This window comes from Pseudomonas sp. MF6747 (genome assembly GCF_963890955.1).
Taxonomy (GTDB): domain Bacteria; phylum Pseudomonadota; class Gammaproteobacteria; order Pseudomonadales; family Pseudomonadaceae; genus Aquipseudomonas.
On the sequence record NZ_CAWPSZ010000010.1, the window covers coordinates 114,395 to 161,742 of the forward strand.

The following is a 47,348-nucleotide window of genomic DNA, read 5'->3' on the forward strand; positions in this document are numbered from 1 at the left end:
TCTTGCCGTCAAACTCATGCCGCCTCCATCTGCGCCTGCAAGCGCGCCACCGGCCGCTCGCGCACCGGCCAGTTGAGGGCCGCAGCGAGCAGGCTCAACAGAATCGCCACCTGCCAGATCAAATCGTAGTTGCCGGTTCGATCATAGACCACCCCGCCCAGCCAGCCCCCGAGGAACGAACCGAGTTGGTGGAACAGAAACACAATCCCACCGAGCATCGAGAGGTTTCGCACGCCGAACAGCGTCGCGACAGTGCCGTTGGTCAGCGGCACGGTGGACAGCCACAAAAAGCCCATGGCCATGCCGAACAGGTAAGCCGTGATTTCGGTCACCGGCGCCCACAGGAACAGCACAATCACCACCGCGCGCAACAGGTACAGGCCGGTGAGCAAACGCGGCTTGGACATGCGCCCGCCGAGCCAGCCAGCGGTGTAGGTACCAAACACGTTAAACAGGCCGATCAACGCCAGCACCGTGGTACCCACCGTGGCCGGCAGATGCTGGTCCACCAGGTACGCCGGCAAGTGCACGCCGATAAACACCACCTGGAAACCGCAGACAAAAAAGCCGAAGGCCAGCAGCCAGAAGCCGGAGTGCGAGCAGGCCTCTTTCAGGGCTTCACGCAGGGTTTGCTGGCCGACCATCGCCGGCAGCGGTTTGTCCTTGAGCATCGCCACCAACGGCAGGATCAGCGCCACCATCAGGCCCAACGCCAACAAGGCGGCCGACCAGCCCAGCCAGCCGATCAGGCCCAAAGTGCCCGGCACCATCGCAAACTGGCCGAACGAACCTGCGGCGCTGGCAATGCCCATGGCCATGCTGCGCTTTTCCGGCGGCACTGCGCGGCCGACCACACCGAGAATCACCGAGAACGAAGTGCCCGACAGGCCAATCCCAATCAGCAAACCCGCACTGAGCGACAGCGACCACGCCGAATCCGACATGCCCATCAACACCAGCCCCACGGCGTACAGCACCCCACCGACAAACACCGCCTTGGTCGCGCCGAAGCGGTCGGCCAAGGCGCCGGTAAACGGCTGTGCCAGGCCCCAGATCAGGTTTTGCAGGGCGATGGCGAAGGCAAAGGTCTCACGGCCCCAGCCAAATTCCATGCTCATCGGCGTCAGGAACAGACCAAAGCCGTGCCGCACGCCCAACGACAACGCCAGGATCAGCGCACTCCCCACAAGAACCCAGCCACTGGTGCGCCACATCGAGGTCATTTCTTATTCTCCGCTCGCGGGTATATACCCGCTTGTAGTCGAACAAACCCGCGCTCAGGCGAGTTCGTCCAGCAAGGCCAACAAGGTTTCGCGCTTTTCAGCGCCCAACTGATCTATCAATTTCTGCTGCGCCGCCTCCCAAGCCGGCAACGCGGCAGCCAGGCGTTCTTCGCCGGCGACGGTCAACACCACCAAGCGGTTACGCAGGTCATCGCCCTCGACCAACTGCACCAAGCCCTCGCCTTCCAATACCCGCAGGTTGCGCCCCAGGGTACTGCGGTCCAGGCCCATGGCTTCGGCCAGGCTGGAAATGCTCGGTTGATCGAGGCGCTGCAGGTTACACAGCAAAGAATACTGGGCAACGTTGATCCCGAAGCCGTCGAGAGCGCCGTCGTAATGCCTGCTGACGCCACGGGCGGCACGTCGCAGGTTGGTGCATAAACATTGGGAGGCAAGCATGGAGCGTGTATATACCCGCGATTGTGAAAATGCAAGAAAGTGTTACAGCGCCAAGCCGACCAAAACCGCGACTTCCAGCAACTCCAACAATGCGCCGGCCGTGTCACCCGTGGTGCCACCCAGCCGGTTGACCATCAACTGACGCAGCCCGATAAAGCACAGCGCAGCGAGTAAAACAGCGATCCCGCCACTGAAACCGCCGATCAGGACGCAGCCCAGACCGCTGAGGATCAGCACCTGTTGGCCGACGATCCTGGGTAAATGATCCGACAGTGCCTGGCCCAAACCGCCTGCACGCACGTAACGCGTGGTAAGGAACAGCGCCAGCATCGACGCACGCCCGATCAGCGGCGCCAGAATCAGCGCCGTGCCGTTGTGCTGCTCGATCAAGGCCACCAGTGCGGTGAATTTGAGCAACAACACCAGCCCCAGAGTGACCACGGCAATCGGCCCGCTACGCGGGTCTTTCATGATGGTCAGCGTGCGCTCGCGGTCGCCAAAGCCACCAAGCCAGGCATCGGCGCTGTCCGCCAGGCCATCCAGATGCAGGCCACCACTGAGCAACACCCAGGCGGTCAGCACCAGCGCAGCATGCAGCAATAACGGTGCGCCCATCAGGGCTGTGTTCAGGGCCCACAACAGCAGACCGAACAGCAACCCCACCACCGGGTAAAACAGCAACGAACGCCCCAATTCCTGAGGCTGTGGCATGCCGGGCAGGCGAATCGGCAGGCTGCTGAGAAATTGCAGGGCGATCCAGAACGCCAGCATCCTCAGACTCCTTCCTTCAGCAGACCGTCGGCCGTCACCTGCAGGCTGAACAGCCCACCGTGGCCGACCTCGACATTCAGTAGCTGCTCACGCGGCAAACCGCGCGCCTGCGCCAGCAGCAGCCGCATCACGCCACCGTGGCTGATCAACAGCACGCGCTGTGTGGCATATGCCTGATGCAAGCGTGAGACGGCGCCGAGAACGCGTGCCGAAAAGTCGCTGACGCGCTCGCCTTCAGGCGGTGTAAAGCTGTAAGGATCGGCCCAGAACCGGCCCAAGCCTTCGGCATCGGTTTCCATCAGCGCCGCCGCGCTCTGCCCTTCCCAGGCGCCGAAGTGCAGCTCCTGCAGATCCTTTTCCAGGCTCACCGGCACCCGCAGCCGTGCGCCCAGCTCGTGGGCGAACAGCGCACAGCGTTGCAGCGGCGAACTGACCAACCGGTCCCACGGCCCCTGGTCTGCCACGGCGGCACGCATCTGCTCCCAGCCTTTGGCGGTGAGCGCGTCGTCCAGGCTGCCGCGCAGGCCGCCGCCCAGTTCGGTTTCGCCGTGGCGCAGCAGGTCCAGGTGCAAGGTCATGCGGGGCGGTCTGCCACGGCGGCTTCGGCGAACGTCGCCATCTGCCCATGCAGCGCGCAGGCCAGGCGCAACAACGGCACCGCCAGCGCCGCACCGCTGCCCTCACCCAGGCGCAGGCCCAGTTCCAGCAGCGGTTGCGCGTCAAGGCTGTGCAGCACGTGACGATGACCGGGCTCCGCACCGCGGTGGCCGAACACCAACCACTCACGGCTCGCCGGATTCAGGCGTGTAGCCACCAGCGCCGCGACCGTGCAGATAAACCCGTCCACCAGCACCACGATGCCTTCCTGGGCGCAGGCCAGATAAGCCCCCACCAACGCGGCAATTTCGAAACCACCCAGGTTGAACAACGTGTTCAATGCGTCGTCACGTTGCGCTGCATGCAAGGCCAGCGCGCGTTCAATCACCGCCACTTTGTGGCTGACGCCCTGGGCGTTCAAGCCGGTGCCCGGGCCGGTCAGGTCGCTCACCTGGCAATCGAGCAACGCGCACGCCAAGGCACTGGCGGCGGTGGTATTGCCGATGCCCATCTCGCCGCCGATAAACAGCTGTGCGCCGCTTTGCAACGCACGGTGCGCACTGTCACGCCCGGCTTGCAGGGCAAGTCGCCCTTGCGCTGCGGTCATCGCCGGGCCGTTGACGAAATTGGCCGTGCCGGCGCCGATATTCAAATGACGCACACCCGGCAGATCCAACGACGGCGTGACGGTCCCGAGGTCGACCACTTCCAGCTGCGCATTCAACTGCCGCGCCAATACGCTGATGGCCGCGCCACCGGTGACAAAGTTGTGCAACATCTGGCCGGTCACTTCCTGTGGAAATGCCGATACGCCTTCTGCAACCACGCCGTGGTCACCGGCAAAGATGGCGATCCACACCTGATCCACCGCAGGTTTGACCTGCCCCTGCAAGCCGGCCAATTGCACCGCTAGGGCTTCGAGCTGGCCGAGCGAGCCGGCTGGCTTGGTCAGTTGCTGCTGACGAGCCAGCGCGTGTTCATGCGCCGAAGTGTCGACGGCCTTACAGGGGTTGAGCCACCAGGAGTCAGTCATAACGCAGTACCTTTCAAAGTCAGGGGCAGGCCGGCGACGGTCAGGACCACACGCTGACACCGCTCGGCCAAGGCTTGATGCAGCCAACCGGCTTCATCCACATAGCGGCGAGTCAATTCGCCCAGCGGCACGACACCCATTCCGGTTTCGTTGCTGACAAAAATGATTTCACCCGGCAGCGAGGCCAGGGTTTGCAGCAGTTGATCGCGCTCGAACGCCAGGCGTGCCGGGTTCTCCAGCATCAACAAATTGGTGAGCCACAGGGTCAGGCAATCCACCAGCAGGCAGCGGTCGGCGGCGGCGCTTTCGCGCAATACACGCGCCAGCTCGATGGGTTCTTCGATCAGCCCCCAGTGATCGGGACGGCGCTGGCGATGCAGTGCGACGCGCTCGTTCATCTCGCCGTCCAGCGGCTGGCTGGTGGCGATGTAGGTGACAAGCAAGCCACAGTCACTCGCCAGCTTTTCGGCGAGGCGGCTCTTGCCGGAACGGGCGCCGCCTAGGATCAGTTGATACATGGGAAGGCACCTGTGTTGGCCGGCTGACAGTGTGAGGCGGGCACTGGCCCGTGTGGGAGCGGGCTTGCTCGCAAACGCGGTGTGTCAGGCCGCCGATTTGTCACCCAAACACCGCATTCGCGAGCCAGCCCGCTCCAACCTTTAAGAAGCGGTGCAACAGTTGAACCGGGGTTGGCTGGCCGGGCGCCCTCGCAGGCGAGCCGGCAGCTGATGGGGGATTGGGTGTACACCGTCAGATCCCGCATAGCTTGCGCAACAGTTCAGTGTCCAGATGGTTCTCCACCAGGTCCGCCAGGCGCTCAATGTCGCGCTCGCGCAGGGCGTGATAATCCACCTCTTGTACATCCTGCAGCCCAGCCCAACGCAGTAAAGCACTGCACGCCGCCGGGGTTTCGAACACGCCGTGCAGATAGGTGCCAAGAATCTGACCGTCTTCACTCAGGGCACCGTCACGGCGGCCGTCATCCAACAGCACGGCAGCGTTCGACAAGGCACTGCCGGAGGTCACGCCGGCATGGATTTCATAACCACTGACCTCGGCGTCCTCCAGCAGCAACCGTCCGCGCACATTGCGCAATTGTTTCTCTTGTTCCAGCGTCGTGCTGAACGCCAGTAAGCCCAGAGCCTCGCTGGAACCGGCCAAGCCTTCCAGGCCGAGCGGGTCATGCACCTGCTCGCCGAGCATCTGCAGGCCGCCGCAAATCCCCAGGACCTTGCCGCCATAGCGCAAGTGCCGCGCAATGGCAGTGTCCCAGCCGTTGGCGCGCAAATAGGCCAGATCGCTGCGCACGCTTTTGGAGCCCGGCAGGATAATCAGGTCGGCAGCCGGAATGGCCTGGCCTGGACCGATAAACTGTAAATCCACCTGGGGATGTAAACGCAGCGGGTCAAAATCCGTGTGGTTGCTGATGCGCGGCAACACCGGTACCACCACCTTGAGTACTTGGGCGGCCTTGTCGATCTGACGTTGGTCAATGCCGTCTTCGGCTTCCAGGTGCAGGTCCATCACGTAGGGCAACACGCCCACCACCGGCTTGCCGGTGCGCGCTTCGAGCCAATCGAGCCCCGGCTGCAACAGCGCGATATCACCGCGAAAGCGATTGATAATGAAGCCTTTGACCCGTGCCTGCTCGGTCGGCGACAGCAATTGGAGGGTGCCGACCAGATGCGCAAACACGCCGCCGCGATTGATATCGGCGATCAACAACACCGGGCAGTCCACCGCCTCGGCGAAGCCCATATTGGCGATGTCATTGGCGCGCAGGTTGATCTCCGCCGGGGAGCCCGCGCCTTCCACCATCACCACCGGGTAGGCCTCGCTCAACCGTGCATGGGAGGCGAGCACCGCCTGCATCGCGATGGCCTTGTAGTCGTGATAGGCCACGGCGTTCATGCTGGTCACGGCACGGCCATGGATAATCACTTGGGAGCCGGTGTCACTGTTGGGCTTGAGCAGCACCGGGTTCATGTCGGTGTGCGGCGCCAGATTGGCGGCCTGGGCCTGCACGGCCTGAGCGCGGCCGATTTCGCCGCCCTCAGCGGTGACGGCGCTGTTGAGTGCCATGTTCTGTGGTTTGAACGGCACCACGCCAATGCCTTGGCGTACCAGCCAACGGCACAGCGCGGTCACCAGCGTGCTTTTACCGGCGTCAGACGTGGTGCCTTGCACCATCAACGTACTCATGCGGCGTCCTTGTAAGCGGCCAGGGCCTCATCGAGTCGCAACCAATCGGCCTCAGTGTCGGGCAGACCGAAGCGCAGGCTGCTGTCGTGGGCAAACAGGCGCAGCAGAATGCCGCGTTGGGCCATGAATTCGTGCAGGCGTTCGGCGTGCGGGGTGATCAGCCATTGGAACAACGCGCAGCCGCCCTGGGGCTCAAAACCGTGCCGCTCAAGCAGCGCAAACAAGCGCTGGCCAGCCTCGATACAGCGATGACGCTGCTCGGCATGCCCGGCCGTATCGCGCAGGCACACCTGGCCAAGCACCCGCGTCGGCCCACTGACTGCCCACGGGCCAAGCTGTTCGGCCAACAGCTTGAGCAGCTTGCGTTCCGCCAGCACAAAGCCCAGGCGCACACCGGCCAGGCCAAAGAACTTGCCGAATGAGCGCAACACAATCAGGCCGACTTGATGGGCCTGGCTGGCGAGGCTCAATTGCGGGGTCACGTCCATGAACGCTTCGTCCACCACCAGCCAGCCGCCACGCTGGGCCAGCCGTGAGTGCCAATCGAGCAGGCGCTGCGGCGGCAGACTCAGGCCGGTGGGGTTATTCGGATTGACCACCACCAGCACGTCGAGGCCGTCGAGAAAAAAGTCGACTTCCTGCTCCTGCACTTCGCGCACCACGTAACCGGCGCGGCGCCAGGCTTCGGCGTGTTCGGCATAACACGGCGACAACACGCCGACCTTGCCGGAGCGACGCAAGCGCGGCAGCAACTGAATCGCCGCCTGGGAACCCGCCACCGGCAACACGTGGGCGGCGCCGTAGTACTCGCTGGCGGCCTTTTCCAGGCCGTCGTCGGTTTCCGGCAATCGCGCCCAGGCCCGCAGCGGAATCTCGGGAATCGGCCACGGCCAGGGCGCCAGGCCGCTGGACAGGTCGAGCCAGTCCGCCTCGGCAATCCCGTACTCAATCACTGCCTTACGCAGCCGGCCACCGTGCTCAAGCATAAAATTGCGCCCCCGCGCACAGGATCAACAGCCATAACCATACGCCGCGCTGCACCAGTTGCCAGCCACGCTCGATGGCGTCGGCATCGGCCGCCGGGCCTTCGCCTAACTGCGCACGCTGATGCAGCTCGCCGTGATAAATCGCCGCCCCGCCCAATTCAACACCCAGAGCGCCCGCACCGGCCGCCATCACCGGCCCGGCGTTGGGGCTGTCCCAGGTCGGTGCCTGGGTGCGCCAGCATTTAAGCGCCAGGCGGGTTTTGCCGAGTACCGCGTAGGTCAACGCCACCAGACGCGCAGGAATGTAGTTGAGCACATCGTCGATTTTTGCCGCCGCCCAGCCGAAACGCTCAAAGCGCTCGTTGCGATAACCCCACATGGCATCAAGGGTGTTGCTCAGGCGATAAAGCACCACGCCGGGCACGCCGGCCACGACAAACCAGAACAGCGCGGCGAACACCGCATCGCTGCCGTTCTCGAGCACCGATTCAGTCGCAGCGCGCGCGACTTCAGTGCTGTCCAGTTCGCTGGTCTGACGGCTGACGAGGTAGCTCACGCGTTTACGCGCTTCTTCCAGGTCACCGCTGCGCAACGCCTGGGCGACTGGAAGCACGTGCTCGCCAAGGCTGCGCATGCCCAGCGCCATGTACAGCGCCAGAATCTCCAGCACCCAGCCGATATACGGCGCCCACGACAGCACGGTGGCCAGCAACGTCAGCGGCACCACCGCGATAAACCAGGCGGTCACGCCATGGCTGCGCCACCCGCGGCCGCCGCTGTTGAAACGTTGCTCGATACGCCCGGCAAAGTTGCCGAACGCCACCAGCGGATGCCAGCGCCTGGGCTCGCCCAGCAGCGCATCCAGCGCCACCGCAGCGACACACAGCAAGGCCACACTCATTGACTCACTCCCCACACATTCTCATACACCATGTCACTCAGCGGCCGAGGCTCGGTCCAGCCTTCGAGTTGCAACATCGGTGCCGGGTAGAACTCGGCCACCGGGCCCAGGCACAACACCGCCAAGGGCTTTGCACCCGCCGGCAGCCGCAGCAGATCGGCCAGGGCCTGGGGTTCGAACAACGAAACCCAGCCCATCCCAAGGCCTTCGACGCGGGCGGCCAACCACAGGTTCTGGATTGCACAGGATAACGAGGCCATGTCCATTTCCGGCAAGGTGCGCCGGCCAAAGATGTGGCGCTCGCGATCATCCATCAGCGCGGCCACCAGCACTTCGGCGCAGTCATGGATGCCTTCGACCTTGAGCTTCATGAAGTCGTCGGAGCGCTGGCCCAGGGCCTCGGCGGTGCGCACGCGCTCTTCTTCCACCAACTGTTGGATTTGGCCGCGCAGCGCGCGGTCGCTGATTCGGATGAATCGCCACGGTTGCATCAAGCCGACGCTGGGCGCCTGGTGTGCGGCCTGGAGCAGGCGTTGCAGCAACTCGGGGGCCACGCTGCCACCGATGAAATGGCGCATGTCGCGGCGTTCGGCGATGGCGCGGTAGACGGCGTCGCGTTCGGCTTGGGGGAAGGCGTTGTCCGTCATGGCCTCTTCGCGAGCAAGCCCGCTCCCACATTGGATTGAGTTTCAACTCGGTCAGTTGTGGGAGCGGGCTTGCCCGCGATAGCGGTCTCAGGGCTAGGCGCAAACAATGCAGCCACCGCCGCCGGATTGGAGGGGAAATAAAAGTGCACGTAGGAAGCCGTCATCCGCCCCTGCCTGTAAACCGCTTCGGCGCCACGCCCGCCATTAGGGCTCAAGCCTCGGGCGATCGGCGCCCATTCGGTGCTGGTCAGCGAATGATGATAGGTATGGCCGCGCAGCACGCCTTCCGGCAACTCGACACTTTGCAAAGCCAGCGCCGCCAGCTTCTTTTGCATCACCGCGTCGCCCTGCAGCAGGCCAACCAATTCGGCACGGGTGCCGTCGACATCGGTCAGCGAGTCCAGCAGGTAGAGCATGCCGCCGCACTCGGCGAGCAACGGCTTGCCTGCCGCGTGATGCGCGCGAATGGCGTTAAGCATCGGGGTGTTTTCCGACAGCGCCTGGTGGTGCAATTCCGGGTAGCCACCGGGCAGGTAGAGGCTGTCGGCCTCAGGCAATTGGCTATCGTGAATCGGCGAGAAGAAGCGCAATTCGGCGCCCATCGCGCGCAGCAGGTCGAGGCTGGCGCCGTAGGTAAACGCAAAGGCTTCGTCGCGGGCCACGGCGATGCGCACGCCCGCCAGCAGCGGCTCGGCCTCGATCACTTCGGGCGCGGCGAACGTCACCGGTGGCGGCACGGCGACTTCGCAGCTGCTGCCCAGGGCTTGGGCGGCGGCGTCCAGGCGCATATCGAGGTCATTCAATTCGCTGGCTTGCACCAGGCCCAGGTGGCGGCTGGGCAACTCGATGCCGGTTTCACGCGACAACGCGCCGTACCAGCGCAGGCCTTCAGTGAGGCTGCCTTCAAGCAATTGCGCATGGCGCAGGGTGCCAACGCGGTTGGCCAGCACGCCGGCGAACGGCAGGTCCGGCTGATAGCGCGCCAGGCCCAAGGCCAGCGCGCCGAAGGTCTGGGCCATGGCGGTGCCGTCGATCACGCCCAGCACCGGCACACCAAAGTGCCGCGCTAGGTCGGCGCTGGAGGGCGTGCCGTCGAACAGGCCCATCACGCCTTCGATCAGGATTAGGTCAGCTTCGCCCGCCGCTTCCCACAGCAAACGGCGACTTTCCTGCTCGCCGACCATCCACATGTCCAACTGGTACACCGGCGCACCGCTGGCGCGCTCGTGAATCATCGGGTCGAGAAAGTCCGGCCCGCACTTGAACACGCGCACCTTGCGTCCCAGGTTGCGGTGCAAACGCGCCAGCGCCGCGGTGACGGTGGTTTTGCCCTGGCCGGATGCCGGTGCGGCGATCAGTACGGCCGGGCAATGACGGGGCTGGTTCAAAGTTCGACGCCCTTCTGTGCCTTGATACCGGCCTGGAACGCGTGCTTGAGCATGCCCATTTCGGTGACGGTGTCGCCCATTTCGATCAACTCGGGCTTGGCGCCACGGCCGGTGACCACCACGTGCTGCATTGGCGGGCGGGCTTGCAGGTCGCTGAGTACCTGGTCCAGATCAAGGTAGCCGTGCTTGAGGGCGATGTTCAGCTCATCCAGCACGACCAGGCCGATCGACGGGTCTTGCAGCAATTGGCGCGAAACTGCCCAGGCGGCTTCGGCGGCGGCGATGTCGCGCTGGCGGTCCTGGGTTTCCCAGGTAAAGCCTTCGCCCATCACGTGAAAGCGCACTTGCTCGGGGAAGCGACGGAAGAACAACTCCTCGCCGGTGCTGTTGCGCCCCTTGATGAACTGCACCACGCCACACTGCATGCCATGGCCCATGGCGCGGGCGAGCATGCCAAACGCCGAGCTGCTTTTGCCTTTGCCGTTGCCGGTCAATACCAGCAACAAGCCGCATTCGTTCGGGGAATTGGCGATGCGTTCATCGATCACGGCTTTTTTGCGCAGCATGCGCGCCAGGTGGCGTTCGTCGCGGTCGGGGGAATCGGTCATGGCAGCTCTCCGTTGGGGCTGGACAAAAAACGGCGGGCAGGAAAATAGACACACAGACAGCCAAGCATCGCCCACCGTGATGCTGTTGGATGATCCAGGCCGGTCTCCGGGCTCATGAGTGGCGCTTGCTCAGCGAGCGAGCAGGCCGACGGCGCGCCTTCCCATATCACGCGGATACAGTGGCAAAAGGCACCGTCTTGACTCATTTACCGTTGCGGGGGCAGCGCCGGAATCGCGGCAGCACTGTGTACAAGTGCGCTCACTCACCGGCTTCCCTGTTTCACTCTGTCGACCCACAGGTCACAGAGCACCTGGAACAAGCCGCGAAGGTTAGTGGGTTGGGGGTGGAGCGTCAATTAAAGCCGGCCTTGCACTTGAACGATCGGACCGGCAAACGCCTCTACCCTTACAGGTATCAAGGAGAAAACCATGCATAAAACCAGACTTGCCTTACTGATCATGCTCGCAGGCACCCTCGCCGCCTGCGGTGAAAGCTCTACTCTGCAGGTGTCCGACGGCACCGGGCCTTCACCCAAGCTGCCGGAGCCAAACAAAACCCTGATCCCCACGGTGAACATCGCCCCGGCGATTGGCTGGCCAGACGGCGCGAAGCCGACAGCTGCCGCCGGCACTCAGGTCGCGGCGTTTGCAGAAGGCCTGGATCACCCGCGCTGGCTGTATGTATTGCCCAACGGCGACGTGCTGGTGGCGGAAACCAACGCGCCGCCCAAGCCGGATGACGCCAAGGGTATTCGCGGCTGGGTGATGGAGAAGGTCATGGGGCGCGCCGGTGCCGCCGTGCCGAGCCCGAACCGCATCACCCTGCTGCGCGATGCCGACCACGATGGCGTGGCCGAGACCCGCACTGTGTTCCTGGAGAACCTCAACTCGCCGTTCGGCATGACCCTGGTCGGCAACGACCTGTACGTGGCGGACTCGGACAAACTGCTGCGCTTCCCTTATCAGCCGGGCGAAACCGCGATCAAGGCCGCCGGCACCAAGGTGGTCGACCTGCCGGGTGGCAGCATCAACCACCACTGGACGAAAAACGTGGTGGCCAGCAAGGACGGCAGCAAGCTGTACGTGAGTGTCGGCTCCAACAGCAACGTCGGCGAAAACGGTCTGGCAGCCGAGGAAGGCCGCGCGGCGATCTGGGAAGTCGACCGTGCCACAGGCCAACACCGTATTTTCGCCTCCGGCCTGCGCAACCCCAACGGCATGGCGTGGGAACCGCAGAGCGGCAAGCTGTGGACGGCGGTCAACGAACGCGACGAGATCGGCAGCGACCTGGTGCCGGACTACATCACGTCGGTCAAGGATGGCGCGTTTTATGGCTGGCCATTCAGCTACTACGGGCAACACGTGGATGTGCGCGTCACGCCGCAGAACCTGGACCTGGTCGCCAAGGCCATCGCTCCGGACTATGCCGTGGGGCCGCACACCGCGTCATTGGGCCTGACCTTCGCCGAGGGCAGCAAACTGCCGGCGCAGTTCAGCAACGGCGCGTTTATCGGCCAGCACGGTTCGTGGAACCGCAAACCGCACAGTGGCTACAAGGTGATCTTCGTGCCGTTCGAAGGCGGCCAACCCAAAGGCCAGCCGGTGGATGTGCTGACCGGGTTTCTCAACAGCGATGAGAAAGCCATGGGCCGACCGGTCGGCGTAGTGATTGATCAGCAGGGAGATTTGCTGGTAGCCGACGACGTAGGGAATAAGGTGTGGCGGGTGTCGGCAGCCAAATAGCCGATCTCGGGTACAGCGCAAACCAATGTGGGAGCGGGCTTGCTCGCGAAAGCGGAGTGTCAGCCATCAGGCGTATCGACTGATCCACCGCCTTTGCGAGCAAGCCCGCTCCCACATCGGGATCTGCACGCGCCTTACGGGTTGCGCGCCAGATTCGCCGGTAACACGCGCTTGGCGCTCAGGTAGGCATTTTGCCAATAGGCTTTGGACAGCGTATCCAGCTTCACCGTGCCGCCGGTCTGCGGTGCATGCACGAATCGCCCTTCGCCCACGTAGATACCCGCGTGGCTCACTTGTGAGCCGCCGCCAGTGGCAAAGAAAATCAGGTCGCCGGTCTGCAGGTTATTTTCGCTCACGTCCTGGGCACGCATCACGATCAATTCACGGGTGGTGCGCGGCAGGCTGATGCCCGCAGCGTCACGGTAGACAAACCCGATCAGGCCGCTGCAATCAAACCCGGAGTCCGGCGTGTTGCCGCCCCAGCGATAAGGCGTGCCCACCAGGCCCAGCGCACGGAAGAGCACGTCTTCGGCGGCCGGCGAGAAATTTTGCGTGGAGTAATTGAACACCGGCTTAGGCTTGACTACTACGGGAGCGGGCGGCGGTGGATGGCTTGCGCAGGCGCTGAGGAGCGCGGCGCAAACAAGAAGAATGAGGCGGGCTGAGGTCGACATGGGCAGAACAATCCTGGTCTGGATGCGGCTTTTCGCTGCCGAACGCTGAAAACCAGAACGCGCAAGCAAAGCTCGCGCGAACGGATTACAACAATATCCAGGGATTCTAGCGCTTACACGTCAAACTTCAAGTATCACTTTAACTTTACTTGCTAGCGGTAACCGTCGTCGGGGCCATGGCGAGTGCACGCTTGGCTTCGATGAAGGTTTTGCTCCAGTAACTGTCACCCAGGTTGTCGACGCGGACACCGCCACTGCGACGGCTGCTGGAGTGAATAAACTGGTTATCGCCCAAGTAGATACCGGCGTGGCTGACACGACCACGGCCCGCCGTACTAAAGAAAAGCAGATCACCGGGCTTGAGGTTGTTGCGTGCGACCAACGGTGCATCCACGTTGATCATTTCGCGGGTCGAGCGAGGCAGGTTCATGCCGGCTTCTTCACGAAACAGGTAGCCGATGAAGCCGCTGCAGTCGAAACCGGCTTCAGAGGTACCGCCGAAACGGTAACGGGTACCGATCAGGGACATGCCGCGTTCAAGAATGCTGTCGGCCAGAACTGGAAGCTGGTAAGGCTTGCTGCCGGCGAAGTCGGCGAGTTCTTTTTCAGTTGCAACTTCTTCCTCGTAAACAGTGGAAGACTGCGTTGCAACGAATTTTGCCTGGGACTGTTGTGCTGGTTTTTGCTGCTCAGCCACGTTTTGAGTGTGGGTGGCGCAACCAAACAACAGGGTAACGAGTGCGAGAGGCACGAGGGGTGCGAAGCGATTTAGCATGGGCACGACCGTGGCTGGTATGTAAAGAAGTCGAGACTATGCCCACTATCACATCGATTTGCAAATTCAATCGTGATCTAAGTGACTTCTTGTTTGAACGATGACATCTAACCGCTTAACACCCATTACACGCCTTTTGCGTGGCCAAAGCGGCCCAAACGCAGGTTTTCTGGCGCCTGAAATTTGCCGGAAGCCGCGCAATACAAGGGCTGGCTACCAGCCGAGGGTTTCTTTGAGGAAGGGTATGGTCAGCTTGCGCTGAGCCTGCAGCGAGGCCTGATCGAGCTGTTCGAGCAAATCGAACAATGCACTCATGCTGCGGGTGCCGCGGGTGAGAATAAAATGCCCGACTTCGTCGGTAAGGTGCAGGCCGCGACGGGATGCACGCAATTGCAGGGCGCGCAATTTGTCCTCGTCGGACAATGGGCGCATCTGGAAGATCAGTGCCAGGGTCAGGCGCGACTTGAGGTCGGCCAGCTTCACCGGCAGTTCACGCGGCGAGGTAGACGCGGCGATCAACAGGCGCCGGCCACTGTCACGCAGCCGATTGAACAGGTGGAACAGCGCCTCTTCCCAATCCGCCTTGCCGGCGATGGCCTGCAAATCATCCAGGCACACCAGCTCGTATTGCTCCAGGTGATCGAAGATGCCGATACCACGGTCCATCAACTCCGCCAACGGCAGGTAAACCGCCGGTTCGCCCATTTGCTCGAAGCGCAGGCACGCCGCCTGCAACAGGTGGGTACGCCCCACGCCGTGCTTGCCCCACAGATAGATCAGGCTTTCAGTCCACCCGGCGTCGGCTTCGCAAAGCCGCTCGACATAGCCGAGTGCAGCGGCATTGGCGCCTGGGTAGTAATTGATAAAGGTGGCGTCGTCACGCAGACGCACACCCAAGGGCAGCTGAATCGGTTTCATGCTGACTGAACGGCTCCAAACGAACCGTTAGTGGCCTCTGTGTAAAGTTTGCAAAGTTTATACCCGTGACGCCGGGCGCACAATGCAGCAGACCACAAGCAAAATCAAAGGTTTGCGTTAACTTGGGCGATTTGCGCAAATTGTTTGACACCCCGCCCGTAGAAACAACAAACCCGGCCTGGGCCGGGTTTGTGACGAAGCGGTTACAGATCGGGGTCTTCGACCCCGGTGTACACATCCGAATCCTTGTACAGATCATGCACATGGCGCACCAGCACCATGATCACCGCCGCCACCGGCAGCGCCAGCAGGATGCCCGTAAAGCCAAACAGCTCACCGCCTGCCAGGATCGCAAAGATCACCGCCACCGGGTGCAGGCCGATCCGGTCGCCCACCAGCAAGGGCGTCAACACCATCCCTTCAAGGGCTTGGCCGACCATAAAGACTGCAACAATCCCGAGCATCGGGTACAGGTCGCCGCCAAACTGGAACAACCCCGCCACCAGCGCCGCGCCAATCCCGATCACAAAGCCCATGTACGGCACGATGGCAGCCAGACCGGCAATCAAGCCGATCAACAGGCCCAGCTCCAGGCCGATCGCCATCAACCCCGCGGCGTAGATGATTCCCAGCGCGAGCATCACCAGCAACTGGCCACGCACGAACGCGCCCAGCACCTCGTGGCACTCCTCCGCCAGCGAGACGATGCGCTCCTCGTTGTTGCGCGGCAGCAGGCTGCGGATCTTGGCCATCATGATGTCCCAGTCACGCAGCAAGTAGAACGCCACCACCGGAATCAGCACCAGGTTGGTCAACCAACCGATCAACGCCAAACTGGACGCCGTGGCCTGACTGAGCACGACACCGACGATGTCGGTGGTCTGGCCCATGTGGTCACTGATCGCCGCCTTGACCTTGTCGAACTTCCAGAAGCCGTCCGCCAACCCCAGCTTGGCCTGCGCCCACGGCATTGCCGTGTGCTGCAGCCAGTCAAGCATCTGCGGCGCCAGTTCATACAGGCGAAACAGTTGCTTGGCCAGCATCGGCACCAGCACCAATACCAGCGCGGTGATGATCAACGTGAACAAGGCAAACACCGCCACCACCCCCAAGGTGCGCGACAGGCCGGCCTTCTCCAGGCGATCCACCACGGGATCGAACAGGTAAGCCAGCAGCAGCGCGACCAGGAACGGCGTCAGGATCGAATGCAGCAAGAACACAAAAACGCACAGCAGGACAATCCCGCCAAGCCACACCCAACGACGCGTATCCGCCATAAACCACTCCATTATTTGCTTCTATCTATATAGGAAGAACAGTTACCACCGAAAACGCAGCTGCGCCTGAGGTTCAGGTGCTGCGGGCGCCTGCGCACCCTCCGCCACCGGCGGCTGAACAGCAGCTTCGCCCGCAGGCACTTCCTGCAACTTGGCCAGGCCCAACTGGGTACGCAATTGATCAGCACTGCCGTTGACGCGGTACACAATGCGAGTGCCGTCGACCAACTGCGGCTGACCACCAAAAGGTTCGAGCAGATGGCCCAGTGCAGCGTAGCGCTCCAGGTTCATGCCCTGCACTTCGAGCAATTGTTCACTGCTCACGCCGGGCTTGACCGCAAAGCGTGGCGCCAGCTTTTGGCTGACAGCCAGCAATACGGCGTCGGCCACGGCAGCGGTGTCGGCGCCCTGCGCGGTGCCTTGCTCAGTTTTGTCGCCCAACCACAGGCGCCATTTGGCCTGCCACTGGTTGCCTTCCTGACGGGCGTGCACCGCGAGCAACGCGTCGGCACCGTAGCGCTCGGAGGCTGCACGCAGTGGCGTGGCATCGGCGCTTTCCAGATTCGGCGCGGTGGCGACGACCTGCTCATCCAGATCACCCAGCGGCAGGCGCAACGGCAAACCTCGGTGTTGCGCCGCACGGCGCAAGGCACCGGCAACGGCTTGACCATCACCCACCAGGCTGCTGCCTTCGGTGGAGTCGTTCAGCCACCAGCCGAGAATCGACGGCCGATTGCTGCCCCAGATCGACAGGCCCGCTGCACGCAGGGCGCGATCGGTGCTCACCGGGTCGAAATCCACTTGCAGGCTCTCTGGGGGACCAGCGTCGTAGCCATACTGGCTGATGATTTGCTGCGGATCTTTGCGAATCGCCGCCAGGCCCGGGCCTTCGGCAGCTTTGGCGTCGCCAGTCAAACGGATCACCAGGGTTTGCACGGCACGCTGGGTGGCCTGGTCGCGCTCTTGGGGCGACTGGCTGCTGACCGGTTCAAGTACTTGATACAGGCCATTGAGGGTTTCGGCATGACTCGCCAGGCTGACCAACGACAAGCAGCCTACAAAGAAGAATTTACACAGACGCATGGAAGATTCCCGAACGACAAATTTAGCGGCTGGAACAGACCGCGTGAACCCGGCTTGCCAGGCTGTGACCACAGCAGCCGGTAAAACATTCACAGGGTCGCGGTAAGTTTTCGTACTGTCATAACGATAGCGGGTTAAAGGCTATACCTTAATACGCGCCATCACAGAGACGATTAGCAATTTTTTAACCGCGCTTTTTAACCTTTATGGCCCTGCCCGTCGGCCCGAGGATGGCCGCTGCCCCTCAAGCCTGATAAAATCGCGCGCCTTCGCAGACCGTCAACGGCTGGGCCTCTTCATGAAAGCCTTCGCCAGCTCGGTCGTTACCCAGAAATCCCCCCTAAAGGCCTGGATCATGAGCAAGCAACCCTCCCTGAGCTACAAGGACGCCGGTGTAGACATCGACGCCGGTGAAGCATTGGTCGAACGCATCAAGAGCGTCGCCAAGCGCACTGCGCGCCCCGAAGTCATGGGCGGCCTGGGCGGTTTTGGCGCCCTCTGCGAAATCCCGGCCGGCTACAAACAGCCTGTGCTGGTCTCCGGCACCGACGGCGTGGGCACCAAGCTGCGCCTGGCCTTGAACCTGAACAAGCACGACAGCATCGGCATCGACCTGGTTGCCATGTGCGTCAACGACCTGGTGGTGTGCGGGGCCGAGCCACTGTTCTTCCTCGACTACTACGCCACCGGCAAGCTCAACGTTGAGACCGCGACCCAGGTCGTGACCGGCATTGGCGCGGGCTGCGAACTGTCGGGTTGCTCCCTGGTCGGCGGCGAAACCGCTGAAATGCCAGGCATGTACGAAGGCGAAGACTACGACCTGGCCGGCTTCTGCGTCGGCGTTGTCGAAAAATCCGAAATCATCGACGGTTCCAAAGTCGCTGCCGGTGACGCCCTGCTCGCGCTGCCATCCTCGGGCCCGCACTCCAACGGCTACTCGCTGATCCGCAAGATCATCGAAGTGTCCGGTGCCGACATCGAGAACATTCAACTCGATGGCAAGCCGCTGACCGACCTGCTGATGGCCCCGACGCGCATCTACGTCAAACCACTGCTCAAGCTGATCAAGGACACCGGCGCTGTCAAAGCCATGGCCCACATCACTGGCGGCGGCCTGCTGGACAACATCCCGCGCGTTCTGCCAAAAGGCGCCCAGGCGATCGTCGACGTGGCCAGCTGGCAGCGTCCTGCGGTATTCGACTGGCTGCAAGAGAAAGGCAACGTCAACGAGACCGAAATGCACCGCGTGCTGAACTGCGGCGTCGGCATGGTCATCTGCGTGGCTCAAGAGCATGTTGAAACGGCGCTGAACGTTCTGCGTGAAGCGGGCGAGCAGCCCTGGGTCATCGGCCAGATCGCGACTGCCCCGGAAGGCGCAGCTCAGGTTGAACTGAAGAACCTCAAGGCCCATTGATGTCTCAGACCTGTGATGTCGTGGTGCTGCTGTCCGGCACCGGCAGTAACTTGCAGGCCTTGATCGACAGCACGCGCACCGGCGACAGTCCGGTGCGCATCGCTGCGGTGATCTCCAATCGCAGCGACGCCTACGGCCTGCAACGCGCCAGGGATGCGGGCATTGAAACCCGCTCCCTGGATCACAAGGCCTTTGACGGCCGCGAGGCCTTCGACAGCGCCTTGATCGAACTGATCGACGCCTTTAACCCCAAACTCGTGGTCCTCGCCGGCTTCATGCGCATTCTGAGCGCCAATTTCGTGCGGCACTACGAAGGGCGCCTGCTCAATATCCACCCTTCCCTGCTCCCCAAGTACAAAGGCATGCACACGCATCAACGTGCACTTGAGGCCGGCGACAGCGAGCACGGCTGCAGCGTGCACTTTGTGACCGAGGAACTCGATGGCGGCCCTCTGGTCGTACAGGCAGTGGTTCCGGTAGAGTCTGCAGATTCAGCGCAGGCACTTGCGCAACGGGTTCACACCCAGGAACACAGGATTTACCCGCTGGCTGTTCGCTGGTTTGCCGAGGGGCGGTTGATTCTTGGCGATCACGGTGCATTATTGGACGGCCAATTACTTGCGGCCAGCGGCCACTTGATTCGAACCTAGGAGATTTTATGCGTCGCGCCTTGCTCTTCGCTTTTGCGCTGTTCGCCTTGCCTGCCGTGCAAGCAGCAGACCTTCACCCTTTCTCCGCCAGCTACACCGCCGACTGGAAACAGTTGCCCATGAGTGGTTCGGCCGAACGCAGCCTGACCAAGAATGACAATGGCACCTGGACCTTGAACTTCAAGGCTTCCATGATGATCGCCAGCCTCACCGAAACCAGCGTGATCCTGTTCGACAAGGACGCACTGCAACCCAAGAGCTACAGCTTCGAACGCGGCGGCCTGGGCAAGGCGAAGAAGATTAACCTGGATTTCGACCACGCGGCCAACAAGGTCACCGGTTTCGAAAACAAGGACCCGGTCAACGTGACGCTCGAAAGCGGCATGCTCGACAAATCGACTTATCAGCTTGCCCTGCAGCGCGACGTCGCCGCCGGCAAAAAAAGCATGAGCTACCGCGTGGTCGAGGGCACCGACGTCGATACCTATGACTTCCGCGTGATCGGCCCGGAAAAGGTCCAGACCAAGGCCGGCGCCATTGATGCGATCAAGGTTGAGCGCGTGCGCGACCCCTCCCAGAGCAAGCGCATCACCCAGATGTGGTTTGCCAAGGACTGGGGCGGCATCCTGGTTGCCCTGCGTCAGGTGGAAACCGACGGTAAGGAATACAACATCATGCTGCTGGACGGCACCGTTGACGGCAAGGCTGTCAAAGGGAGCTGATCGGCTGATGAGCTGAAAAACAAGCCTCGCTGAATGCGGGGCTTTTTTTCGCCTGCAGTTTGTGTGCTGGGCGTTCTACCGCTATCGCAGGCAAGCCAGCTCCCACATTGGAATGCGTTTCCATGTGGGAGCTGGCTTGCCTGCGCTAGCTTTGGAGCAAGCACTACAAGACTAAAGCCTAAGAGGAACATGAAACTTTTGTCATAAAACTCAGGCGCCTGCGACGCAATGTCGCGGATTACGCGGCCTGCGGGACAGTTGCAGTTTGTGCAATGAATTGTTGCGTGCAAAATCGGTTTACTTAGCAAGCTAACAAAACATATAAAAGAGGCCTGCGACGACTTGCCGCAGATCAACCAGAGATTGGAGCAAGCAGATGACTGTAAAAGTAACTGAACGCGACGATGCACACATGTCTCACGAAGCACTGGGCCATGGGATTCACATCTGGGATGTCCATCAACAAGACCAACTGGTCGGCATGTTCCACAACGAGAGCGAAGCCCACAATTATAAAAACGAGCTCGAATCTCTAGAGATGAAACGCCAGGCACAAAGCTCCTGAATACTGAAATCCACTAGGCTCCCCAGCCCCACGCAGCCAGGGTGCCTATAAACACAAACCCCGCCTTTTGAGCGGGGTTTGTGTTTATAGGCTTTGGCCTTGGGCGCGCCTCGCACGCCCGAGTGTTTTAACGCCTTACCACATCAGATCATCCGGGATCTGGTAGGCCGCGTAAGGATCATCCTCATCCGGCACCTGGCTTTCGGTCAGGATATTGAGCTGCACGATACGCTCTGGCGCACGCTCCTGAATCTTCAACGCTGCCTCACGCGGGATCACCTCGTAACCGCCGCCATGGTGCACGATTGCCAGGGAGCCGTTGCTCAGCTTGTTGCGCATCAGCGTGTTGACCGACAGGCGCTTGACCTTCTTGTCATCGACGAAGTTGTAGTAGTCCTCGGTGGTCAGCTTGGGCAGGCGCGAGGTCTCGATCAATTGTTTGACCTGGGCCGTGCGGGCCTTGGCCTCAGCTTTTTCCTGCTGCTGGCGGTTAAGCTCCTGGTCGCGCTTGACCTTCTCGGCGTGCGCCTCGGCGGCCAGGCGTGCCTGGGTGTCATCCACCTCGGCTTGGCCCTTGTGGACCAGGCGCTGCTGCTTCTGTTTCTCTTTGCCGACCTGCTTGGCCTGCTTTTGATTGACCAGACCTGCTTTAAGCAACTGGTCGCGAAGGGAAAGGCTCATGGTGCTCACTCACTTAGGCAACTGCTTAACCGCAGCTGGACAGATTCTTTTCCTGGCGTTTGGCTTCACCCCACAGGGCGTCCAACGCTTCGAGGGTGCAATCTTCTATGGATTGGTGCGTATCGCGCAATGCCTGCTCGATAAATCGGAAACGTCGTTCGAACTTGGCATTGGCGCCACGCAACGCAGCTTCCGGGTCAACCTTCAGGTGCCGCGCCAGGTTGACCGCTGCAAACAGCAGGTCACCGACTTCATCGGCAATCGCCACCGGGTCGTTATCGGCCATGGCTTCGAGCACTTCATCCAGCTCTTCGCGCACGTTGTCCACCACCGGCAAGGCGGCGGGCCAGTCGAAGCCGACCTGGCTGGCGCGCTTTTGCAATTTGGCAGCGCGCGACAGCGACGGCAGCGCCGTGGGCACGTCATCAAGCAGGGACAGCTGCTGTGGCGCGTCGGACTTTTCCGCGCGCTCCTCAGCCTTGATCTGCTCCCAACGCTCCTTGACCTGCTCTTCGCTCAGCTGAGGAATATCCAGCGGCGCATACAGATCACCCGTGGGAAACACGTGAGGATGGCGGCGGATCAACTTGCGGGTGATGCTGTCGACCACACCGGCAAACTCAAAACGCCCCTCCTCCCGCGCCAGCTGGCTGTAATACACCACTTGAAACAACAGGTCGCCCAGCTCACCTTGCAGGTGATCAAAGTCGCCGCGCTCGATGGCGTCGGCAACTTCATAGGCCTCTTCGAGGGTGTGCGGGACGATGGTTGCGTAGGTTTGCTTGATGTCCCACGGGCACCCGTACTTTGGGTCGCGCAGGCGGTTCATCAGGTGCAGCAGGTCTTCAAGTGAATACATCAGTCTCTTTCCGCCGAGGTGAGAACGCTGAAGATCAAATGTGGGAGCGGGCTTGCTCGCGAATGCGGTAGGTCAGCCAATGCATCCGGCACTGACACACCGCTTTCGCGAGCAAGCCCGCTCCCACATTTTAATCCGCGCTCATCCAGCTGCTCATGGTGTGCGATTACGCCGCGTTTCAATGATGTTCGGCAACTGAGAAATCCGCCCCAGCAACCGACCCAACGCGTCCAGCCCCGGAATCTCGATGGTCAGGGACATCAACGCCGTGTTGTCCTCTTTGTTCGAGCGGGTATTGACCGCCAGCACGTTGATCCGCTCATTGAGCAGCACTTGCGACACGTCACGCAGCAGGCCGGAACGGTCGTAGGCGCGAATGATGATGTCCACCGGGTAAGTGAGCACCGGCACCGGGCCCCAGCTGACCTGGATGATCCGCTCCGGCTCGCGCCCGCCCAGTTGCAGCACCGAGGCGCAATCCTGGCGGTGAATGCTCACGCCACGGCCCTGGGTGATGTAACCGACAATCGCGTCGCCTGGCAACGGCTGGCAGCAGCCGGCCATTTGCGTCATCAGGTTACCCACGCCCTGAATCTGGATATCGCCGCGCTTGCCCGGTTTGTAGCCGGTGGCTTTGCGAGGGATCAGCTCCAGCTGCTCGCTGCCGCGCTCCGGCTCGACCAGTTGCTGCGCCAGATTGACCAGTTGCGCCAGGCGCAAGTCGCCGGCGCCAAGGGCTGCGAACATGTCCTCGGCGATCTTCATGTTGGCTTTTTCGGCCAACTTGTCGAAGTCCACCTGCGGCAGGCCCAGGCGCGCCAGCTCGCGTTCGAGCAAGGTTTTACCGGCCGCGACGTTCTGGTCGCGCGCCTGCAATTTGAACCAGTGAACAATCTTCGCGCGTGCCCGCGACGTGGTGATGTAGCCCAGGTTCGGGTTCAGCCAGTCGCGGCTCGGCGTGCCGTGCTTGCTGGTGATGATCTCGACCTGTTCACCGGTCTGCAGGCTGTAGTTGAGCGGCACGATGCGCCCGTTGATCTTGGCGCCCCGGCAGTTGTGACCGATTTCGGTGTGCACGCGGTAGGCAAAGTCCAGCGGCGTGGCGCCCTTGGGCAAGTCGATGGCGTGGCCGTCGGGGGTGAAGATATAGACGCGGTCGGGCTCGATATCCACCCGCAGCTGTTCGGCAAGGCCGCCGATGTCGCCGAGTTCTTCGTGCCACTCAAGCACTTGGCGAAGCCAGGAGATTTTCTCTTCGTACTGGTTGGACCCGGCTTTGACGTCGGTGCCCTTGTAGCGCCAGTGCGCGCACACCCCAAGTTCAGCCTCTTCGTGCATGGCGTGGGTGCGGATCTGCACCTCCAGCACCTTGCCCTCGGGGCCGATCACCGCAGTGTGCAGGGAGCGATAGCCGTTTTCCTTGGGGTTGGCGATGTAGTCGTCGAACTCCTTGGGAATGTGCCGCCACAAGGTGTGGACGATCCCCAGCGCGGTGTAGCAGTCGCGCATTTCCGGCACCAGCACGCGCACGGCGCGTACGTCGTAGATCTGGCTGAAGGCCAGGCCCTTGCGCTGCATTTTGCGCCAGATCGAATAGATGTGTTTGGCGCGGCCGCTGATGTCGGCGTCCACGCCGGTGGCCTGCAACTCGGAACGCAGCTGGCCCATCACGTCGGTGATAAAGCGCTCGCGATCGAGCCGCCGCTCATGCAGCAGCGTCGCAATCTGTTTGTATTGATCGGGCTCGAGGTAGCGAAAGGACAAGTCCTCCAGCTCCCACTTGATATGGCCGATGCCCAAGCGATGCGCCAGCGGCGCGTAGATGTCGAAGACTTCGCGGGCTACCCGGTTGCGCTTTTCGTCGTCGGCGGTCTTCACCGCACGGATCGCGCAGGTGCGTTCAGCCAGCTTGATCAGCGCAACGCGCACGTCGTCGACCATCGCCACCAGCATTTTGCGCAGGTTCTCGACCTGGCCCTGGGTACCCAGCACCATCGACTGGCGCGGGCTGAGGCTGGCACTGATAGCCGCCATGCGCAGCACGCCGTCGATCAGTTTGGCCACGACCGCGCCGAAACGCTGGCTGACCGTCGGCAACGGAATGTGCCCTTCGCGCACGCCGCGATAGAGCACGGCGGCAATCAGCGAATCCTGGTCCAGCTTGAGATCGGCAAGGATCTCGGCGATTTCCAACCCGGTACGAAAGCTTGACGTGCCCTCCGCCCACAGGTTTTTGGCCGCATTGTCTTGTTGTTCAGACTCACGAGCGAACTCGCAGGCTGCTTTCAAGGCTTCACGGTCCAGTGCCGGGTCGACACTGACGGCATGATCCAGCCATGCCTCGAGATTGATACTGCCGTCGGTGTTGATCGGCTGGTGTGCTCTCACCTGTACCATCTTGCTTACCTTCCCTACGACGCACCTTTAATGCGCCAAAAATCATCGCTGACCTGCTTTACCTGAATAAAGCTTACACACACTCCCTGGCAGGTCACGGCCCTGGAGAATGCAGGCCAGTCGGATTAAACGGGCATCCTAGCCCGCTTCAAATAACGCCATGGCCTCGACATGCGCGGTTTGCGGAAACATGTCGAGGATCCCGGCACGTTTTAGCCGGTAGCCTTGCTTGACCAACTCAACCGTGTCCCGCGCCAGCGTGGCCGGGTTGCAGGACACATACACCAGACGCTTGGCCTTAAGGGTCGCGAGCTTGCGCACAACCTCCAGGGCTCCATCACGGGGTGGGTCCAAGAGTACCGCAGAAAAGCCCTGTTTGGCCCACTCCGCGTCAGTCAAAGGCTGGGATAAATCGGCCTGAAAAAACTGCACATTATGCAAATTGTTGCTGACGGCATTCTGCGCCGCCCGGTCCACCATGGTCTGCACGCCTTCTACCGCGACCACTTCACGCACCTGCCGGGCCAGTGGCAAGGCGAAGTTGCCGAGCCCGCAGAACAAGTCCAGTACCCGCTCATCGGGCTGTGGCGCCAGCCATTCCAGGGCCTGGGCGACCATCGCGGCGTTGACGCCGGCGTTGACCTGCACAAAATCCCCGGGCCGATAAGCCAGCTCCAAATCCCATTGTTCCAACCGATAACCCAGCGCCGAGTCCGTCTCGACCGGCTCCGGCTGGCCTTCGCCATGCAGCCACAACTGCGCGTCATGGAAGGTGCAAAATTCTTGCAGGATCAGCAGGTCCGCCTCGGACAACGGCGCCATGTGCCGCAGCAGCACGGCAATCGACGAGCCACTGAACAACTCCACATGCCCCAGCGCCTGCGGCTTGCTCAGGCGGCGCAGCATGTTCGGCAAACGCTGCATGATCGGTTGCAAGGCTTGTACCAGCACCGGGCAATCATCAATGGCGACAATGTCCTGGCTGGCCACCGCGCGAAAACCCACTTCAAGCTTTTTCGCCTTGGCATCCCAGCGCACGGCCACGCGGGCGCGTCGGCGGTAGCCGAATTCCGGGCCACTCAACGGTGCGGCCCACACCTGCGGCTCGACACCGGCGACGCGAGACAGTTGTTCGGCGAGCATGCGCTGTTTCAGGGCAAGTTGTTCGCCGTGGGGCAAGTGCTGCACGCTGCAACCGCCGCAGCGGCCAAAATGGGCGCACGGTGCCGGACGGCGCAGCTCGCTGGCCGTGAACACGCGCTCGGTGCGCGCCTCGACCACTTTGCCGTGGGCGCCCAATACGCGTGCTTCGACCTCTTCGCCGGCCAGCGCGCCATTTACAAACCAGGTGCGGCCTTCAAAGAACACAATGCCGCGGCCGTCGTTGGCCAGGCGCTCGATGGTCAGACGCTGCTTCTTGCCTACCGGAATTTGCGGGGCTCGGCTGCCGCCCGTCGGTTGAAAGCGCAGGCCTCTCTCGTGCTTGGCCATCAGTTGGGTTCGTCGAAAATGCCGGTCGACAAGTAACGGTCGCCTCGGTCACAGATGATCGCGACGATCACTGCGTTTTCCACTTCCCTGGACAAACGCAACATACCGGCCACGGCGCCACCGGAGGACACGCCGCAGAAAATGCCTTCTTCACGCGCCAGACGGCGGGTGGTGTCTTCGGCTTCGCGCTGGGCCATATCGATGATGCGGTCCACACGCGTCGCGTTGTAGATCTTCGGCAGATATTCTTGGGGCCAACGGCGAATGCCCGGGATGGCCGCGCCTTCCATCGGTTGCAGACCCACGATCTGGATCGCCGGGTTCTGCTCCTTGAGGTAGCGCGAATTGCCCATGATGGTGCCGGTGGTGCCCATCGAGCTGACGAAATGGGTGATGGTGCCCTGGGTCTGACGCCAGATTTCCGGACCGGTGGTGGTGTAGTGCGCCTCCGGATTATCACCGTTGGCAAATTGGTCGAGCACCACGCCATGGCCTTCGGCGGCCATGCGCTCGGCGAGGTCGCGCGCGCCTTCCATGCCTTCTTCCTGGGTGACCAGGATCAGCTGAGCACCATAGGCGGTCATTGCCGCCTTGCGTTCGGCGCTGCCGTTGTCGGGCATGATCAATACCATCTTGTAACCCTTGATGGCCGCGGCCATGGCCAGGGCGATGCCGGTGTTACCCGAGGTGGCTTCGATCAAGGTGTCGCCGGGCTTGATCTGCCCGCGCAGTTCGGCGCGGGCAATCATCGACAGCGCCGGGCGGTCCTTGACGGAGCCGGCCGGGTTGTTTCCTTCGAGCTTGAGCAACAGGGTATTGCTGGTTTCACCCGCCATGCGTTGCAAGCGGACCAGGGGCGTGTTGCCGACGCAATCGGCGATTGTAGGGTACTGCAAGGTCATGGCGTATTCGCAATCCAGACTGCGGGGGCGGACATCATACCGGGAAAGGCTGGCGCGCCATATCACGCAAAGTATGGTGCTTATGGCTTATAGGAATAAGTAAATAGGATGTGTCCTGCAACGGCGCTATCGCGGGCAAGCCCGCGCCCGCAGGTAGCCGGAGGTCGGCGCAGAATCGGCGGCGAATGCAGATCAATGTGGGAGCTGGCTTGCCTGCGAAGGCCACGCGTCGGTGACGCTGTTACCCCAACTGCCCGTTGCCATGATTTTTACGAAACACCTCTTCGCCCATCGCAGAGATCTGTCCCTCAATAAGCGCCTCAAACGGTGTGAGCAATGCATCAAAAGACGCCGGCACCTCCAGCACCTGCAATGCCTGCACAATCGCCTCCACCGTCGACAGCGCCCCCGGCCCTGGCGCCTTGCGCAGCCGGTAACGGGACACCGCACCCTCGGCCAGGGTGACTCGAGGCAACGCCGCCAGTAATGGATTGAGGTGCAACAATTTGCGCGCCTTGCGCCAAGTACCGTCAGGCACCACCAGCAATATAGGTTCGTCAGTCGATGTGTAGGCCTGCAAAGGCTGCGCATCCTCAGCGGGAAACAACAACCGCGCCTGGTAGCCGGGCGGGTTCAATAAGGTCGGCAAATCCTCAAACACCTCACCCACCACCAATTGCGCATTGTTCAACCCCAACGCCGCCAGCCGCGCAGTATTGAGCGCGTGGTTAACCTCGCTCGGGTGCTGCAGCAGCAACACGCGGGTGCGGCTGTCGAGGCTGGGGATCAGCGCGCACAGGCAATGGGTGATGGGCCGCAGGCAGCGGGAGCATTGGGGTCGGGACATGGTTTCAGGCCTGGTTGAGCTGGGCTTTGAGTAAATCGCGGAAGGTCTGGATCAGCGGCTCGCGGCTGCGGCCCCGGCGCATGATCATCGAAAATGGTGCCTGATAGCCGAAGGTCGCCGGCAGCAATACGCGCAGGTCGCCCTTGTCGGCCCAGGCCTGGGCGTAATGCTCGGGCAGGTAGCCGATGTAGGCGCCGGACAGCACCAGAATCAACTGGGCTTCCATACTTTCCACCGTTGCCGCGCTGTGTTTGAAGCCGTGGCGCGCCAGTTCGGCCTGGCTCCAGTAGCCGCGCCCGACCATGCGCTGTTGGGTGATCACTTGTTCGGGGATGCGCCGTTCGTTGAACAACGGATGGCGGGTGCTGCAATACAACCAGTGTTGCTCGCGGTACAGCGGCATGTAGATCAGCCCGCTCATGCGGTTGGAAAAGGCGCCAATGGCCAGATCCAGGCGATTGTCCTGCACACCCAGTTGCAATTCGTAAGGGCTCATCACCGAGAGGTGCAAATGCACGGCCGGGTGTTCCTGGCTGTAGGCGCCAATCACCTCAGCGAACGGCAGCGCCTTGTCGCTGACGGTGGAGTCGAGCACGCCCAGCTTCAATGTGCCGCGCAACTCGCCCTTGAGCGCTGCCGCGTATTGCTCGAAGCCTTCCAATTCGCCCAAGAGGCGCAGGGTTTCCTGATGGAACAGCTCGCCCTTGCTGGTCAGGCTGAACCCGCCCCGCCCGCGATGGCACAGCACCAGACCCAACGCCGACTCCAGCTGGCTCATATAAGTGCTGATGGCCGACGTCGACAGGTTGAGTTCGTGCTGGGCGTTGGCGAACCCCTGGTGGCGCACGACGCTGACGAAGATGCGCAGGAGTTTCAGGTCGGGCAAGGCGTTGGCCATGGGTTCTCCAGAAGCAAACATACAACCTGTGGGAGCGGGCTTGCTCGCGAAGGCGGTGGATCAATCGAACCCGCCGTGACTGACACATCGAATTGGCGAGCAAGCCCGCTCCCACATTTGAGCCGAGTTTACCCCAAGCGTTAGTTTAGAAAAATCTGAACTAAGTATTTGCCCCTGCCGATTCTTCCCGCCCTGGGCTTTTCGCAGAATCGGCCCCTAATAACCACAACAACGATGAGGCACTCCTGTGGACAAGATTTTTCACCAACCACTGGGCGGCAACGAAATGCCGCGCTTCGCCGGCATCGCCACCATGATGCGACTTCCCCACCTGCAAACGGCCAAAGGCCTGGATGCCGCCTTCGTCGGCGTGCCCCTGGACATCGGCACCTCGCTGCGCGCCGGCACCCGTTTCGGGCCGCGGGAAATCCGCGCCGAATCGGTGATGATCCGCCCTTACAACATGGCCACAGGCGCCGCACCGTTCGACTCCCTGTCGGTTGCCGACATCGGCGACGTGGCGATCAACACCTTCAACCTGCTCGACGCCGTGCGCATCATCGAGCAAGCCTACGATGAGATCCTCGAGCACAACGTGATCCCGATGACGCTGGGCGGTGACCACACCATCACCCTGCCGATCCTGCGGGCGATCCACAAGAAACACGGCAAGGTCGGGCTGGTGCACATCGATGCCCACGCTGACGTCAACGATCATATGTTCGGCGAGAAAATCGCCCACGGCACCACCTTCCGCCGCGCAGTCGAAGAAGGCTTGCTCGATTGCGACCGCGTGGTGCAGATCGGCCTGCGCGCCCAGGGCTACACCGCCGAAGACTTCAACTGGAGCCGTAAACAGGGCTTTCGCGTGGTTCAGGCTGAAGAATGCTGGCACCACTCCCTCGCGCCGCTGATGGCCGAAGTGCGTGAAAAAGTCGGCGGCGGCCCGGTGTACCTGAGCTTCGACATCGACGGTATCGATCCGGCCTGGGCACCAGGCACCGGCACGCCGGAAATCGGCGGGCTGACCACTATCCAGGCGATCGAGATCATCCGTGGCTGCCAGGGCCTCGACCTGATTGGTTGCGATCTCGTAGAAGTTTCGCCGCCTTACGACACCACCGGCAACACCTCGCTGCTCGGCGCCAACCTGCTGTACGAAATGCTCTGCGTACTGCCCGGCGTGGCGCATCGCTGATGAGCACGCGCGAGGTGCTGCACGCCGCGGCCGAACTGGTCTCGGCCTTCGCCCGCAATGACCGCGCCGCCTACTTCGGCGCGTTCACGGCCGATGCCAGCTTTGTGTTTTACACCCTCCCCCAGCCGCTGCTCAGCCGCGATGCCTACCAGGCATTGTGGGAAAACTGGCGCCGGGACGAGGGGTTTGAGGTGCTGTCCTGCACGTCAAGCAACGCCTTTGTCAGCCTGCAAGGTGACGTGGCGATTTTTATTCATGACGTGGCCACCGAGCTGCGCATGAACGGGGAGCAATTTTTTAGCCAGGAGCGCGAGACCATTGTCTTCAAACGGCAAGGGTCTGGCACACAACAAAAACAAGGCCTGTGGCTGGCCTGTCACGAACATTTGTCCGCTATGCCGGAAGGGCTGCCGCCCCCTTAGCCAATGTGATCGGAGCTGATCATGAATAATAAAAACAACGATAAAAGTATTCGAACGATAGAAACCAACGGGGTCGAGCAGATCCCGGACCACGAACGCACTGCCGGGCCCAAGGATCTGTTCCGACTGATCTTCGGCGGTGCCAATACCTTTGCCACCGCCGTGCTGGGTTCGTTTCCGGTGCTGTTCGGCTTGTCGTTCCAGGCCGGCGTCTGGGCGATTGTACTGGGCGTGCTGGTGGGCGCGCTGATCCTGGCGCCCATGGGCCTGTTCGGGCCGATCAATGGCACTAACAATGCCGTGTCGTCCGGCGCGCACTTTGGTGTGCACGGGCGCATTGTCGGCTCGTTTCTGTCGCTGCTGACGGCGATTGCCTTCTTCTCACTGTCGGTGTGGAGTTCAGGCGATGCGTTGGTCGGTGGTGCGAAACGGCTGATTGGCCTGCCGGAAACCGACCTGACGCTGGGCCTGGCCTACGGCCTGTTCGCCTTGCTTGTACTCACCGTGTGCATCTATGGCTTTCGCTTCATGCTGTGGGTCAACCGCATCGCGGTGTGGGCGGCGAGTCTGCTGTTCCTGCTGGGCATCTTCGCGTTTGCGCCCGCCTTCGACAGCCACTTCGCCGGCACCGTCGGCCTCGGCCAGAGCGGCTTTTGGGCGGCCTTCATCGGCGCTGCGCTGGTGGCCATGAGCAATCCGATTTCCTTTGGTGCATTCCTCGGTGACTGGTCGCGCTACATTCCGCGTGAGACGCCGAAAATGCGCATCATGCTGGCAGTCGTCCTGGCTCAGATCGCTACGTTGATTCCGTTTCTGTTTGGCCTGGCCACGGCGACCATCGTGGCGATCAAGGCCCCGGACTACATCGCCACCAATAACTATGTCGGCGGTTTGCTGGCGGTGGCGCCTACCTGGTTCTTCCTGCCGGTGTGCCTGATCGCGGTGATCGGCGGCATGTCCACTGGCACCACCTCGCTGTATGGCACCGGCCTGGACATGTCCAGCGTGTTTCCGCGCCTGCTGTCGAGGGTCAAGGCCACGCTGCTGATCGGCGTGATGTCGATCGCCTTCATCTTTATCGGACGCTTCGCCGCCAACCTGGTGCAAAGCGTGTCGACTTTCGCCGTGCTGATCATCACCTGCACCACGCCCTGGATGGTGATGATGATCATCGGCCTGATTGTGCGCCGCGGCTTCTACTGCCCGGACGACTTGCAGGTGTTCACTCGCGGTGAAACCGGCGGGCGCTACTGGTTCAGCCATGGCTGGAACTGGCGCGGACTCGGGGCCTGGATCCCGAGTGCGCTGGTGGGTTTGTGCTTCGTCAATTTGCCGGGGCAGTTTGTCGGGCCGCTGGGCAACCTGGCCGACGGCATCGATATCAGCCTGCCGGTGACGCTGGGGTTGGCCGCGGTGGTGTACCTGAGCTTGCTTCGCCTGTTCCCGGAGCCGGCGGCTGTTTATGGCCCCCAGGGGCCGCTTCGCAGCCCAACGGGAGCAAATTCCCTGGCCACAAAAAGCGCCTCAATAGCCTAAAAAAATAATCGGAGACCCGCCGTCATGGCTTTGGATTTATTCGTCGTACTCATCTACGCCGCCGGCATGCTCGTGCTCGGCTATTACGGCATGCGCCGCGCCAAGACCCACGAAGATTACCTGGTGGCCGGCCGCAACCTGGGCCCGTCGCTGTACATGGGCACCATGGCCGCCACGGTATTGGGCGGTGCGTCCACCGTCGGCACCGTGCGCCTGGGTTATGTGCACGGCATCTCCGGCTTCTGGCTGTGTGCTGCGCTGGGCGCCGGGATCATCGCGTTGAACCTGTTCCTGGCCAAACCACTGCTGAAGTTGAAGATCTTCACCGTCACCCAGGTGCTGGAAAAGCGCTACAACCCGATGGCCCGCCAAGCGAGTGCGGTGATCATGCTGGCCTACGCGTTGATGATTGGCGTGACCTCGATCCTGGCCATCGGCACCGTGCTGCAAGTGCTGTTCGGCCTGCCGTTCTGGGTCTCGGTGCTGTTGGGCGGTGGCGTGGTGGTGGTGTATTCGACCATCGGCGGCATGTGGTCGCTGACGCTTACCGACATTGTGCAATTTGTGATCAAGACCGTCGGCCTGATGTTTATCCTGCTGCCGATCTGCCTGTACCGCGTCGGCGGCTGGGATCAACTGGTGGCCAAGTTGCCGGCGTCGAATTTCAGCTTCACCGAAATCGGCTGGGACACGATCATCACCTACTTCATGATCTACTTTTTCGGCATCCTGATCGGTCAGGACATCTGGCAACGGGTGTTCACTGCCCGTGACGAAAAGGTCGCGCAGTATGCAGGCACCTTCGCCGGCTTCTACTGCATTCTCTACGGCCTGGCCTGCGCGCTGATCGGCATGGCTGCTCATGTGCTGTTGCCGAATCTGGACAACGTCAACAATGCCTTCGCCGCTATCGTCAAAGCTTCATTGCCGGACGGCATTCGCGGGCTGGTAATCGCCGCCGCACTGGCAGCGATGATGTCCACCGCCAGCGCCGGTTTACTCGCCGCCTCCACCGTATTGACCGAAGACCTGCTGCCGCGTTTGCGCGGTGGCAAACAATCGAGCCTGAACATCAACCGCTTGTTCACGATGCTGACGGGCATTGCCGTGCTGGGTATCGCCCTGGTGGTCAACGATGTGATCAGCGCCCTGACCCTTGCCTACAACTTGTTGGTGGGTGGCATGCTGATCCCACTGATGGGGGCGATTTTCTGGAAACGGGCAACCACCTCGGGGGCGATCGCATCCATGACCCTGGGCTTTGTGACGGCACTGGTCTTCATGTTCAAGGATGGCTTGGACGCGAACACGCCGATCTATTACAGCCTGGCGGTTGGGCTGGTGAGTTTTGTTGGGGTGAGTTTGTTGTCGCGACGCCCGCAGGCTGCGGCGGCTAGGGCAATTTAAGGCAGCACCGGCATCAGAGCGGTTTCTTCAGCGGGTGCGACGTCGGATGTCGCACCCGTTTTTTTTACCTGCCACAAACAACGATGGGAGCGGGCTTGCTGACGAAGGCGGTGTGTCAGCCAACATGTGCGTTGACTGACAGACCCCCTTCGCGAGCAAGCCCGCTCCCATCTGTTGAATTCTGCTGGAACCCGAGCTTATCTGCGACGGGGCCGGCGCTGCTCGTCATCCGTGCGAATCGGCACCGGTTGCAACGGAGGCTCGATCAGTCCGAGCGCGACGCCAACGTCATGGAGCCAGTTTTGGATTTTCTCTTTCATGGTTGCCCCCTTTGCGGGTAATGCGGGTCGGCGCGAGTTTTGTCGCCTTTTCCTACAGTGATAGTAGTCCTAAGTCCTACGTAATGCTTGAACGAAACCACAACGAACTATTACTGAATTGATTCAAATCCTGACGGATCGTTCAAGCAATCGCGCGCGTGTCCTGCAATAACTCGGCTTTGCCTTCCTGCTGCAGGTCAATCCATGCATTGAGGTTAGCGCCGAGCATACCCTTTCGCCACATCAGCCAGGTCGTTGCGGTCGCAAAAGGCCCCGTCAGGGGATGAACGGACACGCTGTCCTTGCCTGGCAGGCTCTCCAGCATGGATTCAGACATCAATGCCACACCGGAACCGGCGATCACGCAGGCGAGCATGCCCTGATAGGACTCAATCTCGATGGCCCGGCCCATGGCCACGCGCTCGTGGGAGAACCAGGTCTCCAGCCGCGTGCGGTACGCGCAACTGCGGCGAAAGGTGAACACCGAGCGCCCCGCTACATCCTGCGGCCCGCGCACGGGCGGGTGATCAGCCTCGCAGATCAACACCAGGCGCTCTTCGCACAGTGGCACACCGTCCAAGGTCGCGATGGTCAGCGGGCCATCCACCAATGCCGCATCCAGTCGCCCAGTGATCAAGCCTTCCAACAGTTCACCGCTGGGCGCCGACTGCACCTGCAGGTTCACCATCGGATAAGCCTTGTGATAGCGCGCCAACAACCTCGGCAAATGAATCGCGGCGGTGCTGTACATGCTGCCCAACACAAAATCGCCGGCCGGTTGCCCGCCCTGGACGGCGCCGTGGGCCTCATCGTGCAACGCAATCAGGCGAGTGCTGTAGTCCAGCAGCACTTTGCCGGCGGGAGAAAGCTGCAAGCGTTGACGCTCGCGCACAAACAATTCCACCCCCAGTTGCTCTTCCATCTGCTTGAGCCGTGTCGACAGGTTCGACGGCACACGGTGCAGGCGCTCGGCTGCGCGGGTGATGGAGCCCTCTTCTGCCACGGCCTGGAAAATCCGCAATTGACTGAACTCCATACCTTTCTCCAAAACTGAACAAGTTACTCACTATTATTCATTTTTACAGAAAGTCAATTCGCTTTAGCCTGAAGGTCTTCGCTTGCTAGCAGGAAACCAGAACATGTCACCGCTGATTCGCTTACTCGCCAGCTTTGTCGCCCTGATGATGGCCATGGGCATTGGACGCTTCGCCCTCACGCCACAGATGCCGCATCTGCTCAGCGAAGGGCAGATCGACCTGACCGGCGCAGGCCTGATCGCTGCCGCCAATTATTTGGGTTACTTCGTTGGCGCGGTGGATTCGATCTTCGCCCGCAGCCATCACCACGTGCGGGGGCGGATGTACGGCGGGTTGTGGTTGTGCGTACTGCTGACGCTGGCCTCGTACTGGGCGCAAGGGTTTTGGCCGCACCTGCTGCTGCGCTTCGGCACGGGTGTCGCAAGTGCCTGGGCGTTGGTGATGATCACCAGTTTGAGCCAACCGCTGGCAATTGCCGCCGGCCGTCCACGCTTGGGAGCCTTGGTTTTCGCAGGGCCGGGGCTGGGGATTTTGCTGACCGGTCTGCTGGCTTTGGGCTCTAACCTGCTGGGACAAAGCTCGGCCATGCTGTGGCTGGTGTATGGCCTGGTGGCGTTGGTCATGCTGCTGGCAATCCTGCCGTTCTTGCCTCAGCCGATGCCCGCCGTCGCACACACTGCCCGTTCCGGCAGCAATCAAAGCATCACGCACCTGTGCTGGATCTACTTTCTGTACGGTCTGGGCTACATCATTCCGGCCACCTTTCTGTCGCAGATGGCCAGCGCGCAATTCAACGGCGCCTGGCAGGCGGATCTGTTCTGGCCATGCTTTGGTCTGGCGGCTGCCATTGGCGTGGTAGGCGTGAGCTTGCGCCGCAACAACACGCACACCACCCGCCGCTGGCTGATGACCACCTTGTGGCTGCAAGCGACCGGCGTGTTTGCCTGCTTGCTGGGCAACGGCTGGGGCCTGGCGCTGGGCGTTTTGCTCTGCGGTACGCCGTTCCTGGCGTGCATGATGCTGGTGATGCAGCGCCTGCGTGAGGTCGCGCCCCACGGCTATCAGCGCAGCACCGGGCTGCTGACCGCCAGCTTCGCCATCGGTCAATTGAGCGGCCCGCTGCTGGCCTCGGTGAGCAGCCACCTGAGTGGCGGCCTGCAACCGGCCCTGGTGATTGCCGGCGCGGGCCTGCTGGTAGCCGGCGCGCTGCTGCTGCGCCCTACTGCCGCGGTCAGCCAGCCACCAGCGGCGCCGGTACGCGAACCTGTTCTCGCCGCGCCAGCACCAGGAAGAACAGCCCACCCAGCAAGCACCCGGTAAACCAGGCGAAGTTGGCCATGCCCTGCAACGCCGGGGTGAAGGTGATCGCGACGCCCGCCAGCGTCGCAGGCACCAAGGCTTTGACCGCGGTCCAGTTCACGCCGCCGTCGAAGTAATAGCGCCCGTTTGGGCTGTCATCGAACAAGGCGTCCACATCGATCTTCTGTTTTTTGATCAGGTAGAAGTCCACCAACAGGATGCCGAACAACGGCCCGATAAACGCCGCGAGAATATCCAGCGTGTAGTGAATCATCAGTGGGTTGTTGAACAGGTTCCACGGGGTGATGAAGATCGACGCCACCGCTGCAATCATCCCACCGGCGCGCCAGCTGATTTTGCTCGGCGCGACGTTGGCGAAATCAAACGCAGGCGACACGAAGTTGGCGACGATATTGATGCCGATGGTGGCGGTCACGAAGGCAAAGGCGCCGAGCAGCACGGCCATGCTGTTGTCGATACGCGAAACGGTGGCAATCGGGTCATGCAGCATTTCACCAAACACTGGCAAGGTGCCCGACACAATAACGACGGTGACCAGCGAGAACGCTAGGAAATTCACCGGCAGCCCCCAGAAATTACCGCGACGCACGTCGTGCATGCTGCGGCAGTAGCGGCTGAAATCGCCGAAATTCAGCGTTGGCCCCGAGAAGTAGGACACCACCAGCGCCGTCGCCACGATCACCTGCCCAAAAGCCTGCCAGCCCGAGAGGGATTTTTCCGCCAGGGTAAAGCTGATATTTACCCAGCCGGCCTTCCACACAATCCAGCCGGCCAGGGCAAACATCACCGCGTAGACCACCGGCCCCGCCCAGTCGATAAAGCGCCGGATGGATTCCATGCCCGCCCAGAATACGGCCGCTTGCAATACCCATAAGCTAAGGAAACCGAACCAGCCCAAGTAGGACAGGCCTGCAAAATGCGGCTCTGCATATACCGCCATCTGTGGGAAAAAACGCAGCACCACGATGATCAAGGCACTCGACGCCAGGTACGTTTGAATCCCGTACCAGGCCACGGCAATCAGGCCGCGAATCACCGCCGGAATATTTGCTCCGAACACGCCAAAGGCCAGCCTGCAGATGACCGGATACGGCACCGCCGCTTGCTGGCTCGGCCTGGCGACAAGATTGGCAATCAACTGCACAATACAAATACCCGCGAGCAAGGCGATCAGCACCTGCCAACTGGCCAGCCCAAGCGCGAACAGGCTGGCGGCGAATACGTAGCCGCCGACGCTGTGCACGTCACTCATCCAAAAGGCGAAGATGTTGTACCAGGTCCACTTTTGCGGCAGTGGGCCCAGGTCCTGGTTGTACAGGCGCGGGCTGTAGCCTTTGGGCAATTGTTCGGTCATCGCTTGGCTCCTCGAAATACCGGCCTGCGCTGCCGTAGCAGTGTGCATACGGGAGGCGGCGGGGTTTGTATACGAGGTGTTCAGCAGAATGCGTGCCAATGGCACACAATCCCTCTGGAACGGTGCTCCAAAGGAATTTAGGAAGCGCTAGCGGATAGGGCTCCGCTCAGCAACGGTGCACATGAATCGTGTACACAATCATCGTTGCACCCGATGTGCACATAAGTACCCGACCGTGCAACAAATGCCAGTGAGGACGGTACCCCAGGCCATGTCCATGAGCGCCAACCCAGCAGACCAGCCCTGCAGCGTCGCCCAATTGCTCAGGTCATACGTGCCGTAGGCCACCAGGCCAAGCAGGGCTCCCAGCCGCGCTGCGCGCTGCCAACTGCCGCTCGGCAGGACCACAAACACCACACAACCGATGGCATACAGCAGGTAGAACACCACGGCAGGGAACAGGCGCGGCTGATCAAGCATCAGCGAGCCGAGCAGGGATTTGTAGGTCGGGCCCATGAGGACGCCGAGCCAGAGGCCGTCGAGCACCAGAAACGCAAGCAAGGTGCCGAGGTAAGCGAACAGGGTTTTCTTGGACATTGAAGCGACCTCTGCAGGAGCTGGCTTGCCAGCGATGGCATCCAACAGGACACCACGAAAACCACTGGCCTCGTCGCCGGCGAGCCGGCTCCTACAGAAGAACAAAGCGCACTCAGCTTAGTTCAATGCGATCCGCGTGAATCACAATCTGACCTTGCTTGTAGAGCGCACCAATGGCCTTTTTGAAGTTGCCTTTGCTGACACCGAACAAGTTGCTGATCACCGCCGGGTCGCTTTTGTCGCTGACCGGCAGAGTGCCGTTGTTTTCGCGCAACTTGGCGAGAATCTTCGAGTTCAGGCTGGAGGCCGCTTCTTGCCCAACCGGCTGCAGGCTCAGGCTGATGTTGCCATCGGCGCGAATCTCTTTGATAAAGCCTTTCTCTTCCTTGCCCGGGCGCAGGAACTTGAACACTTCGTTTTTGTGGATCAGGCCCCAATGCTTGTTGTTGATGATTGCCTTGAAGCCCATGTCCGTGGCTTCGGCCACCAGCAAGTCGACTTCCTGGCCCACCTGGTAGTTGGCCGGTGTCTTGTCCAGGTAGCGATCCAGCCGCGCGGTGGCGGTGATGCGCTTGGTGTGCTTGTCGAGGTAGACGTGCACCACGCAGTATTCGCCCGCGGTCAGCTGACGTTTTTCTTCCGAATACGGCAGCAACAGATCCTTGGGCAAACCCCAATCGAGGAATACACCGATGCTGTTGACTTCAACGACTTTCAAACTGGCGAATTCGCCGACTTGAACTTTCGGCTTTTCAGTCGTTGCGATAAGTTTGTCGTCACTGTCCAAGTAAATGAAAACGTTAAGCCAGTCTTCATCTTCACTGGGAATATCTTTGGGGATATACCGATTAGGCAAGAGGATTTCGCCATCTTGCGCACCGTCCAGGTACAAACCAAAGTTAGTGTGTTTAACCACTTGCAAGCTGTTGTAGCGCCCGACTAAAGCCATTTCCAAATACCCTCGTTACGTGGGCGGCATTCTACCCGAGTTGCGCCCGGCACGCGCGCGCACCTGAAAAATCGCGGGCTGGCGTGGCGCTCCAGTGGCACTGCCCCACTCGTCAGATCAGATCCTTGAATTTTGCCGCCCGTCAGGTACTGACTCCTCAAGTGGTTTCGAATTAAAACAGTAAGTTAGGCGCCTATTTCACTGGCAAACTTCGACAATTACCGCCTGACCCAACAATTCCCGGAGGATATTTGCCAAGCAATTGTCAAGTATTTCCTGTACGATGCCTGGCCAAGTTAATTTTCTACAGGTTAGTGGCCGCCATGCGCGTAAAAGCATCCAACAGCAAAGCAAAGCCAGCTCCAGCCGTTGAAACCAGCGAATCGATCAACAGCCAGATTGCTGCGTTCCTCAAGTCCGGCGGCGAAATCCAGCAAATTGCCAAGGGCGTCAGCGGCCAGACTTTCGGCCCGTCCAAGCAAATCAGCCTGGGCAAAAAGTAAAACTCGCGCAACATCCGCCCGCGTTGCACCTAGTCCCTAAGCGTCTTGCCCTCAAGGCGCCAGGACTAGAGCTCGAAACACCCTCTGTGCATCACTCTACAGTGCGTTAATCGACGAACGGGCCTCACCTTCAGGCGTTCGCCGGTATGCTTGCACACGTCTAGAATGGGCATCTGCCCGATTTCCTCTGTCACTGCTCCTCGCTTTTCATGGAGTGAAGCATGCTCAAGCCCTGCTTTTTTCTGATAGCTGCCCTTGCGGCAACCCCTTTAGCGCAAGCGCAGGTTTTCCAGCGTGAACTGGGCGATTTCGACCTGAAACTGGGCACGACGCCCAGCCGTAGCATGGCCCAAGGCCTGGTAAAGCCGACCGCCCCAGGCAGCGGCTCATTTCACGGCGGGTTGGACCTGAGCCATGACAGCGGCCTATATGTTGGCCAGTTCTCACCCAATATGGGGCTGTCGTCGGCCGATAACCTTGAAGTCGATTCTTACCTGGGTTTCAAACGCCCCTTTGACAAAACGCTGGGCTATGAAGTCGGCTTGATTCACTACAGCTATCCCAAGCTCAGCCCTCTGGACAGCCAGGAGTTCTACGGCGGCCTGAACCTGCTCGGCAACCGCTTCGGCGTCTCCTTCAGCAACGACCCTGATCGCCAGGACAGCACGTTGTTTGCCGACCTCGGCGGCACGCAGCCTTTCGGCATCGGCGTCAGCATGAAGTACACCACCCATCAACTGGGCACTCCTGCTTCGGTGGAAGGCGGCTCGATCAGCAGCTTCAGCGATTGGTCGGTGCAGTTCTCGCGTGCGTGGAAAGGCATCGACCTGGACCTGATCTACAGCGATTCCAGCCTCAGCGGTGGCGACTGCTCGGCCTACTCCGGACACAATTCGCAATGCGACGGCCTGTTGACCTTGAAGGCGGCGCGGTCGTTTTATTGACGGGCTGAACTGTCGCACCTCGCTCAGGTTCACATGCATTAACCCCCTCTGCGCAAGGACTCGCCCATGCTGCGTCGGCTCAAATTTCTGGTGGTATTGCTGACCCTCAGCCTGGTGCTCGCCGGCTGCAATCGCGTAGGCCTGGCCTACCGCAATCTGGATGTCATTATTCCCTGGACCCTCAACGACTACCTGGACATGAACGCCGGGCAGAAGAGCTGGTTCAACGACACACTCAAGGAACACCTGGCCTGGCATTGCACCACCCAATTGCCGGGCTATCTGGATTGGCTCGATCGCCTGCAACAGATGGTCGACAACAATCAGGTCACCGACGCCGCGCTGCAGGCCCGTACTGTCGAGGCCAAACAGGCGATAGCCGAGGTCGCGCGGGAAATCACGCCGTCAGCCATCCAACTGCTGCAAGGGCTGGATGACCAGCAGGTCAAGGAAATGAGCGACGCCCTGGCCAAAGACCTGCGCAAACGCCAGGACGAATACCTCAAGCCGCCCTTGGCGCAACAGATCAAGGAGCGCGCGCAACGCATGAGCAAACGTCTGGACGCCTGGATCGGCCCGCTCAGTGACAGCCAGCAGAACCGTGTGACGGCCTGGTCTATCGCTTTGGGCGAACAGAATCAGGAATGGATCGGCAACCGCGCCCGCTGGCAGGCGCAATTCATCGCCGCGGTGCAGCAGCGCCACAGCGCGGACTTCCCGCAGAAGATGCAGCAATTATTGGTGGATCGCGAAAGTCTGTGGACCCCGGAATACAAGGCTGCCTATGCGCGGACGGAAACAGCGGCGCGCAGTCTGATTGTCGACCTGATGGCGGAAAGTACGCCGCAGCAGCGCATGAAGCTGACGCAAAAAATTGACGGTGTGCGCAGCGACTTCAAGGCCCTCAAATGCCTGAAAGCTACCGCCAACTGAGGTTGGCAAGGGGGACAAGTCCCCCTCGCTCAATTGATCGACGGATTGCCTGTCAGGCAATCTGCGCCTTCGAAGCCACTTCATCAAACGTCGCCGGCTCCAGGGCATCCGCCTGGTCATCGAGCACCTGACGCGGGTGGTCATTGCCGGGGATGGAGCTGTCAATCAGCGCCAGCAGTTGCGCGCCGCGCGCGGTCAGGATGAAGTTCTCACCGTTTCCGCCCTCTTCTTCTGGCCGCGACTCAATAAACCCACGCTTGAACAACAGTGCCTCATAGTCCGCGGCGGTCTTTTTCAGCGTGTCCAGGTTACCGGTGGCTTCACCGGCCGTGGCCTTCTCGGCAGCTTCCTGCTCGGCATACTTGCGCGGGGCAAAGCTGCCTTCGCCGTTCTGCACTTCATGCAGCAAACGTTCGATCAAATCCCAATTGTAAGTCGTCATCCTGATTCCTCCTGCAGGCCGGTAGAAAGTAGCCCGTCTACAGGTGTGACATGCCCCGTCACTGGCCGTTCAGCCGGATAGACCGCCGTCATTTCTCTGAACTTTCCAGACGTTCGCCACCTCAACTGAACACACTGCCAAGGAGGTCCGACCATGAAAACCCTGATGAACCTGGCCATCGCCGCCACGCTGCTGACTGCCCTGCCCGCGTGGGCCTGTACGCCTGAAGAAGCCACGGCGAAACGTGAGCAACTGGCGCAGGAGGTGACCAAACTCACCCAGCAGAACCCCACCAAAGCCAAGGAAATGAATGCAGAGCTGCAGAAAATGGATATGGATACAACCTCTGCCGACCTGCCTGACAAATGCCAATTGATCGATCAGCGCCTCAAAGACCTGGATAAAGCAGCCGCCGAGACAAAAAACTGAAGACCAAAAAAAACCGGACATCGTCCGGTTTTTTTATATCGGTGCAGCCTTACTCGGCAGCCGGCGCTTCTGGCTTGCGGCGCTTGAGCGGCGCCATGCCGTCCTTGCTGACGAGCGACAGGTTGTCGGTCTTCGGCCGGTTGGCAATTTTGCGCTTGGTCGGCGACTTGGCACCGGCTTTCTTCTTGTCGCCCTTGGCGTCGACTTTTTTCTTCTTAACGCCAACCGCCTTGCCCGACGCCTTGACCTTCTTCGGCCCGGTGTAGGTGCCTTTGACTTCCTTGATGGTGCGGCGCTCGAACGACTGCTTGAGGTAGCGCTCGATGCTCGACATCAGGTTCCAGTCGCCATGGCAGATCAGCGAGATTGCCAGGCCATCATTGCCCGCACGCCCGGTACGACCGATACGGTGCACGTATTCGTCGCCGCTGCGCGGCATGTCGAAGTTGATGACCATGTCCAGGCCATCCACGTCCAGACCGCGCGCTGCCACGTCGGTGGCCACCAGGATCTTCACGCCGCCAGCCTTCAGGCGGTCGATGGCCAGCTTGCGGTCCTTCTGGTCTTTCTCACCGTGCAGCACGAACGCTTTGTAATCCTGTGCCACCAGGCGACCGTAGATACGGTCCGCCGCAGCCCGGGTGTTGGTGAACACGATGGCCTTCTGATAGGTCTCGTTGGCCAACAGCCAGTTGAGGATCTGTTCTTTGTGCACGTTGTGGTCGGCGGTAACGATCTGCTGACGCGTGGTGGCGTTCAGGTCGCTGACGTTGTTGACCTGCAAGTGCTCAGGGTTGTTCAAGACCTTGGCGACCATGTCACGCAGGGTCGAGCCGCCGGTGGTGGCGGAGAACAGCATGGTCTGCTGACGATTGACGCATTCAGCCACCAGGCGCTGCACGTCATCGGCAAAGCCCATGTCGAGCATGCGGTCGGCTTCGTCGAGCACCAGCACTTCAACTTCCTTGAGGTCAAGGTTGCCGGCGTTGAGTTGCTCGATCATCCGGCCGGGTGTGCCGATCAGAATGTCCGGGACCTTGCGCAGCATGGCGGCCTGGACCTTGAAGTCTTCGCCACCGGTGATCAGGCCGGATTTGATGAAGGTGAACTGCGAAAAGCGCTCCACTTCCTTCAAAGTCTGCTGGGCCAGCTCGCGGGTCGGCAGCAGAATCAGGGTCTTGATGCTGACGCGGACTTTGGCCGGGCCAATCAAGCGGTGCAGAATCGGCAGGACGAAAGCGGCGGTTTTGCCACTCCCGGTTTGAGCCGTCACCCGCAGGTCACGCCCTTGGAGCGCGAGCGGGATGGCCGCTGCTTGCACAGGCGTAGGCTCGACAAATTTAAGCTCGGCCACGGCTTTGAGCAGGCGTTCGTGCAGGGCGAATTGGGAAAACACGGGTGCTACCTCGAAGAAATACAAAATATCAGCTGCATAGGGTAACGGTTTCGGGCGTCCAAACCGAGTTTCTTTACGCGAACGGGGCTAATCAGCTGCTTTTTTGTCAGCTCTTTTGTCTACAACGTCAACTTTGTCGCACTTAAATGCTCTAATCGGCCCGTGTTGTCTTACAGAAGAATCGGTTTCACCCATGGATATCAAACAGTTCTGGCTCAACGTCCAAGACCTTTGGGGCGCCCTCGATCAACACCCGTTGCTGCATGCGAGCCTGGGTTTACTGGTGTTGCTGGTAGTCGCCCTGCTGCTCGGCCGGGTCGCGCGCTACCTCATTCTCCACGCCGTCAAATTGCTTGGCCGGCAACCGGCGCTGCACTGGCTCAATGACCTGCGGCACAACAAAGTCTTCCACCGCCTGGCACAGATGACGCCGTCCCTGGTGATTCAGTTCGGCCTGTACCTGGTACCGGACCTGAGCAAAACCGCCACGCTGTTTATCGGCAATGTCGCCCTGGCGTTCACCATCCTGTTCATGACACTGGCCGTGAGCGCCCTGCTCAACGCGCTGCTGGATATCTACGCACGCACCGAACATGCCCGCACCCGCTCGATCAAGGGCTATGTGCAACTGGCGAAAATGGTGCTGTTCGTGTTCGCCGCAATCATTATTGTCGCCACGCTGATCGACCGTTCGCCGCTGTTGCTGCTGTCGGGGTTGGGTGCGATGTCGGCGGTGATTCTGTTGGTGTACAAGGACACGCTGCTCTCGTTCGTCGCCAGTGTGCAATTGACCAGCAACGACATGTTGCGGGTCGGCGACTGGATCGAGATGCCTCAAGTCGGCGCCGACGGTGACGTGGTGGACATCACGCTGCACACGGTCAAGGTGCAGAACTTCGACAAGACCATCGTCTCCATTCCTACCTGGCGTTTGATGTCAGAGTCGTTCAAGAACTGGCGCGGCATGCAGGCATCCGGCGGTCGCCGTATCAAGCGCAGCCTGTACATCGACGCCAGCGGCGTGCGGTTTTTGCGTGACGATGAAGAAGTGCGCATGACCCAGGTGCACCTGCTCACCGACTACATCAGCCGCAAGCAGGCTGAGCTCAAGGCGTGGAACGAGGCCCAGGGCAATAGCGCGCAACTCTCTGCCAACCGCCGCCGCATGACCAACCTCGGCACCTTCCGCGCCTATGCACTGGCCTACCTGAAAAGCCACCCGGACATTCAGCCGAACATGACCTGCATGGTGCGCCAGATGCAAACCACCGCTCAGGGCGTGCCGCTGGAAATCTACTGCTTCACGCGCACCACGGCGTGGGCGGATTACGAGCGCATCCAGGGGGATATTTTTGATTACCTGCTGGCGGTGCTGCCGGAGTTCGGCTTGAGCCTGTATCAGCAGCCGAGTGGCAATGACTTGCGTGCCGGGATGTTGCCGGCGGTGCTGGGGGCCAGTCATTTGCCGACCCTGGAGCACAGCGCGGTATAACACCACCGATCTTCTGTGGGAGCGGGCGTGCTCGCGAGAGCGCAGGATCAGTCAACCCATCAATGACTGACCCACCGTCTTCGCGAGCAAGCCCGCTCCCACAAAGGTGTTCAATATTGGGCTAGCTGTTTACGCACGCCCAACCGGCTGATCCACACCGCCCCCAAAATCACCAACCCGCCCAACGCCAGCCGCCCCAGCGGCTCATGCTGATTCCAGATCAGCAAGTTCAGCAACAACCCCACCGGCACATGCAGGTTATTCATCACCGCCAAGGTGCCGCCGTTGACCAGGCACGCACCTTTGTTCCACCAGTACATGCCCAGCGCGGTGCTGACCAACCCAAGGAACACCAGCACGCCCCACTGCAGCGGCGCTTGCGGCAGAAAGTCGGCCTTGCCGAACAGCAGGAATGCCGGCAACACCACGATCAAGGCGCCCAGGTAGAAATAGCCGAAACGTCGGTAATGCGGCAGATCGCTTGGATAACGCGCCACCAGATGTTTGTACATCACCTGCCCGGCGGCGTAGGTGAAATTGGCCAGTTGCAACAGCAAAAAGCCGCCGAGGAAGTGCGGCGTGATCTGGTCAAAGCGAATCACTGCCGCACCGCCCACCGCCACCAACGCCGCAATCAGCGCCCAGGGATTGAAGCGACGGTTAAGAGCGTCTTCGATGAGTGTCACGTGCAACGGCGTGAGGATGGTGAACAGCAACACCTCCGGCACCGTGAGCACCCGAAAGCTCAGATACAGGCACACGTAGGTCACACCAAACTGCAGCGCGCCGATCATCAGCATGCCACGCATGAACCGTGGCTCTACCGAGCGCCAGCGGGTCAGCGGGATGAACACCAGCCCGGCCAGCACCACGCGCACCAGCACGGCGAAATAGCTGTCGACGTGACCGGCGAGGTATTCGCCGATCAAGCTGAAGGAAAAAGCCTGAATCAGGGTGACAACCAGTAGATAGCCCATGCGCGCCTCGTTTCGAATGGGCGCGACTTTAAGGGTTTTCGGTGTTTGAAGAAACTCGAGGCAAAAAAAACCCGACCTCGCTAAAGCGGCAGTCGGGCAGGAGCACTCAGGAGCAACAAGTGCAAAGGGAGGTTCGATACGCGTACTTGAAGGGTTTGCGTGGAGCGATATAAACACCGTGCGATTATGTGACGATTAAACGATCAAGCGACCTGTGCCAGCAGCGCCTTGGCGTGGTTGATGCCCTTTTCCTGGAAGTCCCCGCTCAGGTTCACCCCTTCAGCGTGAATGAACGTCACGTCGTGAATGCCGATAAAGGCCATGACCTGACGCAGGTACGGTTCCTGGTGATCGGAGCTGGCGCCGGTGTGGATACCGCCGCGTGCGGTCAACACAATGGCGCGCTTGCCAGTGAGCAAACCCTGAGGGCCGGTGGCGGTGTACTTGAAGGTCACACCGGCGCGCAACACGTGGTCCAGCCAGGCTTTGAGGGTGCTGGGGATCGCGAAGTTATACATCGGCGCAGCCATCACCAGCACATCGGCGGCGAGCAGTTCGTCGGTCAATTCGTTGGAGCGGTCCAGGGAGGCCTGTTCGATGCCGCTGCGCTGTTCGGCGGGTTTCATCCAGCCGCCGAGCAAATTGGCGTCCAGGTGCGGAACCGGGTTAAGCGCCACGTCACGCAGGGTGATCTGATCGGTCGGATGAGCGACCTTCCATTGGCTGATGAACTGCTGGGTCAGCTGACGGGAGATCGAATCCTGTTGGCGTGCGCTGCTTTCGATGATCAGAACATTGGACATGGCTAGGTAGGCTCCATCTGTAAATGCTGTAAGGCGATGGAGAAAAGATTAACCAGGGCTCATTCGATAAAAAAGCGCAAAAAACTGCTACAACCCATCTAGAAATTTGTTTATAAGCGGAGTATTGCTGTGAGCATGCTCCGCTGCTGCTTTATTTTGGGGCACATGCCAGCGCGATACGCATCTTGATAATGGCGCGACTGAACTTGACCGTTGTGTTGGTGCTTTTGCCCGCCGCCACCGTGACCTTGCGATTACGCGGCGATTCCGGGCCGTTGGTGAAGGTTACCGAACACACTGCGTCGTTGGTGCCGTAGTTGTTTAGCCGGATCGAACTGATGTCGCCGTCCACGTCGGACGCGGTGTAGTCCACTTGCACGCCGTCGATCTTTTTCGTGACATCGATGGGGTAGGCAAATGCGCTCATCGGCAGCAGCGCCAGCAACACACAACAGAATTTTCTCATTCGGCAGTCTCCAATAAGGACCGCCAGCTTAGGACAAGAGGAGCTCATCTTGAAAGCGCCCCGCGTTACCCTCGATCAATGGCGCACGCTGCAAGCCGTGGTCGACCACGGC

The 47,348-nt window shown here is 61.0% G+C and carries 50 protein-coding genes and 1 riboswitch; of the genes, 16 read left to right on the forward strand and 34 right to left on the reverse strand.

Annotation, left to right across the window (positions count from 1 at the left end; translation table 11 throughout):
• Window positions 1-14: 14 nt before the first annotated feature.
• From AACW30_RS11715 to cobO, 12 genes are all read right to left on the reverse strand, one after another.
• Window positions 15-1,223, reverse strand: a complete 1,209-nt coding sequence (locus AACW30_RS11715) for an MFS transporter (RefSeq protein WP_442793534.1) — start codon at window positions 1,221-1,223, stop codon at window positions 15-17.
• A gap of 54 nt (window positions 1,224-1,277) precedes the next feature.
• Window positions 1,278-1,682, reverse strand: a complete 405-nt coding sequence (locus AACW30_RS11720; RefSeq protein WP_106576421.1) for a MarR family winged helix-turn-helix transcriptional regulator — start codon at window positions 1,680-1,682, stop codon at window positions 1,278-1,280.
• Window positions 1,683-1,724: 42 nt separating this feature from the next.
• The gene (locus AACW30_RS11725; protein WP_200625066.1) at window positions 1,725-2,453 is read right to left on the reverse strand and encodes an adenosylcobinamide-GDP ribazoletransferase; all 729 of its coding nucleotides are present in this window, start codon (window positions 2,451-2,453) and stop codon (window positions 1,725-1,727) included.
• A gap of 2 nt (window positions 2,454-2,455) precedes the next feature.
• Entirely contained in the window at window positions 2,456-3,031 is a 576-nt protein-coding gene (gene cobC / locus AACW30_RS11730; RefSeq protein ID WP_200625067.1) for an alpha-ribazole phosphatase family protein, read from the reverse strand.
• Window positions 3,028-4,083: a nicotinate-nucleotide--dimethylbenzimidazole phosphoribosyltransferase gene (gene cobT / locus AACW30_RS11735; protein ID WP_200625068.1), complete on the reverse strand. Its 1,056-nt coding sequence runs from the start codon at window positions 4,081-4,083 to the stop codon at window positions 3,028-3,030. The genes cobC and cobT overlap by 4 nt, the downstream gene beginning before the upstream one ends.
• Window positions 4,080-4,601 carry a bifunctional adenosylcobinamide kinase/adenosylcobinamide-phosphate guanylyltransferase gene (gene cobU / locus AACW30_RS11740; RefSeq protein WP_106576417.1) on the reverse strand — a complete coding sequence of 174 codons (522 nt, stop codon included), beginning with the start codon at window positions 4,599-4,601 and terminating at the stop codon, window positions 4,080-4,082. The genes cobT and cobU overlap by 4 nt, the downstream gene beginning before the upstream one ends.
• A 232-nt stretch (window positions 4,602-4,833) precedes the next feature.
• Window positions 4,834-6,285: a cobyric acid synthase gene (locus AACW30_RS11745; protein ID WP_179609313.1), complete on the reverse strand. Its 1,452-nt coding sequence runs from the start codon at window positions 6,283-6,285 to the stop codon at window positions 4,834-4,836.
• Window positions 6,282-7,271 (reverse strand): threonine-phosphate decarboxylase CobD, encoded by a 990-nt coding sequence (cobD, locus tag AACW30_RS11750; protein ID WP_200625069.1) that lies wholly within the window; start codon window positions 7,269-7,271, stop codon window positions 6,282-6,284. Before cobD ends, AACW30_RS11745 begins: the two co-directional genes overlap by 4 nt.
• The gene (cbiB, locus tag AACW30_RS11755; RefSeq protein ID WP_200625070.1) at window positions 7,264-8,172 is read right to left on the reverse strand and encodes an adenosylcobinamide-phosphate synthase CbiB; all 909 of its coding nucleotides are present in this window, start codon (window positions 8,170-8,172) and stop codon (window positions 7,264-7,266) included. The genes cobD and cbiB overlap by 8 nt, the downstream gene beginning before the upstream one ends.
• Window positions 8,169-8,819: a 5,6-dimethylbenzimidazole synthase gene (bluB, locus tag AACW30_RS11760; protein WP_106576413.1), complete on the reverse strand. Its 651-nt coding sequence runs from the start codon at window positions 8,817-8,819 to the stop codon at window positions 8,169-8,171. The genes cbiB and bluB overlap by 4 nt, the downstream gene beginning before the upstream one ends.
• Window positions 8,816-10,207, reverse strand: coding sequence for a cobyrinate a,c-diamide synthase (locus AACW30_RS11765; RefSeq protein ID WP_200625071.1), 1,392 nt, complete (start codon window positions 10,205-10,207; stop codon window positions 8,816-8,818). Before AACW30_RS11765 ends, bluB begins: the two co-directional genes overlap by 4 nt.
• Entirely contained in the window at window positions 10,204-10,815 is a 612-nt protein-coding gene (gene cobO, locus AACW30_RS11770; RefSeq protein ID WP_106576411.1) for a cob(I)yrinic acid a,c-diamide adenosyltransferase, read from the reverse strand. Before cobO ends, AACW30_RS11765 begins: the two co-directional genes overlap by 4 nt.
• Window positions 10,816-10,895: 80 nt before the next feature.
• Window positions 10,896-11,145: riboswitch (cobalamin riboswitch) on the reverse strand.
• 99 nt (window positions 11,146-11,244) lie between these two features.
• Between cobO and AACW30_RS11775 the strand changes: the two genes are divergently transcribed.
• Entirely contained in the window at window positions 11,245-12,558 is a 1,314-nt protein-coding gene (locus AACW30_RS11775; RefSeq protein WP_106576410.1) for a PQQ-dependent sugar dehydrogenase, read from the forward strand.
• A gap of 134 nt (window positions 12,559-12,692) precedes the next feature.
• Here the strand turns inward: AACW30_RS11775 and AACW30_RS11780 are convergent, their stop codons facing one another.
• The 5 genes from AACW30_RS11780 to AACW30_RS11800 form a co-directional block, all read right to left on the reverse strand.
• A complete protein-coding gene (locus AACW30_RS11780) occupies window positions 12,693-13,232 on the reverse strand; it encodes a C40 family peptidase (RefSeq protein ID WP_200625072.1) in 540 nt (179 codons plus the stop codon).
• Window positions 13,233-13,377: 145 nt separating this feature from the next.
• Entirely contained in the window at window positions 13,378-14,007 is a 630-nt protein-coding gene (locus AACW30_RS11785; RefSeq protein ID WP_106576408.1) for a C40 family peptidase, read from the reverse strand.
• A gap of 213 nt (window positions 14,008-14,220) precedes the next feature.
• On the reverse strand, window positions 14,221-14,925 hold the full coding sequence (gene hda / locus AACW30_RS11790) for a DnaA regulatory inactivator Hda (RefSeq protein WP_017134884.1): 705 nt from the start codon (window positions 14,923-14,925) through the stop codon (window positions 14,221-14,223).
• Window positions 14,926-15,128: 203 nt separating this feature from the next.
• Window positions 15,129-16,202 (reverse strand): AI-2E family transporter, encoded by a 1,074-nt coding sequence (locus tag AACW30_RS11795; RefSeq protein ID WP_106576407.1) that lies wholly within the window; start codon window positions 16,200-16,202, stop codon window positions 15,129-15,131.
• Between the two features lie 42 nt (window positions 16,203-16,244).
• On the reverse strand, window positions 16,245-17,285 hold the full coding sequence (locus AACW30_RS11800) for a DUF2066 domain-containing protein (RefSeq protein ID WP_200625073.1): 1,041 nt from the start codon (window positions 17,283-17,285) through the stop codon (window positions 16,245-16,247).
• A gap of 355 nt (window positions 17,286-17,640) precedes the next feature.
• Between AACW30_RS11800 and purM the strand changes: the two genes are divergently transcribed.
• From purM to AACW30_RS11820, 4 genes are all read left to right on the forward strand, one after another.
• A complete protein-coding gene (gene purM / locus AACW30_RS11805) occupies window positions 17,641-18,699 on the forward strand; it encodes a phosphoribosylformylglycinamidine cyclo-ligase (protein ID WP_020295613.1) in 1,059 nt (352 codons plus the stop codon).
• Window positions 18,699-19,349 (forward strand): phosphoribosylglycinamide formyltransferase, encoded by a 651-nt coding sequence (gene purN, locus AACW30_RS11810; protein ID WP_200625074.1) that lies wholly within the window; start codon window positions 18,699-18,701, stop codon window positions 19,347-19,349. Before purM ends, purN begins: the two co-directional genes overlap by 1 nt.
• A gap of 8 nt (window positions 19,350-19,357) precedes the next feature.
• On the forward strand, window positions 19,358-20,071 hold the full coding sequence (locus AACW30_RS11815; protein WP_106576404.1) for a DUF3108 domain-containing protein: 714 nt from the start codon (window positions 19,358-19,360) through the stop codon (window positions 20,069-20,071).
• Between the two features lie 376 nt (window positions 20,072-20,447).
• Complete coding sequence (locus tag AACW30_RS11820; RefSeq protein WP_119742236.1) at window positions 20,448-20,636, forward strand: hypothetical protein; 189 nt, start codon at window positions 20,448-20,450, stop codon at window positions 20,634-20,636.
• Window positions 20,637-20,771: 135 nt separating this feature from the next.
• Here the strand turns inward: AACW30_RS11820 and AACW30_RS11825 are convergent, their stop codons facing one another.
• From AACW30_RS11825 to AACW30_RS11855, 7 genes are all read right to left on the reverse strand, one after another.
• The gene (locus tag AACW30_RS11825) at window positions 20,772-21,317 is read right to left on the reverse strand and encodes a DUF2058 domain-containing protein (protein WP_014719402.1); all 546 of its coding nucleotides are present in this window, start codon (window positions 21,315-21,317) and stop codon (window positions 20,772-20,774) included.
• A 25-nt stretch (window positions 21,318-21,342) separates the two neighbouring features.
• Window positions 21,343-22,176, reverse strand: a complete 834-nt coding sequence (gene mazG / locus AACW30_RS11830; RefSeq protein ID WP_106576402.1) for a nucleoside triphosphate pyrophosphohydrolase — start codon at window positions 22,174-22,176, stop codon at window positions 21,343-21,345.
• A gap of 153 nt (window positions 22,177-22,329) precedes the next feature.
• Window positions 22,330-24,573: a GTP diphosphokinase gene (gene relA / locus AACW30_RS11835; protein WP_017134872.1), complete on the reverse strand. Its 2,244-nt coding sequence runs from the start codon at window positions 24,571-24,573 to the stop codon at window positions 22,330-22,332.
• 138 nt (window positions 24,574-24,711) lie between these two features.
• Complete coding sequence (gene rlmD / locus AACW30_RS11840; RefSeq protein ID WP_200625075.1) at window positions 24,712-26,064, reverse strand: 23S rRNA (uracil(1939)-C(5))-methyltransferase RlmD; 1,353 nt, start codon at window positions 26,062-26,064, stop codon at window positions 24,712-24,714.
• Window positions 26,064-26,966 carry a cysteine synthase CysM gene (gene cysM / locus AACW30_RS11845; protein WP_200625076.1) on the reverse strand — a complete coding sequence of 301 codons (903 nt, stop codon included), beginning with the start codon at window positions 26,964-26,966 and terminating at the stop codon, window positions 26,064-26,066. The genes rlmD and cysM overlap by 1 nt, the downstream gene beginning before the upstream one ends.
• A 241-nt stretch (window positions 26,967-27,207) precedes the next feature.
• Complete coding sequence (locus AACW30_RS11850; RefSeq protein ID WP_200625077.1) at window positions 27,208-27,813, reverse strand: tRNA-uridine aminocarboxypropyltransferase; 606 nt, start codon at window positions 27,811-27,813, stop codon at window positions 27,208-27,210.
• A 4-nt stretch (window positions 27,814-27,817) separates the two neighbouring features.
• A complete protein-coding gene (locus AACW30_RS11855) occupies window positions 27,818-28,711 on the reverse strand; it encodes a LysR family transcriptional regulator (RefSeq protein WP_049712094.1) in 894 nt (297 codons plus the stop codon).
• Between the two features lie 247 nt (window positions 28,712-28,958).
• On the opposite strand from AACW30_RS11855, the gene speB reads away from it, so the two are divergent.
• From speB to AACW30_RS11875, 4 genes are read left to right on the forward strand one after another with little or no spacing between them, the layout of a single operon-like run.
• Window positions 28,959-29,909: an agmatinase gene (gene speB, locus AACW30_RS11860; protein ID WP_106576398.1), complete on the forward strand. Its 951-nt coding sequence runs from the start codon at window positions 28,959-28,961 to the stop codon at window positions 29,907-29,909.
• A complete protein-coding gene (locus tag AACW30_RS11865) occupies window positions 29,909-30,331 on the forward strand; it encodes a YybH family protein (RefSeq protein ID WP_200625078.1) in 423 nt (140 codons plus the stop codon). The genes speB and AACW30_RS11865 overlap by 1 nt, the downstream gene beginning before the upstream one ends.
• Before the next feature lie 21 nt (window positions 30,332-30,352).
• Window positions 30,353-31,867 carry a purine-cytosine permease family protein gene (locus AACW30_RS11870; RefSeq protein ID WP_200625079.1) on the forward strand — a complete coding sequence of 505 codons (1,515 nt, stop codon included), beginning with the start codon at window positions 30,353-30,355 and terminating at the stop codon, window positions 31,865-31,867.
• A gap of 24 nt (window positions 31,868-31,891) precedes the next feature.
• A complete protein-coding gene (locus AACW30_RS11875) occupies window positions 31,892-33,274 on the forward strand; it encodes a sodium:solute symporter (protein WP_200625080.1) in 1,383 nt (460 codons plus the stop codon).
• 197 nt (window positions 33,275-33,471) lie between these two features.
• On the opposite strand, the gene AACW30_RS11880 is transcribed toward AACW30_RS11875, so the two are convergent.
• Window positions 33,472-33,594 (reverse strand): PA1414 family protein, encoded by a 123-nt coding sequence (locus AACW30_RS11880; protein ID WP_256347311.1) that lies wholly within the window; start codon window positions 33,592-33,594, stop codon window positions 33,472-33,474.
• A 142-nt stretch (window positions 33,595-33,736) separates the two neighbouring features.
• Window positions 33,737-34,630: a putrescine utilization regulator PtrR gene (ptrR, locus tag AACW30_RS11885; RefSeq protein WP_119742222.1), complete on the reverse strand. Its 894-nt coding sequence runs from the start codon at window positions 34,628-34,630 to the stop codon at window positions 33,737-33,739.
• Window positions 34,631-34,733: 103 nt separating this feature from the next.
• On the opposite strand from ptrR, the gene AACW30_RS11890 reads away from it, so the two are divergent.
• Window positions 34,734-35,951 carry a YbfB/YjiJ family MFS transporter gene (locus AACW30_RS11890; protein ID WP_179676933.1) on the forward strand — a complete coding sequence of 406 codons (1,218 nt, stop codon included), beginning with the start codon at window positions 34,734-34,736 and terminating at the stop codon, window positions 35,949-35,951.
• On the opposite strand, the gene AACW30_RS11895 is transcribed toward AACW30_RS11890, so the two are convergent.
• The 3 genes from AACW30_RS11895 to AACW30_RS11905 form a co-directional block, all read right to left on the reverse strand.
• Window positions 35,863-37,305, reverse strand: coding sequence for an NCS1 family nucleobase:cation symporter-1 (locus tag AACW30_RS11895; protein WP_179676932.1), 1,443 nt, complete (start codon window positions 37,303-37,305; stop codon window positions 35,863-35,865). The genes AACW30_RS11890 and AACW30_RS11895 overlap by 89 nt on opposite strands.
• Before the next feature lie 198 nt (window positions 37,306-37,503).
• A complete protein-coding gene (locus AACW30_RS11900; RefSeq protein WP_119742218.1) occupies window positions 37,504-37,902 on the reverse strand; it encodes a DUF2177 family protein in 399 nt (132 codons plus the stop codon).
• Window positions 37,903-38,014: 112 nt separating this feature from the next.
• Entirely contained in the window at window positions 38,015-38,851 is an 837-nt protein-coding gene (locus AACW30_RS11905; protein WP_017134857.1) for a CvfB family protein, read from the reverse strand.
• A gap of 323 nt (window positions 38,852-39,174) precedes the next feature.
• On the opposite strand from AACW30_RS11905, the gene AACW30_RS11910 reads away from it, so the two are divergent.
• The 3 genes from AACW30_RS11910 to AACW30_RS11920 all read left to right on the forward strand — a co-directional run bounded on the left by AACW30_RS11910 (window position 39,175) and on the right by AACW30_RS11920 (window position 41,231).
• Window positions 39,175-39,354, forward strand: a complete 180-nt coding sequence (locus AACW30_RS11910) for a hypothetical protein (protein ID WP_003193095.1) — start codon at window positions 39,175-39,177, stop codon at window positions 39,352-39,354.
• Window positions 39,355-39,575: 221 nt separating this feature from the next.
• A complete protein-coding gene (locus AACW30_RS11915; protein ID WP_106576390.1) occupies window positions 39,576-40,298 on the forward strand; it encodes a TorF family putative porin in 723 nt (240 codons plus the stop codon).
• 66 nt (window positions 40,299-40,364) lie between these two features.
• The gene (locus AACW30_RS11920; RefSeq protein ID WP_119742214.1) at window positions 40,365-41,231 is read left to right on the forward strand and encodes a DUF6279 family lipoprotein; all 867 of its coding nucleotides are present in this window, start codon (window positions 40,365-40,367) and stop codon (window positions 41,229-41,231) included.
• Between the two features lie 52 nt (window positions 41,232-41,283).
• Here AACW30_RS11920 and AACW30_RS11925 read toward each other — a convergent pair whose 3' ends face one another.
• Window positions 41,284-41,673 carry a transcriptional regulator gene (locus AACW30_RS11925; protein ID WP_106576388.1) on the reverse strand — a complete coding sequence of 130 codons (390 nt, stop codon included), beginning with the start codon at window positions 41,671-41,673 and terminating at the stop codon, window positions 41,284-41,286.
• 153 nt (window positions 41,674-41,826) lie between these two features.
• Between AACW30_RS11925 and AACW30_RS11930 the strand changes: the two genes are divergently transcribed.
• The gene (locus AACW30_RS11930; RefSeq protein WP_106576387.1) at window positions 41,827-42,102 is read left to right on the forward strand and encodes a hypothetical protein; all 276 of its coding nucleotides are present in this window, start codon (window positions 41,827-41,829) and stop codon (window positions 42,100-42,102) included.
• A 49-nt stretch (window positions 42,103-42,151) separates the two neighbouring features.
• Here AACW30_RS11930 and AACW30_RS11935 read toward each other — a convergent pair whose 3' ends face one another.
• The gene (locus AACW30_RS11935) at window positions 42,152-43,498 is read right to left on the reverse strand and encodes a DEAD/DEAH box helicase (RefSeq protein ID WP_106576386.1); all 1,347 of its coding nucleotides are present in this window, start codon (window positions 43,496-43,498) and stop codon (window positions 42,152-42,154) included.
• Between the two features lie 193 nt (window positions 43,499-43,691).
• Here AACW30_RS11935 and AACW30_RS11940 point away from each other — a divergent pair, with 193 nt between their 5' ends.
• Window positions 43,692-44,990, forward strand: a complete 1,299-nt coding sequence (locus tag AACW30_RS11940; RefSeq protein WP_119742212.1) for a mechanosensitive ion channel family protein — start codon at window positions 43,692-43,694, stop codon at window positions 44,988-44,990.
• Window positions 44,991-45,100: 110 nt separating this feature from the next.
• On the opposite strand, the gene AACW30_RS11945 is transcribed toward AACW30_RS11940, so the two are convergent.
• The 3 genes from AACW30_RS11945 to AACW30_RS11955 all read right to left on the reverse strand — a co-directional run bounded on the left by AACW30_RS11945 (window position 45,101) and on the right by AACW30_RS11955 (window position 47,236).
• Window positions 45,101-45,967 carry a carboxylate/amino acid/amine transporter gene (locus AACW30_RS11945; protein WP_200625081.1) on the reverse strand — a complete coding sequence of 289 codons (867 nt, stop codon included), beginning with the start codon at window positions 45,965-45,967 and terminating at the stop codon, window positions 45,101-45,103.
• A 203-nt stretch (window positions 45,968-46,170) separates the two neighbouring features.
• Entirely contained in the window at window positions 46,171-46,770 is a 600-nt protein-coding gene (locus AACW30_RS11950) for an FMN-dependent NADH-azoreductase (protein ID WP_124418202.1), read from the reverse strand.
• A 151-nt stretch (window positions 46,771-46,921) separates the two neighbouring features.
• Complete coding sequence (locus AACW30_RS11955; protein ID WP_106576382.1) at window positions 46,922-47,236, reverse strand: 3-phosphoglycerate kinase; 315 nt, start codon at window positions 47,234-47,236, stop codon at window positions 46,922-46,924.
• A 46-nt stretch (window positions 47,237-47,282) separates the two neighbouring features.
• On the opposite strand from AACW30_RS11955, the gene AACW30_RS11960 reads away from it, so the two are divergent.
• Window positions 47,283-47,348 (forward strand): hypothetical protein (locus tag AACW30_RS11960; protein WP_325167584.1); only part of this gene is annotated, 66 nt, incomplete at its 3' end.

Excerpts from the sequence above, each read along its gene's own strand:
- AACW30_RS11715 (WP_442793534.1), bottom strand. The coding sequence starts at position 1,223 with ATGACCTCGATGTGGCGCACCAGTGGCTGGGTTCTTGTGGGGAGTGCG.
- AACW30_RS11720 (WP_106576421.1), bottom strand. The coding sequence starts at position 1,682 with ATGCTTGCCTCCCAATGTTTATGCACCAACCTGCGACGTGCCGCCCGT.
- AACW30_RS11725 (WP_200625066.1), bottom strand. The coding sequence starts at position 2,453 with ATGCTGGCGTTCTGGATCGCCCTGCAATTTCTCAGCAGCCTGCCGATT.
- cobC (WP_200625067.1), bottom strand. The coding sequence starts at position 3,031 with ATGACCTTGCACCTGGACCTGCTGCGCCACGGCGAAACCGAACTGGGC.
- cobT (WP_200625068.1), bottom strand. The coding sequence starts at position 4,083 with ATGACTGACTCCTGGTGGCTCAACCCCTGTAAGGCCGTCGACACTTCG.
- cobU (WP_106576417.1), bottom strand. The coding sequence starts at position 4,601 with ATGTATCAACTGATCCTAGGCGGCGCCCGTTCCGGCAAGAGCCGCCTC.
- AACW30_RS11745 (WP_179609313.1), bottom strand. The coding sequence starts at position 6,285 with ATGAGTACGTTGATGGTGCAAGGCACCACGTCTGACGCCGGTAAAAGC.
- cobD (WP_200625069.1), bottom strand. The coding sequence starts at position 7,271 with ATGCTTGAGCACGGTGGCCGGCTGCGTAAGGCAGTGATTGAGTACGGG.
- cbiB (WP_200625070.1), bottom strand. The coding sequence starts at position 8,172 with ATGAGTGTGGCCTTGCTGTGTGTCGCTGCGGTGGCGCTGGATGCGCTG.
- bluB (WP_106576413.1), bottom strand. The coding sequence starts at position 8,819 with ATGACGGACAACGCCTTCCCCCAAGCCGAACGCGACGCCGTCTACCGC.
- cobO (WP_106576411.1), bottom strand. The coding sequence starts at position 10,815 with ATGACCGATTCCCCCGACCGCGACGAACGCCACCTGGCGCGCATGCTG.
- AACW30_RS11775 (WP_106576410.1), top strand. The coding sequence starts at position 11,245 with ATGCATAAAACCAGACTTGCCTTACTGATCATGCTCGCAGGCACCCTC.
- AACW30_RS11780 (WP_200625072.1), bottom strand. The coding sequence starts at position 13,232 with ATGTCGACCTCAGCCCGCCTCATTCTTCTTGTTTGCGCCGCGCTCCTC.
- AACW30_RS11785 (WP_106576408.1), bottom strand. The coding sequence starts at position 14,007 with ATGCTAAATCGCTTCGCACCCCTCGTGCCTCTCGCACTCGTTACCCTG.
- hda (WP_017134884.1), bottom strand. The coding sequence starts at position 14,925 with ATGAAACCGATTCAGCTGCCCTTGGGTGTGCGTCTGCGTGACGACGCC.
- AACW30_RS11795 (WP_106576407.1), bottom strand. The coding sequence starts at position 16,202 with ATGGCGGATACGCGTCGTTGGGTGTGGCTTGGCGGGATTGTCCTGCTG.
- AACW30_RS11800 (WP_200625073.1), bottom strand. The coding sequence starts at position 17,285 with ATGCGTCTGTGTAAATTCTTCTTTGTAGGCTGCTTGTCGTTGGTCAGC.
- purM (WP_020295613.1), top strand. The coding sequence starts at position 17,641 with ATGAGCAAGCAACCCTCCCTGAGCTACAAGGACGCCGGTGTAGACATC.
- purN (WP_200625074.1), top strand. The coding sequence starts at position 18,699 with ATGTCTCAGACCTGTGATGTCGTGGTGCTGCTGTCCGGCACCGGCAGT.
- AACW30_RS11815 (WP_106576404.1), top strand. The coding sequence starts at position 19,358 with ATGCGTCGCGCCTTGCTCTTCGCTTTTGCGCTGTTCGCCTTGCCTGCC.
- AACW30_RS11820 (WP_119742236.1), top strand. The coding sequence starts at position 20,448 with ATGACTGTAAAAGTAACTGAACGCGACGATGCACACATGTCTCACGAA.
- AACW30_RS11825 (WP_014719402.1), bottom strand. The coding sequence starts at position 21,317 with ATGAGCCTTTCCCTTCGCGACCAGTTGCTTAAAGCAGGTCTGGTCAAT.
- mazG (WP_106576402.1), bottom strand. The coding sequence starts at position 22,176 with ATGTATTCACTTGAAGACCTGCTGCACCTGATGAACCGCCTGCGCGAC.
- relA (WP_017134872.1), bottom strand. The coding sequence starts at position 24,573 with ATGGTACAGGTGAGAGCACACCAGCCGATCAACACCGACGGCAGTATC.
- rlmD (WP_200625075.1), bottom strand. The coding sequence starts at position 26,064 with ATGGCCAAGCACGAGAGAGGCCTGCGCTTTCAACCGACGGGCGGCAGC.
- cysM (WP_200625076.1), bottom strand. The coding sequence starts at position 26,966 with ATGACCTTGCAGTACCCTACAATCGCCGATTGCGTCGGCAACACGCCC.
- AACW30_RS11850 (WP_200625077.1), bottom strand. The coding sequence starts at position 27,813 with ATGTCCCGACCCCAATGCTCCCGCTGCCTGCGGCCCATCACCCATTGC.
- AACW30_RS11855 (WP_049712094.1), bottom strand. The coding sequence starts at position 28,711 with ATGGCCAACGCCTTGCCCGACCTGAAACTCCTGCGCATCTTCGTCAGC.
- AACW30_RS11865 (WP_200625078.1), top strand. The coding sequence starts at position 29,909 with ATGAGCACGCGCGAGGTGCTGCACGCCGCGGCCGAACTGGTCTCGGCC.
- AACW30_RS11870 (WP_200625079.1), top strand. The coding sequence starts at position 30,353 with ATGAATAATAAAAACAACGATAAAAGTATTCGAACGATAGAAACCAAC.
- AACW30_RS11875 (WP_200625080.1), top strand. The coding sequence starts at position 31,892 with ATGGCTTTGGATTTATTCGTCGTACTCATCTACGCCGCCGGCATGCTC.
- AACW30_RS11880 (WP_256347311.1), bottom strand. The coding sequence starts at position 33,594 with ATGAAAGAGAAAATCCAAAACTGGCTCCATGACGTTGGCGTCGCGCTC.
- ptrR (WP_119742222.1), bottom strand. The coding sequence starts at position 34,630 with ATGGAGTTCAGTCAATTGCGGATTTTCCAGGCCGTGGCAGAAGAGGGC.
- AACW30_RS11890 (WP_179676933.1), top strand. The coding sequence starts at position 34,734 with ATGTCACCGCTGATTCGCTTACTCGCCAGCTTTGTCGCCCTGATGATG.
- AACW30_RS11895 (WP_179676932.1), bottom strand. The coding sequence starts at position 37,305 with ATGACCGAACAATTGCCCAAAGGCTACAGCCCGCGCCTGTACAACCAG.
- AACW30_RS11900 (WP_119742218.1), bottom strand. The coding sequence starts at position 37,902 with ATGTCCAAGAAAACCCTGTTCGCTTACCTCGGCACCTTGCTTGCGTTT.
- AACW30_RS11905 (WP_017134857.1), bottom strand. The coding sequence starts at position 38,851 with ATGGCTTTAGTCGGGCGCTACAACAGCTTGCAAGTGGTTAAACACACT.
- AACW30_RS11910 (WP_003193095.1), top strand. The coding sequence starts at position 39,175 with ATGCGCGTAAAAGCATCCAACAGCAAAGCAAAGCCAGCTCCAGCCGTT.
- AACW30_RS11915 (WP_106576390.1), top strand. The coding sequence starts at position 39,576 with ATGCTCAAGCCCTGCTTTTTTCTGATAGCTGCCCTTGCGGCAACCCCT.
- AACW30_RS11920 (WP_119742214.1), top strand. The coding sequence starts at position 40,365 with ATGCTGCGTCGGCTCAAATTTCTGGTGGTATTGCTGACCCTCAGCCTG.
- AACW30_RS11925 (WP_106576388.1), bottom strand. The coding sequence starts at position 41,673 with ATGACGACTTACAATTGGGATTTGATCGAACGTTTGCTGCATGAAGTG.
- AACW30_RS11930 (WP_106576387.1), top strand. The coding sequence starts at position 41,827 with ATGAAAACCCTGATGAACCTGGCCATCGCCGCCACGCTGCTGACTGCC.
- AACW30_RS11940 (WP_119742212.1), top strand. The coding sequence starts at position 43,692 with ATGGATATCAAACAGTTCTGGCTCAACGTCCAAGACCTTTGGGGCGCC.
- AACW30_RS11945 (WP_200625081.1), bottom strand. The coding sequence starts at position 45,967 with ATGGGCTATCTACTGGTTGTCACCCTGATTCAGGCTTTTTCCTTCAGC.
- AACW30_RS11950 (WP_124418202.1), bottom strand. The coding sequence starts at position 46,770 with ATGTCCAATGTTCTGATCATCGAAAGCAGCGCACGCCAACAGGATTCG.
- AACW30_RS11955 (WP_106576382.1), bottom strand. The coding sequence starts at position 47,236 with ATGAGAAAATTCTGTTGTGTGTTGCTGGCGCTGCTGCCGATGAGCGCA.